This is a genomic window from Halomonas citrativorans, assembly GCF_014898005.1.
GTDB lineage: Bacteria > Pseudomonadota > Gammaproteobacteria > Pseudomonadales > Halomonadaceae > Vreelandella > Vreelandella citrativorans.
In genome coordinates, this window is sequence record NZ_JABUYX010000015.1 from 1 (window position 1) to 56,933 (window position 56,933).

Sequence of the window (56,933 nt, forward strand, 5' to 3'; positions counted from 1 at the left end):
CGGACTAGGGACGCTCTCGCGCCCCTCGCTATCCATCCTCGCACTAGAAGTACGAGGTTTTTCGCGATGTTCGATAAAAATATAGAAACGTTAAGTATTCGCTAATGGATCGGAAACACTGCTTAGCAGTTGCCGCGTCAGGCACTGTATGAATGCCGCTCATGACGAGCGTCTTGGTAGGAATGAAGCCCTGCATCATTCAACTCCCACAGGCTGCAGGAGGCTATGACCAGCGCTTGGATAAAGCCGTGTTCTCTTAAGCTTTCAGAGCGTGAGCTTCCTTAAGAGCGTTTTAGCGTTAGAATCGCATAGCTCAATGGATCTTTCGGTTGGTGGCAGGACCGGCTATGTAAAAGCCAAACGCGTCTCAGCTATACCTCTTTTTCAACAAGCATTACGCGCTTGATAGGAATGATAATGGCTAGCGCATTTGGCTATTTGCATCTCGGTCTACAGCTTGCAGCCTAATCAGTAAATGACCGTCGTTTGGATAACTCACAACGGCTTCATATTGATCAGGTTTCTGTCCGATCTCCGCATGAAACCGCTCCATCACATCGACAAGCTCACGGATGAGTGCTTCTTTTTCTGGTATTGGCATCACATCCTCCCCAGCAAACGCTTGACGAACACCCGAAGGCATTGCTAGAAATTTTCTTTCGTTGTTAATTATAATTTAATGAAATTAACTTTAATCTTAAAAAAAGCTGTCAAAACCGCTTTATTTCCCATGATGGCAAACCTATCAAAATTTGCCCGGCCCAAGAGGTTTCAGCCAGCGATGGGGGTGAAGCTATCCCCATAACCTTCGATCAATAAACCAAGCTTCCAAGGTGGGTAAATTTACGACATCTGATCAAAGCCATACCGCATTCCAGTAGCTATATTGATTAACATCCCGCACTAAATTTGCCCTTAGCGGATTGCCTACGATGTATCTGGTTACCTCTTTTAATGATTCTTCTTGTCGAATCATTCGATCATGAAAACCTCGCTGCCAGATTCTCCTCCCCACTCCCAACGAGACATAGCTTTTGTAGCGTCGAACGGCTTCTGGAAGGCTGCCATTAAGCTGAATAAGCCAGTGAATGTGATCTGGCATGACGACAAACGAAAGTGTCGATGCAAGCTCCTGGACACGAGGATGATAAAAACACCTGGAGGCGCAGCAGGCCGCCTCAAACTGCGTGAAGACAGGATGGCGATTTTGTGTGGCAATCGTAATTAGATAATAGGCATTTTCTAGCGAATACCCTCCCTGCCTAAGCCGATGACTTTTTTGCATACCATGCCCGCCACTCATTTTAATTAGCTTCTAGCATTATGAATTGAAGTCGCTTATAAAATAAAGTTGTAAATGCAGGCTTTAAAATAAAATCTGAGTATTCAACTTCAGCCAGCGATGGGGTCGAGCCAACCCCGGGAGGCCTTCGGCCAGTGGAACTGGGCTCCCACAATGTTTAACCAAGCCCTGGGATTTGATGGACTGATTCCCACCGGTTTTGAGGCTTGATAAACGGGCTTCCACAGGGATGACAAAGCATTGAGAGTTGAGGAGCCAATGAACATTGTAGGAGCAGGCTTCAGCCAGCGAATGGGGTTGAGCCAACCCCGAAGGCCTGATAAACATTGTGGGAAATGGGATGGACCCGTCCCTCTGTGCCAGGATGAAGAAGCACTTCATCTCATGTGTGCAGAACACTGACGGCATCGTGAAAGAGGGTCCATCCATGAATAACATTAGCATTGTGGGTATCGATCTTGCCAAGCATGTTTTTCAGCTACATGCCATTGATGACAAGGGACACAAGGTGTTCAGCAAAAAGGTGACGCGTGATCAGCTTCGCCCCCTGCTGGCTCAACTGCCTTCGTGTATCGTCGCCATGGAGGCCTGTGGTTCTGCGCACTATTGGGCGCGCGAAATCAAACAACTGGGCCACGACACCCGCTTGTTGCCTCCTCAGGCCGTCAAGCCGTTTATTCAAGGTCACAAGAACGATGCACGGGATGCGGCGGGTATTGCAGAAGCGGCCGCACGGCCCGCTACCCCCGTGTGGCGGTGAAGACGCAGGAGCAGCAGACATTGCATCCGTAGCCGTCTCATTCGTGCGCGGACAGCGGTCGGCAATGAGCTACGTGGATTGCTCCATGAGAGGGGGATCATTGTGCCCCAGGGCCATCGCGTGATGCGCCAGGGGGATATACATCGATTGCTGGACGAGCGTCGAGAGCAGCTGGGTGCCGCCTTCAGCGAGGTGCTTGCTGACCTGGTGAACGAGTGGCAGTCACTGGATAGCCGCATCGCTGGCCATGACAAGCGGCTAAAGGCCTGTGTAAAAGCGGATACGCGCATGCAACAGTTGATGAGTGTGCCCGGCATTGGTCCTGTGAACGCGACGTTGCTGGTGAGTCATATGGGCGACCCCCATCGCTTCCCAAATGGGCGCCAGTTTAGCGCCTCTATCGGCCTCGTACCGCGGCAACATTCCAGTGGTGGTAAAGACATTCTGAAAAGTATTACCAAACGAGGTAACAGCGAAGTGCGTCGTCAGTTGGTACATGGCGCACGAGCCGCCTTGAGGCAATTTCAGCGCCAGGACCCTTCCGACCGCCTGGCGCAATGGATTATCCACCTGGCGGCGCGAGTAGGGCAACGCAAGGCCATTATTGCCCTGGCAAACAAAATGGCGCGTATCTGTTGGTCAGTACTCGCTTATCAGCGCGCCTATCAAGCATAGTTCCGATCAAGCATGGTTCCGAGTAGACGTATCGGTGGATGACGCCAGGCCAGGCAGTTATATGATGATATGAAATTATTCCCGAGGTTGCGTGAGTAAGCTACCCGATGGCACACAGGTAAGACCGACTCTCTGCCGCTCTGAAAAGCCTGATGGCCCATTATGAGGCCGCGTGGGAGATCAAGAGCAGAGAGTGCGCATTCCATCAGGGCCAGATAGCCGCATGCTATCACCAAGGGCCGGATATAAGCGTGCAGTCCTCCTCCTTGTCCATCCGTGCCTTACTTGCACAACGGGACGGGTCCATATAAGCAGGCTTCAGCCAGCGATGGGGTTGACTCAACCCCAGGAGGCCTTAAGCCTCCTGGGCTTTTCCTACAAGATTACGTCATGCCTCACCTAAAAGCCCCAGGCTCGCCGCAGGCGCTTGGCGGCGTAGCCCGCGCGATAGCGCATGGCCGATAAAACCAATCAGCAGCGCGCCGCCAAGGGGTAGCGCTAGCCATAGCGTAAGGTGAAAGCGCGGCGGTAGCTCTAGCCAGTAGAGATAGAGTGCGGCGGTCGCGACTTCGGCCAGTACAGCGCCCATTAAACCGCTGGTAAAACCCAACAGGGCATACTCAGCCCCTTGGACGCGGGAAATCATTCGCTGACCTGCTCCAAAGACACGCAGTAGGCCACTTTCATGGGCGCGTACCGGCTGGCTTGCGGTCAAGGCAGCATAGAGCACGCTGACACCCGCCAACAACACCAGTACCAGTACAAGCTCGATGGCACGCGTTACCTGAGTTAGCACATCACGTACCTGGCCTAAAATGGCATCAACGTTTATTAACGATACACCGGGGAAGTCGCTCACCAGTTGGCGAATTAGGCCTTGCTCCTCGTCAGGCAGATGAAACGCAGTGATATAGCTATGTCCAAACGACTCCAACACGCCCGGCGGGAAAATCAAAAAGAAGTTGGGCTTAAAAGTGTCCCAATTGAGGCTGCGCACGCTGGTGATACGCGTCATCAGCTCATCACCGCCCACAGAGAAGGTGAGCGTATCGTTGAGTGATAGTCCCAGCCGGTCCGCCAGGCCTTCTTCAATGGAAACAGGCACGGTATCGGCAGATACTGCATCAACCGCGCCTAGCCAGCCTTGTGGTTTATCAACAGGTAGCTCATCAGCGGGTGCTTCGTTGGAGAACCACTCTCCCGCCACTATCTGGTTATCTTCAGGCAGCTCGGCCTGCCAGGTCAGGTTTAGCTCGCGGCGCAGTGCGCCATCGCCTCTGGCATCCTCTGGCACAGCGTTCATTGGGGGCTGCTGATTAATAGCGGTAATACGCCCACGCACCATGGGATACAGCGTGCTTTGGATATCAACACGGGGCGCCACGGCTTGCTCAAAGGGGTCACGCTCATCAGGCTGGATATTAATGGCGAAGTAGTTGGGCATGTCATCGGGCAACTGGGCCTGCCAGGTTGAAAGCAGGTCACCACGCACCAGTACGATCATCGCCATGGCAAAGAACGTGACAGAGAATGCCAGCAGTTGGCCCACGCCTGCTTGGCGGCGACGCGCTAGTTGGCGCCCGCCCAGGCGCAATGCCTGCATCCACTCGCTTGTGCCCGTTAGTTTTTTTATGCCGTGAAGAATGCCATTGAGTAGCAGCGCGCTGATGCCCCAAAGCGCACTGAGCATGATGCTTCCCCCCAATAGCAGGGCGACCGCCAAAGGCGCACTACCGGAATAGAGCCATAGCAGGCCGCCAAATACGATAGCGGCAACACCGGCTACCCACCAGGCGGCAGGAGGCAAAGGGTCCAACTCTCGACGCAGCACTTTCAGCGCACTTACCTGTTTAATGCGTAATAGCGTTGGCCCGGCAAACCCTACAAGCACCGCCATCGCTGTTAATACGCCCAGCCATAGCGGCATAATGCCCGGCGGCGGTAGCGTAATAGGTAAAAAGCTGGCCAAAAGATGCAGCAACAGCGCCTGTCCCGCTACGCCGAGCAGTGCGCCAAGCAAGGACGCCGCCAACGCCAGCCCGATCAGCTGTAGGCTAAACAGCATGACAAGCTGTTGCTGGCTAGCGCCAAAGCAGCGGAGCAACGCTGCCGTGTCCAGATGGCGTTCAACATAGCGCTTTGCTGACATGGCGACCGCGACCCCGGCCAACAGTACAGCGGCAAGCCCTGCCAATCCCAAGTAGCTGTCTGCGCGTTGCAGTGCGTTACCTAATTGCGGCCGGTCCACTCGAACATCACGCACCTCGACCCCTTGCTGGCGCAACTCGGTGAGTAATCCTTGCACGTTGTCGATGGCTTGAGGAGGCCCGGCCGCCAATAATTCGAACTCGACACGCGAGCCTTCCTGAACAAGACCGGTTGCTTCCAGGTCCGCCGTATTGAGCATCAAGCGGGGGTTAAAATTACTAAAGCCAGCGGATTGATCCGCTTCCCGTTCGATAATGCCGCTGATGGTTAACTCGGTTCGCCCTACCTGTACACGGTCGCCAAGCTCTACCTCAATCAGCTGCGCCAAGCGCGGGTCTGCCCATGCCTGTCCCGCTGGTGGCCCCGAGGCTATCTGTTCGGTCCCCTCCCCTAAATCAACACGCGATACACCATAGTGCGGGTACACGTCATCCACGGCTTTGAGGCTAGCTGGTTGAAAACGGTCCCCTAAGCTGATCATGGAGACCAGTCCGACCTGGTCGCTTAGCGTAAAGCCAGCCTCTTCCAGCGTCGTGCGTAGCGCTTCTGAAAAAGGAGTGCGCTGCTCCAATACGATATCCCCTCCCAGCATTTGCCCAGCCTGACGCTCAAGGCCGCGTTCCAACCGGTCGAGAAAAAAAGCGATCATAGTGGAGGCGGCAACCGCCAGCACGAGGGCGACAAAGAGCGCACGAACATCCGCCGAGCGTAAGTCACGCCTTAAGCTTCTGGCGGCCAGCCGCCATGGCATATCGCTCATTGCCCCTCTCCTGCCACGCTGGATTCAGCAGGTACATCAGCAGGTACAAAGGGGATTAGTTGCCCTTGGGTTAATTGCAGGCATCGATCACAGCGGCGTGCCAAAGCGTGGTCGTGGGTGACCAGGATAAGCGTTGTTCCAACCTCATGATTCAAGGTAAACAGCAGGTCGATCACCTGAGCGCCGGTATCAGGGTCGAGGTTGCCGGTCGGCTCATCCGCAAACACCAGTTCAGGATCGGTGACAAACGCCCGGGCAATCGCCACTCGCTGCTGCTCGCCGCCCGAAAGCTGCTTGGGTAGATGGTCTACGCGTTCACCCAATCCCACTTTAGCAAGCCATGTTTGGGCAATATGGTCTTCTCCGGCGCGCGGTGAAAGCTCCAAAGGCAGTAACACATTCTCTAGCGCGCTTAAGGTGGGTAGTAGCTGAAAGTTCTGGAACACAAAGCCCACGCGCCCAGCTCTTAACGCCGCACGGCCATCCTCATCCAAACGACTAAGCGCCTTACCAAACAGCGTGAGTTCGCCATCGCTGGGGGTATCCAACCCGGCGAGCAGGCCCAACAGGGTTGATTTTCCAGCCCCGCTTTTACCTAAAATGGCGACGCTTTCCCCAGCTGCTACGCTTAACGACAGTTGATCCAGAATAGTTAGCGTGCGTTCGCCACTGGTCACTTTCTTCGATAGCATTTCTGCATGCAGCACAGGCCGACTCAACGGGGCATGGGGAACCTTGCCCTGTGCAGTGGCGTCGGTGATAGAGTGGCTGTCTGCTTGTGGCGATGCATCAGCGTTGGACGAGTATGCAGCTTTATCTGAGGAGTAAGGCATGAAGCGAGGCATCCCTGTGGCATGGCAAAAACGTAACGGTATGGTAACTGGCTACCTAGTGGTTCTGATAGTCACCTTAAGCGCTCCTGCGATCAACGCAAGCGAGCCCCCTACCGTACTCATTATGGGCGATAGCTTGAGTGCTGCTTATGGTATCGAACATGAGCAAGGCTGGGTCACCCTGCTGGAAGAGCGCTTGGACGACCAGGCAACGGTGGTAAACGCCAGTATTAGCGGCGAAACCACCTCAGGGGGATTACAGCGGTTTAGCGCCATTTTGGAGAAACAGCAGCCTGATATCGTGCTATTGGAGCTGGGTGGCAACGATGGTTTGCGTGGCCTTGCGCCCAATCAGATGCGTTCTAACCTGGCAAGTATGATTGAGCAAAGCCAGGAGGTTGATGCTCAGGTGCTGCTGTTAGGTATCGATATTCCCCCCAACTATGGCCAGGCCTACCGGGATGCCTTTACCGGCGTTTACTACTCCCTGGCCGAAGAGTATGACGTGCCGCTGTTGCCGTTTTTATTAGAGGGTGTGGCACTTAACGAACAGCTTATGCAGGAGGATGGCATCCACCCCACGGCCGAGGCACAGCCTATGATTCTGGATAACGTGTGGCCTGAGCTTGAACCGCTTTTGGCCGGTGGTTATCAGGCATCGGCCAACTGATCACAAATGGTCTTCGCCGCCCAAGGTTGAGGCAAGGAAAGCTACGCTGGCCACAGAGGCTCCGACACATAGAGCGGCTTGATGGCGCATCATGCTTTTCCTGTACCCAACCCATGCGCAGCGGGCGATAAAAATGGGACTTATTGCTCGACAGCAACAGGCTTCACCTGAAGCTGCTGAAGTGCCAACCCAAATAAAATCAGCCCCAATCCAATAAACGTAGAGAAAAGCAGAGGCTCATCAACCACTAAATAAAGCAGCATCAGCGAAACCGGAGGCGAAAGAAAAATCAGGGTCGAGACTTTCGCTGTGCGTGAAACCTTATGAACGGCCATTTGCCACAGGACAAACGCGATCCCCATTTCGAACAGCCCAACATAGACCCCGGCACCAAAACCTTTCCAGCCATGCCATTGAAGCCCAGGCCCCATAAGCAATAAAACGGTTAACACCGGTAGTCCAACGGTAAAGTTCTGCCACTGCCCGACGATAGGTTTTCGACGATCACGTGCATTAAACAACCAGTAAAGCGCCCATAACAGAGTCGATGAAAGCGCGAACAGCACGCCAACAGGGTCCGCAAACGACACATTGAGTACTGCGCCCCGTGTCGCAATTACCCATACGCCCGCATAAGCCACCACACCTGCCAAAATATCCACCCGGGTTAACCGCTGCCCCAGTATGGGAACCGCCAGGAATGCCATCGCTAGCGCCCATGTATAATTAAGCGCCATCGCTTCCTGGCCAGGCAGGCGATCATAAGCAGCAAACAGCACCAGGTAGTAAGCCACGGGATTCATGATCCCCGCCCATAAGGCGGTTTTCCATCCGCTAGTTAACGCCTGCCTCATAGCACCTTGTTTAAGCACCAGAGCGCCCATTAAAAGCCAGGAAACCAACGCCGCCAGCCACATTAATTCAACCGGCCCCATCAAACCCAGGCCAACTTTAAAAGCAGTCGCCACCGTTGACCACAGCGCCACAGCACCTAGCCCGTAAAGAATAGCCTGACGATCCTGGTTCATCGGTCGATATGCCCCAGGTCACGGTGCGGTTCGATCTGGTCGCGAACACGCTGTTTCAGCACTTTGCTGTCCGGAAAGCCACTATCACGCTTGCGTTCCCAAATTAAGGTGTCATCACACCAAATTTCAAAGGTACCGCCATGCGCAGGTGCAATGGCCACCTCATCTAAATCCTCCCCGAAAGTGGAGAGTAGCTCCTGAGCGTACCAGGCACTGCGTAAAAGCCATTGGCATTGCGTGCAATAGCGAATCTGGATCCGTGACACTTTCGGTCTCCTTACCCATATAATGGTGGCATTCTGTCGCTGCATTTTGTCATTCCAGGAGTATAACCGCCAAGGAGCTGTAATGGCTGGACCCAATATTTCTCAAGCGCGTGTTTTTGAGTGGCTAACGGGCGATGAGGACAGTCGACTCTGTGCTGATATTCCGGAGCAGGCCTGCGCCGAACAACCGCGTAATTTTTTTCTGCACTTATGGGCCTCCCTGGGGAATAAGCTTGCAGACGAGCTATCCAGCGCACGCTTGGTGCTTCCCTGGCTAATGGGGGTTATCGGCGCACCCATCTGGATGGTGGGGCTGTTGGTGCCTATTCGTGAGTCTGGTGCCCTGTTACCCCAGATATTCGTGGCGGGCTTTATTCGTCTAAAACCCAAGCGTAAAGGCGTTTGGGTTTTAGGTGCGCTGTTCCAGGCACTTGCCGCATTTGCACTTGCTGTCTTGGCACTTGTGGGGAGCGGAAGCCTGGGTGGCGCTGCGGTGTTAGCTGTACTTGTGCTGCTTTCCTTGGCACGCGGGCTTTCATCAATTGCCAGCAAAGATGTCATGGGCAAAACTATTGCCAAACGCCGCCGAGGCGCCCTGATGGGGTGGAGCGGTAGCATAGCGGGCGGCGCAACCCTGGCGGCGGGTGGCGTGCTGATGTTGCTGGGTAATCAACCAGGCAACCTCGCCCTGGCGGTACTTTTAAGCGTTGCCGCCTTCAGTTGGCTACTAAACGCGCTCTGTGTCGCACGTATTAAAGAAGTACCAGGTGCAGTGGAAGGCGGAGAGAGCGCTTGGGACAGCATCAAGCTTGGCTTATCGCTCTTAAAAAAGGATCGCACGTTTCTACATTTCAATGTTGCCAGAGCATTGCTGCTCCCCAGCGCACTGGCATTACCCTACATTGCGCTACTCGGCCAGCAGCAAAGCGGCTCTGATTTGGGTGGGCTTGGTCTGCTTGTCGTGGTATCAGGTCTTGCAGCAATGGTGGCAAGCCCTGTCTGGGGTAAATTAGCCGACCAATCCAGCCGCCGTGTAATGCGTAATGCGGCTATTGGCACCGTTACTTGCTGTTTACTAGGCGCTGGCTTGGCCTGGCTACCCGGTGCCTGGACTCAGAGTGTTTGGCCATATGCCTTGGTGTATGCGTTGCTGGTGATCGTCCATCACGGTGTCCGCCTGGGGCGCAAAACCTATATTGTAGATATGGCGAGTCAGGATGACAGGGCTCTGTATGTTGCTCTTTCCAATACCTTAACTGGCCTGCTCATGCTCGTCGTCGGCGGCGTTATTGGCGGGCTGGCCCAATGGCTAGGTAGTGCGGCGTTGCTGTTGCTTTTGGCACTTACGGCGGCTGGGGCGGTGCTTAGCGCGCTGAAACTGCCCGAGGTGGAATAACAGACATGATTGCAATGCAACGCTCTCCACAACACCCGTTTTTGATGAAACAGACCAGCTGATGTATTTCATCGGCGTACAAAAAGATGTTCCTGAGCGCGTGGAAGCACAACTGGCTTTAGCTGAAGCTGAATGACAACGCAGTGATAACACCGCCCATAAAGCACAGGACTCATTAATTAACGCCAACACTTGACCTTCAGCCCATGTAGCGCTATATAGCGGCTAGGCGCTTCTTTCAAACGAAGCCATCGTGACGCCGGCCTGCCGGCCTGGGTTGGAGGGCATACCATGAGCCGTGACCCCTTAAATCGTGAGAACTACTCAGCAGAAAACCTTGAAGCTGACGAATTCGATAATCTTGATGCCGTAAACGATGATCAATACGGCAAGCATAAGCCAAGCAAAACCGACTCGTTACGTGCCCGCCGACAGGTGGAAGCGTGGCTTGAGGAGCGTCGTTTACAGCGTGCCATTGAAGATGATTGGGATGCGTAAATAGCTGCTTTAAGTGGGCAGCGAGCCAGTTGCCCTCTTCGTCACCATCCAACACATCACAAAACCCACGCTTTCTTTTTATAGCCATTGGATGTTGCCCGGTGGCCGCCTCTGGCCTTTCCAAGCACAGAGCACTATCATCTGAGGCTACTCAGCACGTTGCTGTCTCATTCATCAACCTAACGGATTTCCATGGCGCAATCCTGCTGTCTATCCCATTAATTTTTCGTTAACTTTGATGAGCAGGCTGGCGGACGCTACACCAAGGAGCCTAGGAGCGCTTGCGCAAAAAATTCCTGCTCAATATCTATAGAAAACCGGCATTTTAGTTAAGTCTTCCGTTTTTGAGACGAAAATTGGCCCCAAAACTTAACTTTTTAGTCACTCCGTAAATTGCCGGTGCAGCGATGACGCCGATATATTCAAGGGCATTTTTACACGCATGGGATGAGAGTCACTTCCGCTTGTTTGAGGCAGCTTTGTCCATGCTCATTGCATTAGGTGGGGCTGGTATATGAGGGTTGGTGTGGCTATATCAGCGACAAGAGATACTGACGATAGTATTGAGAAAAGCTGAGCGTTAGCAGGGAGGTCTCGGCTATTTCAAGCTCCTTCTTGCCGGTAGGCTCTGGTGTGGAAAGCGGGTTATCTTTATTTTGCGTCATACCATCGGTATCACCATTGGCTTGCTCATCGTATGATTGTGTCACGCGGTCATTTAGCTTTTTTTCCTGTAGCGCCGACAAATCTTCCGGAAGATCATTGGCAATTCTTTGTGAGTATTTTCTTAGGGTAGGCTCAGCAATTACATAGAGCCATGCTTCTGTGTCTTCCGCCCCCATTCGTCTTAAGATACGCCCAAGAACCTGCCTGTAGTGGAGCTCGGTTCGGATGCGACTGAGGTAGCAGCAAACAGATAGACGCTGAATGTCTGTTCCTTCGGAAATCATACTGACCGCGACAATCCAGCAAGTGTTGTCATGCCTAAACCGGTCAATTAGCTGCTGGGCTTTTGGCATTTGGCTGGTGACTACGACATAGCTTTGATGCCTGGCATGCAGTATTTCAGCAATTTGGTGCGCATGCTCAATATCGGTAGATACGACTAGGCCACCTGCTCGGGGGGTAAACTGCCTGACTGAGTTGAGCTGATGAATACCAATATCCAAGACAGCATTGAGGATGTCGTCATGCCTTAATAGGTCCTCGTAGCTAACGGGTGACTCACTCAGCAACTGAGAGAAGCATGAAAATCCTCGAACAGACTCAGTGTTCTCTTTTTCTTCAACGAGCCTAATCAAAGGGTTATCAATTAGCGTAATCCGTGGAGCTCTGCACACGCCGTCGTTGACAGCACTTTGCAGGTCATATCGATAGTCACAGATCAGTCGACCTTCCGGATTAGAGTACCGTGCCAACGCGATGGGAAGCTCATCAGAGCGCCACGGCGTTCCAGATAAGCCAAGCGTATATGTAGCTTGATCTTGTATATGCTGAATAATCTGCTGACCCCATTTGTTACTGAGGAGAGGGTCGTGGCCAGCGCAGTGATGAATTTCGTCGAAGATAGCCAATGTTCTGAATTTTCTAAAAATACTCCAAAATTCATCCGATTGGTACTCCATTGCCTGGTAGGTGTAAGCTGCTCCTACGGAAGCAATCACGTTACCAAAGCGCTGTTGTAAGACAGCAGAAAAAGTGCGCTGCATACCTGCAACAACTTCACGAGTAGGTGCAAAGCAGATAACAAAGTCGATGAGCTGCTCTTCAAGTAACCACTTGGCTAATTCAGCAGCAAAACGTGTTTTCCCGCTCGCAGGGGTTGCCTGAGCGAAAAAATCACGGTGGCTCAGGTAGTGCGCCTTGGCTTGCTGTAAACAGTCCGTTTGCCACCTTCGTAGCCCTGTCATGAGCTGCCCAGTCGGTTTAATGCTTTCTCTAAAGCACTCACATGCCCCAAAAGTCGCGAGCTTCGCTCATGAGCGCTACGAAAATCAATTAACAGACTACTTTCAAGCTCAGGATGGTCAGTCATAAGTTGTTGAAATGTTTCTACTTCTCCTAACGATTCAAAAAATCGACTTTGCGCCTCGTTTAGTTTTTTTTCTAAAACCTTGTGACTATCGGCAGGCACCTTTTCTTCTCGTTTGCTCCTTTCGCTAGGTGACTGGCTTGTGTCATTGATAACCGGCTCATCAAGTAATTGAGGATGTGTACGTTGGAGCCACGCGGGAAAGTCATCGTCATCAGTACCAAGGTCAGTTTCCATCAAGATAGAGTTCACATGGAACTGCTGGCCGCGCTTCCGTCTTTCGCTATCCCTCCTAACAAATTGAGCCTTCACTAACTTTTTTACACGCTCGTATATAAAGCGACGTAGCGGGGCTTTAAGCGCCGGGTTCACGTCATATTGCTCGATATACTGATCCCGAAGGCCTTGAACACAGAACGTTGTATTTTCCGGTTTCAGTAAGAGCTCAATGATTGGCCTATCTATGCTCGGGAGGTTACGGGACATGGGTATGGGCATCAAAGGAATTAAAATACGGATTATAAGCCGTGGCTTGATAGGCCGCAACGCTCGATAGTCCTGCCTCATGACCAATGAGGCAGGTATGGACGAACTGGCAGTTGCTATCGGAAAAACCATCAGAGAGAAGCGCGAAGCGAATGGCTTCTCTCAGGATCGCTTTGCATTGGTGGCAGGTATTGATCGTAGCTACATGGGGAAAATAGAGCGTGGTGAGGTCAGCATCAGCATAGATAAGCTTTACAGGATTGCAGATGCGTTACAGTGCGAACCAGTAACTCTGCTTCCTAAGATGTCTTCCATCCGCCTGCAGGCGTCTCGAAAAGGGAATAAAGACAGGCTGAATGGAGGCCGTTAGCCATTTTAGCTTTCAGAGGCGGCTTGAAGGCTATATTTTCCGAAACGTTTGATCTTTGGTCGAAAACATCTTCTCTTGGTGACTTCTGTTTCCGGCCAGGAGCAGCCAACATAATCATAACCAAGAGCCAGGCGCACAAGAGGCGGCTTGATCAGTATCCCTCCGAAACCACACAGCTTGGAGAATATGGTAGATTTATAGATATCCGTATAGACCATCCAAAGGTGGCCGGCTTGGAAATCGTAATCTAAACCTTACGGCCTCAAAGTTAACCATCATTGTTTCGGAAATTTGCATCTTACGAAACAAGTTATAATTCGGATTCTGAGCATTGAAGGAAGTCTACATATGCTATCTTTATCACCTGATGCTTTGGCTATACTTCTCCCGCTCGGCATCCTTTTCACCGCTCTACTCATATTCGGTACTGGCTTTGCGTGGGCACGCTACCGCGATCGCCAGAACGAAAGGCAAGAACAAGAAAAGTTGATTCAAGCTATATTGGACCAGATTGAACCTTGGGCAGGCTCTCGAGCCTCCGCCTGGGCATGGTATCAAACACACACTATTTCAGCCCTCGGTGGACAAACAGCCCAGCAACTAGTCGCTAAGGGTAGAGCTTACGAGGTACTCGCTTTCCTAGACCATATTCGCCAAGGTGGATATGACTAGTCCAGACTATTATTTTTTTTCGCTTTATGAGGGTTAAGGACATCAAACTACATAAGTAAGCGACTACGATATCCAAAATCCACGTTGAGATTCAGGCAGCACCCGGCCAAGAGCGGTCTTTTAGGTGTCACTGATGTAGCCCTTTAACACCGCGCTTTGCGGCAATTTTGGAGCGCAGCGGAAAATTGTCCGACAACAGCGCCTTGTTATATTTCATTTTTCAAACTTATATAATTCTCAATTTTCTGGAAAAGAGATGCCGGTATCCACGATATATTAAAAGTGACTTTATCTCCCTCCTTTTCTGACGCAGAAAAAAGGCAGTAGTCATCTTCAAAATATTTTTCGCTTTGGGAGATAATTTTAGCTATTCGAGCTCTTGATTCTATAGTTTTCGAAAAATTTGTTTCATCATTAAAACTTATATAGATACGCAATATAGATGTAACAAATTCTTCAATAATAGCCAATGCGTTAAACTTAGTATCCTGAGCTTCTAGCTCAGGCTTAACTTTTGCACCCCAGCCATCATACCCTGAAAGTAACGCGTCCCTGTCAAACTCTAAAGTTAATTCGGCATAAGGAGCGTCACCCTCGAGAACTTTGGTCTTTGAGTAACTTAATGGCGGCATGCCACAATGCTGAACATAATTTCTAAGCTTGTACATAAATTTGTAAGAGAATTTATTATCAAACTCATCTGCTGCCAGCCTTTTGAAAAGAGTAATCTCTTCTGAATCCTTTCCGTACTCTCTTTTGATAAATGTTTCCATATGGTCAAGACAGGTTCTTGCCGACATCATGAGATTTAAGAGATTTATGTTGACCTCATGACCAAAGGAATCTAGGTCGTAGCGACCTATTGTCTCAGAGCTTTCAGAAAACCCTAGAATGGAGTTTTCAATTACAGCTTTAAGGCAGTCGAAATTATAAAGCACATATTCAACTAGTTTGAAGTGCCTATTGAAATCAAATATCTCTTTGTTGCAATCTCTGATTTCTTGAATTTCATATTCCTGAAGTGGCCGAATTCCTTTTATGCTATCTCCCTCGACTCTAGCTAGTTCTATAGGTGATGGCACAAAACCTCCTTGAAATATAACGCTTGCAGCATGCGCGTCCACGGAATGGAGCCGAAGGCGCAATGTAGTGGGCGTCGCCGTGCCTGCACTTGTTATGCTGCATCAGCGATCTGCTCACAATGTTCGACTGCTTCGCCCGGGGTGCCATCTTCCAAGTGACGAAACAATGTGCCCGATGCGCGTTGTCCGCTGCCTTTTGTCCACCACTCCAACTTCTCACCAACATAACGCGCACCGCTTCCCGATACCGCGATTTTCATTTCTAAGACACGATTGTCGTATTCCACGACGGCTGTACTGTCCGTGGGATATGAAGCCTTGATCGTTTTCCCGCTTTTGCATTGGTATGTAAAAGAGGAGCTTGAATTGCTGGATTGCTCAGTGGGTCGGGTATCATCGGTCAATGATTGCGCGCACGCGGACAGGAAAAGAATGAAAACAATAGATAAATAACGCATGGTATCTCGAACCTCCTTGAATTGCGGCATAACGCATAGCTAAGCGGCGGCTGAAAGCCGTCCGGTGGACGGCCGACAGGCCGGGAACGAACTTAAGCGACTTGTTAAAAGGCATCAGGCCCGCCCCCTAAGTTTCTGGAATAGGTTCAGCCAAAAAGACGAGTTGGTCACAAGCCATAACCCAACGGCAAGCTGAAACGCCAGCCCCACCGTCCAAAGCAAACTGGAAACTGAGATGTCTGCTGTATTTGGGATAAACCCCAGGGAACGCGGTAGGTAAACGATTGCATCAACAACGAAGTACAAGCCAGCCAGTTGAAAAAGCGCCTTTTGAGAATCATTACTTAAGGAACTTTCTGAATCCGTCTGGGCGCGTGAAAGAACGGATTTCGCCGCTTTGTTGATTAAAAATACGGCAACAATACCGATGAGAAGGAAAGATCCAATAAGGCCGATGTAAGCGACTAGCGGCATCTCTTTCTGCTGATACTGCTCGATGCTCGAGTAAGCCAGAAAAAGACTCGGCAAATTTAAGACAACCTCAATCAGCAGCCAGATCGAAATAACCCTTAGCGCGATTGCTGTGACTTGCTGTGAATTCATGCTTTACCTTTTAACAGAGTATTAGACGGCGCGTTCTATGATTGAATGAACGTGCTGGCACTTTTTCCTGGCAAATGCAGCCTGCCAGATTCTCCTAAGTCAATGATCCTTATGGTAATTAATTTAAATTAGGCTGTATAATCAAAATTCGCGCGCTTGCTGCATTTTCTGGAATGTCCGCTCAGGGTCGATATCAGCCATTAGCCCACTCCTATACCCATCTGTGACAAAAGCTCATAAACCCGCTTTGGATCTTCCTCGATAGAAAGGTTGGGGGTTTTACCGTCAAGCTGGGAGTGTGCTGTCTTCATCCATCGCCTTGCTTGTACCTCGCCCATCACCTGAACCGCCACTTCCCAAATCTCTTCTCTACTGGGCGAGTCGATGATTTCTCTACCGACGTCACGCATGTGCTGCCATGCTTGTATATCGTCAGGTTCCGGGGCGTTCGGATCACATTGATCTAGCAAGATGTTGAGTCGAGCTGGTCTAACGGTAGAAGCGTCTAGCGAATCATTTGATTCTTGCGAGAGCTTATCGAGTAGCCATGCGTACACTGCCTCGCAGACTTGATCGTTTTCTTTCGGTGAAATGACCGCTGAGCTATTGCCACTGTGTCGGATGAAAAAATGCTCCGGAATATGGACTGCTCGGCCATCACGGAGGTAAGCCACAATCTCACCGCTCATATCGGGCAGGTAAGCATCATCGCTTTGTAGGCACTCCAGTGCTTGCCGAAACGTCTCTAACGGCTGAGGAAAGCGATCACGTAGGTCAAAAGCACGATAAGCGAATACACGCTCCAAGAGTTTATCTTTCGATGTCTGGGCTGATGGCATCCTGCTCTCCAGATACAGTACATGCTGCAATTTTCTAAACCACCTTAGCACCTCAATACTTGGCTTGCTCATCATTCTGAGCTTTTTTCATTAGAAGCGCTCTCGCTTAAAGCTTGACGTTAACCAGCTCATCCCAACGGGTCGTGTATCGAGGCGTGCGGTGCTCTGAACGCAACGCCCAGGCATTACCTGCACGCGGCAAGCCAAGCTGAATTGTGCCTCGCCCTAATTCTCGATTGAGTCGATCCACTGTCGCCATCAATCGTTCGCTTCGTTTTGCCTCGGTTTCTGTTTGAGGTGTTTCCGTTAGTGTCAGTTGCCGGTTAGCTTTGGGAGAGAGATCTAATAGCATTACGCCCGCTTTGTGATAGGCGTAACCCTTACGCCATAGCTTCCGCAGCCCTTGAATAGCCGCGTGAATCAGGTCGCGGCTATCGTCCGTAGGTCGTTCAAGAGATATCACTGCGCGGTTACTGTATTGAGGCAAGTCGGAACGAAAGGGATTTGTGCGCATGAATACCATCACCGCACTGGTGACGCCGTGCTGTTTGCGTAACTTTTCACCCGCTCTGGCAGCGTGTTGGCGCAGCGCTTCTCGAAGATCGTAAGGGTTGTTAGTGATGCGCCCAAAAGAACGAGACACCATGATTTGCTCTTTGGGTTGGTTCATATCGTCCAGTTGGATGGAGGGCTGCCCTCGTAGCTCCCAGACAATGCGTTCTTGCACCACACTTAAATGCCTTCGGATCTGCTTGGGATCTGCTTCTCGAAGCTGCCAAGCCGTTTCTATCCCCATTATCCGCAATCGCTCACCCGTGCGGCGTGCGATTCCCCACAGCTCGGTGACCGGCAGTTGCTTGAGCAGAGCGTGAGTGGCAGGGCTATCAGCCGTCAGCAGGCAAACACCTTGATAACGGTAGCCAGGATGCTTCTTTGCGGCATGGTTCGCTAACTTAGCCAGCACGCGGGTGGGCGCAAAGCCAACCGACACAGGTATCCCCGTCCACTGCCGCACCGTCTCACGTAAGCGTTGCCCATAAGCTTCTAAGCCCGCAGGTTCAAAGCCATGAAACCCCACAAAGCTTTCGTCGATGGAGTACACCTCCACATCCGGCGAAAACTCTGTAAGAACCTCGGTGACACGTCGGCTCATGTCGCCGTAGAGCGCATAATTACTCGATAAAAGAATAGCTTGGCGACGGATAAACGGTGCTAGCAAATGCTTGGCTGTGCCCAACTCAACACCCAGGGCTTTTAGCTCATTAGAACGGGCAACAACGCAGCCATCATTGTTTGAGAGTACGCCAACCGGGCGGCCCTCAAGTGCTGGGTTAAACACACGCTCGCAGCTGACGTAGAAGTTATTGCAATCGATCAGGGCGATCATAGCGGCGTAGCGCCCGGCAAGCTGTGCAGTACGTGGGTCACGACACCCCAGACATGCGATTCGCACCCTTCCAGAGGAATAGGCTTGTAGGCGGGGTTACTGGCTTTTAGGTAGGCGCGCTGTCCGACACGCTCTAACCGCTTCACAGTGAGCTCACCGTCTACCGCGATCACAATCACGCGACCGGGCAACGGCTCCAGGCTGCGATCCACTACGAGAAGGTCACCGTGATGGATACCATCGCCCAGCATGGAGTCACCCTCGACGCGCACAAAGAAAGTCGATGCAGGGCGCTTTACCACATGGCGGTGAAGATCAATGTCTGCATCCAAGTGATCATCAGCCGGGCTTGGGAAACCAGCTCGCACAGCACTAGCGAACATAGGCAACGGCTGCGGTACTGGGCATAAGGCGGCGGTGCCCATGAAAGATGCGGTTGTCGTCATAAGGCGAATCTCTATTGCTGTATATATAACCAGTATAGAGAAACGCGAAATCTGTACAAGCCCCGGTACGTGCTTTACCGCTGGCTTTCGGGGTCTTCTCCCAGCTCCTTTAAGCTAGGGGTAGCAAGCTCATCTGCGTGTGCGGTATCGGGCGTCAGTCCTTCAAGCAGTAGAACTTCCCATTCGTCATTTCCCACAGGATCAAAGGGTTGCTTATATTTGCTTACGGAACCATTCAGCTTGTTCAGCTGCTTATTCTTTTGGGCTCCCTCTGATTTTTGATGCTCGTCGGACATTACGACTTCACGACTTCCTGAAGCGCAAGAATTTCTTTTTTAATTGCATCTTGCTCCATGATGCAATAATGGCTAGAGTTGAGTCATCCAAATCGCCACATTGGCTCTGCACATGAATCAGCAGCTCAAAAGAAGATGTTTGCTACAGAATATTGCTGCCATTCAGCCTGGCTACCCATTTCGCGGAAAGCTAGAGCTGGACAGAAACGGCGATGCTTTTGTTGTGCAGTACCGCCACCTCGTCGTGGGTGAACCCCTGCATGATAAACAAGGTGAAACGCTGGACCGGGTAACCCTGCCTGGGCGAAAGCGGCCGGAATATCTCTTCCCTGGCGACATTCTGTTCATGGCCAAAGGCACACGGAATGATGCGGCAGTAGTTACGGATCTACCACACAATACCGTCTGCACGCCTAATTTCTATCACATCCGGCTAACTCAGGGCGCGTTCAACTTGATGCCTGAGTTTTTGGCATGGCAGATCAATCATTCAGACGCGCAGCGTTATTTCGCTATGTGCTCTCAGGGTTCAGTGGCCCCCAGCATCACTAAATCTCAGCTAGGCAGCCTGCCCATTGTGGTGCCATCCATTGAGCAACAGGAGCTCATGGTGAAGCTCGACAATGCCGCTATCCGTGAAAAAAAACTTTTGAATCAGTTAATCGGTAATCGTCAGCGCATGATTGAAGCCGCTGGCCACCAACTACTTAGCTCTGATACGACAGGGAACTGACATGAGTAACGATGCCATCAAGCAGGAGCAGATCAACAAAGCGGTCTGGAATGCCTGCGATACTTTCCGGGGCACAGTAGATCCAAGTATTTATAAGGACTATGTTCTGACCATGCTGTTCGTGAAGTACCTGTCAGATGTATGGCAGGATCACTACAGCAATTACGAGGCCGAGTATGGCGATGCCCCTGAGCTAATCGAAGAGCTAATGAAGAACGAGCGCTTCGTGCTACCTGGCGATGCAGGCTTCTACTCGCTCTACGATCAGCGACATGAGCCAGGCAACGGTGAGCGCATCGACAAGGCGCTTCACGCCATTGAAGAGGCCAACATCGTCAAGCTGGCCGATGTGTTCCAGGACATCAGCTTCAACTCCAACAAGCTGGGCGATGAAAAGCAGAAAAACGACATCCTGCGCCACATCCTGGAAGACTTTGCCCGCCCGGAGCTCAACCTGCGCCCAAGCCGTATTGGTAAGCTGGATGTGATCGGCAATGCTTACGAATACCTGATCAAAAACTTCGCGGCCACCTCCGGCAAAAAGGCCGGTGAGTTCTACACCCCGCCGGAAGTATCGGAGCTGATGGCAGAGATCGTTGAACCCAATCAAGGCGATGAAATCTGCGACCCGGCGTGCGGTTCTGCCTCCCTGTTGCTGAAATGTGCCAACCAGATCCGCAAAGGTGAGGAGGGCTCGAAGAACTTCGCCCTGTTCGGTCAAGAAGCCATCGGCAGTACCTGGGCACTAGCAAAGATGAACATGTTCCTGCATGGCGTCGACAACCATAAATTGGAATGGGGCGACACCATCCGCAATCCCAAGCTGCTGAATGAAAACGGGGGCCTGAAGCACTTCGACATCGTGGTGGCCAATCCACCGTTCTCGTTGGAGAAATGGGGTGTTGAGGGCGCCGAGAGTGACCCCTATGCTCGATTCCGCCGTGGCTTGCCGCCCAAGACCAAAGGTGATTACGCTTTCATTCTCCACATGATCGAGACGATGAAGCCAAAGACCGGCCGCATGGCGGTGGTCGTGCCCCACGGTGTTCTGTTCCGTGGATCTAGTGAAGGCAGAATTCGCCAAAAGCTGATCGAGGAAAACCTGTTAGATGCCGTCATCGGCCTCCCAGAAAAGCTGTTCTACGGCACGGGCATCCCGGCAGCGATTCTGGTGTTTCGTAAGGATAAAACCGATAGCAACGTATTGTTCATCGACGCCAGTCGTGAATTCAAGGCCGGCAAGAACCAGAACCAGCTCTCCGATGACAACATCGACAAGGTGGTCGACACCTATAAGCAACGCGATAACCTCGACAAGTACGCCTATCTGGCCACTCTGGAGGAGGTCCAGGAGAACGACTTCAACCTCAACATCCCCCGTTACGTGGACACTTTCGAGGAAGAGGAAGAGATCGACCTAATGGCAGTGCAGGCAGAGCGGAAAGATATCGAAGCGGAAATTGCGAAGCTAAACGAGCAGATGGGAAGGTATCTGAAGGAGTTGGGCTATGGAAGTTAATGGCCTGCCTATTGTGAAGCTTGGGGAGATTCTGCCTGCATCCTACAAAAACGGAATCTATAAAAACTCCGAGTCCTATGGGAGCGGCACTCCGATCTTGAGGATTACCGACTTCAACAATGATGGCAACCTTGTTAACCGCGGGCTTCGCAGGCTGGAGCTATCCCCTAAGGAAATTAAGGGTTATCAGCTCCAGCGAGACGACATTGTTGTAAATCGCGTCAATAGCTTAACTCACCTCGGCAAGGCGGTCCTCTGGAGGAACGAGCGTGGGGAAGAGGTAGTTTATGAATCTAATATGATGCGAATCGAGCCGAATCCGTCGGTAGTTTTACCGGAATTTCTGATTCGTGTTCTTCAATCGCATAACGCACGCTCGCACTTCCGCAAGGTCGCCAAGCGGGCTGTTGCCCAATGCTCGATAAGTCAACAAGATGTAAAGTCTTTGACGTTCCCACTCCCTCCACTCCCCGAACAGAAAAAGATCGCCCTGATCCTCACCACCTGGGATCAGGCCATCACAGCCACCGAGCGCCTGCTTGAGAACAGCCAGCAGCGGAAAAAGGGATTGATGCAGCAATTGCTGACCGGGAAAAAGCGCATGCCAGGATATGAGGAGGAATGGGAATCCAAGCATATTTCTCAAACAGGAAAAATCGTTTCAGGCGGAACCCCAGACACCAATGACGGCGATCTTTGGGGTGGCGATGTCCAGTGGCTCACACCTACAGACATAACAGCCCTCAAAACTCACTTCATCTACGATACGCCAAGAAAAATTACAGAGAAGGGGGTCACAGAAAGTTCCGCGACCTTAATGCCTTCAGGCTCTCTGTGCGTTTGCACCCGTGCGTCTGTTGGTTTGATGGCAATTTCTACGACCCCAATTACAACCAACCAAGGGTTTAAGTCTGTTATTCCCAACAACAAACATGATGTTGAATTTCTTTACTACCTATTCTCTTTCAATCGCCATGTGTTTATCCGCTATTCGAGCGGTTCAACATTCATGGAGCTATCAAAAAAAGACTTTGTGAAGATCATATTCAACTATCCTCCGGTGGCCGAGCAGAAAGCGATTGCTCGTATACTGGCTTCGGCAAATAACGAAATTGAGCAGCTTCAAAAGCGTATTAATCATCTAAAACAAGAAAAGAAAGCCCTGATGCAACAGCTCCTCACCGGCAAACGGCGAGTGCAAGTGGAGGCCGCATGAACTCCACACCTCAAGGGAACGAACAGCATGCCAGCCACATCCCCGCCCTGGCCACCCTGATCAACCTGGGCTGGACGTTTCTGCCCACAACCGAGTGTCAGGCGCTACGAGGCAGCCAGCGGGATGTGGTGATGAAGCCTGTTTTGGAGCGCATGTTACGTCAGCGCCGTTTCACGTTTAAGGGGGAGTCATACCCTCTGTCTGATAAGGCTATTGATCAGGTAATACGAGAGATCACTACGCCATCCATGGCCCAAGGCTTAATGGATGCCAATCAGTCCGTGTACGACATGTTGACGCTGGGCATTACCGTGACGGAGTTCGTGGGCGGCAAGAAAGCCCAGCCGACCATTCACTTGATCGACTGGGAGCACCTGGATAACAACGAATTCCATGTCACCGAAGAGATGGAAGTGCTCTCCACCCAGGGTACCCATACCCGCAGGCCAGATGTGGTGGCTTTCGTTAACGGTATTCCTTTAGCGGTGATAGAGGCCAAGCGGGCGGCCTCCGGCAGCCCCAACAAGAACATGGTGGAGGAAGGCATAAGCCAGAACCTCCGCAACCAGAAAAACGATGAAATACCTTATCTGTATGCGTTTGCTCAGTTGCTGCTCTCCATCAGCAGTAACGATGGCAGGTACGGTACGACCCACACCCCGGCCAAGTTCTGGTCGAAGTGGGAAGATGAAGAGTTCGATGATCAATATGTTCAGGGCATAAAGAACCAGGCCTTGTCTCCCCCTGTTAAGGACTCGCTGTTCCAGGGTAAACCGCCGAAAATCCAGGCTTACTTTGAACAGCTGTGGTCTAAACACGTCACACCGACCGAACAAGACCGGCTCCTCGTCGGCTTGCTGGATAGGCACCGGTTTCTGGAATTTCTCCGGCTGTTCATCCTTTTCGACCGCAAAGTAGGCAAGATTGCGGCGCGTTACCCCCAGGCGTTCGGCATCAAGGCACTCCTAGAGCGTATCTCCGGTTTTAAACCTAGTGGGGAGCGCCGAGGCGGCGTGCTGTGGCATACCACGGGATCAGGTAAGTCGTTTACCATGGTGTACCTATGTCGCGCACTGCTGCTCAGTGACGCGTTAAAGAATTGCCGGGTCATCGTCGTCACGGACCGGGTAGATCTTGAGAAACAGCTATCTAAAACTTTCCTAACTGGCGGTGCCTTTGGCAGTGATATCGCCGGTAAGAAAAGCGGTGACTCGCTGGCAAAAACACGTTCCGGCAAAGAGCTGGCCATTCGCATTGGCCACGGCAACGAGCGGATTATATTTACCATCATCAATAAATTCGCTTCAGCCGCTAAACAGCCCGAGTGCTACAACCCTTCTGAGAACATCATCGTGATTGTTGATGAGGGGCATCGCAGTCAGGGAGGAGAAAACCACCAGCGAATGCGGCAAGCTCTTCCCAAAGCCTCGTTCATTGCCTTCACCGGTACGCCACTGCTGAAAAATGAGCAAAGCGAAACCGCCGAGAAATTTGGTGCCATCATCCACGCCTACACCATGAAGCGAGCGGTGGAAGACGGCACCGTTACGCCATTGCTTTACGAAGAGCGCAAACCGCTACTCGATGTGAATCAGAAGGCGGTCGATACGTGGTTTGATAAGGTGACGGCCTCACTATCTGACGAACAGAAAGCTGATCTCAAGCGCAAGTATGCCAAGCAAGGCCAGATTTATACCGCGCAGGATCGCATCAAGCTCAACGCCTTTGATATTAGCGTGCATTTCAGCGAAAACTTTAAGAAGGCGGGGTTAGAGCTCAAGGGCCAATTGGCCACGGATAGCAAGCTTAGCGCGATCCGCTACAAGCAAGAACTCGACAGCCTAGGCATGGTGACCAGTGCCATCGTGATTTCGCCGCCGGATACCCGTGAAGGCCATACGGATGTTGATGAAACCAATCTGCCGTTAGTACAAGAATGGTGGAAAAACAACGTCACAGGCGACCCACAGGACTACGAGAAAGCCACGATAGAGGATTTCGGTACCGATGGGCCGCCAGACATACTGATCGTTGTCGATAAGCTCCTAACTGGCTTCGATGAGCCAAGAAACACGGTTCTCTATATCGACAAGCAGCTTAAAGGTCATAATCTGATCCAGGCCATCGCTCGCGTCAACCGGCTGCATCCTCAGAAGCGCTTCGGTTACCTGATCGATTATCGTGGCATCCTGAGAGAGCTGGATACCGCCATAAAGGATTACCAAAACTTTGAGGACCAAACTCAGGGTGGCTTTACCATCACGGATATTGAAGGCCTGTATGCCAACGTCGACACGGAGTACAAGAAGCTTCCGTCACTGCATGACCGGCTTTTGAGCTTCTTCAGTCATATTGATAACCGGCTAGATCCTGAGCCATATCGTCAAGTGTTCATGCCCAAATACGAGCAGGATGAAGATGGCGTGGAGATCGATATCCGTCAGGCGCTTCGGGATGACTTCTATGAAGCTGTCACCAACTTCGGGATGTGTCTAAAAACCGCCCTTTCTACGCAGAGCTTCTTTGATGACAAGGCGTTCAGCGAGGCTGATATACGCCAGTACAAATCGGATTTGAAGTGGTTTTCAGACCTGCGCAAGACCGTCCGGATGGATGCTCAGGAAACCGTCGATTATTCCGAGTACGAAGGTCAAATTCGAGATCTAATTGACCGGTACGTTACCGGGGTAGATGTTGCCCCCGGCGACGAACCTGTATTAATCGACCACGTAGAGGGCAATCCCGATAACTGGAGCGACGAGAAAACTAAAAACGAAACTGACAAGATCAAGACGCGTACCAAAAAAACCATCGAGGAGAAGCTAGGCGACGATCCCTACGCCAAGAAGGTGTTCTCCGCGCTGCTGAAAGAAGCCATCGAAAAAGCCGAGTCTATGTTCGACTACAAGGCTCAGTTCAAGCTGTTTAGCGACCTTGAGGACAAGGTCGAAGAGCGAGAGGTACCTGACCTACCGCTAGAAGCGTTCAGCGGTAACAAGCATGCTCAGGCTTACTACGGCACGTTTAAGCTGGTGTTGGGTGATGACTTCGCTGCGTTGGAAGAAGACAAAGGCGAACAATTGATCGAAGAAGCCTTTGAAATCGATAAAGTCGTCAATCGAGCGGTAGCAGAAAACTCACTGAACCCCGTCGATATCGAGCAGGATGTTCGCAAACACCTGCTACCACAGCTGTTTTCACTGGTGGGCTTGGATAAAGCCAAATCGATCCTGGATGAAGTGGTTCAGATTCTGCGTAACGGAGTGGCAAAGTGATGGCCGCTGTGGATTCAAAACAGGACGAAAAATCTCGGGTTCATCAGGCGCGCTACGGTAAGCGCGAATTCAGCTATCACCTGTGCTATCTACCCGAATATAAAAAAGCCACGGTACGAGTACATGTTCACCCTAATGGCATGGTGCAGGTGGATGCGCCGGAGACTGCAAAGTTGCCCGATATCAAAGCAGCGGTGCAGCGTCGTGCGAGATGGATACTCAAGCACCTGGATGACATTGAAGAGCGAAATCGTTACGTGCAGCCAAGAGCATGGGTAAGCGGCGAAAGCATGCTCTATCTAGGGCGCAGGTATGTACTCAAGGTGATAGATGACCCAAGCCAGCGGAAAGCCACTTGTAAGCTCATAGGCGGCCAGCTGCGGGTGCAAGGTAAAGAGCTGACCACTGAACGCACACAAAAGGCAGTACGCCAGTGGTACCGCGACAGAGCGGTAGACGTGTTTCAGCGCCGCCTGAATATGATGGTCGAGACGTTGCCATGGGCTAAAACAGTACCCGATTGGCGCATTATCGAAATGCAAACCCAATGGGGTAGCTGCTCACCCGAAGGGGCGGTGCTACTAAACCCGCACCTGATTAAAGCCAACACGCGAGCCATTGACTACGTACTTCTACACGAGCTGTGTCACTTGGTTGAACACAACCACAGCCCGCGCTTTTACGCACTGCTGGATAGGCACATGCCCGAGTGGCGATCGGTGAAGGAACGACTGGATGGGCAGGCAGAGCAGCTTTTAGGTGGGATGTGAGTTTTTACTGGCCAAGCATTAAGGCTAAAAGTGTTGAACCCTGGACTGTAACGGCGGCGCTTGCGAGGCGCTTCCAACACGTTTAATTGGATCATGGTAGTGTCCACTAAGAAATAACTTTAGAACACTCAACTAGGTTTTCTTCTGAAGCTGAGACACAGGCTGCTCAAGCATCGATTGCGTTACCCCATGCATATCAGCGTTTGCCTGCCAAATAAGGAATCGCGCATGCATATCACGAAGAGCACCCATAAGCTTCTGATTAGTCTCGGTCAGCTCTTCAATGCGCTCGTTCGCTTCGCGAATGTCGCCAATCCATCCTGGTTTTTCCTTTGGGGCCTTCAATGCAGCCTTGCGATTCTTCATCGCCATATCAATGGCTGGAAGCTTCATCAGAGATTGGCGAGCACGACTGATACCCAGTTTTTCTTTGCATGCTTCAACGAGTAGAGGCCAGGTCAGCTTTGGCTCCGACCACTCTTCAATTAGCTTGATGATGCGCGCTTCATCTTTCTTCGTTAAATGCCCCATTGCTATACCTCGATCTCGTCTAGCATTGCTGACAAATCATCTAATGACGGCAATTGCTCATTTTTCGCTTCGATTTCTTTGGCATCGATCAGCCCTGCCATTGCGGCGGCATTGTTGGTCAGCGTCCAACCATTATCGACGTTCCAAACGATGTCACCGTTTTCGAGTTCAGGGTTCTCCAGGGTTTGGATCAGCGCGTCACATTTATAGAGATCCATGCTCACTTTTTTGACCCACTCTGAGGCCCCAAAAATATCGCGATACTGCGCATCACGCGCTTTGTCGTAGCGGCGTTTAAGGTCTTCGCGTTCCTCTTTTAGATTTGCGAGTTTCGCATAGTCACCCTTCACACAACCGAGCCGACCACAGCTCAAGCAGGCCCCCATTTTCGGGCAGGGTTCGGAGGCAAAGTTATGTACACAAATCCCAACGTGGGTCTGATGAATAATTCGGTCCTGATCTCCCTCTTGCAGATCTCTCACATCACTGAGACTCAATGGTTGATTTGTTTTGACCTTCTCCAACCGCTGAGCCGCGTTGCTGTGCTTCGTTTTGGGGTGATAGTGGGCAACCCTTTGGGTACGTTCCTCGACGGTCTCATGGTTGTAGACCGAGCCCATAGCAGTACGTCCAGAAAACGCATCGATAAGTAGTTGTGAAAGGCCCGCTCGGTGCATCTCAGTATTCAGCTCGTGACGAAAAGCGTGTGTGTTCACCTTCACGCCCTTATATCCATGCCGCTCGAAAATACTCTGCGTGTGCGGAGCATCTCCTAATTGTCCCATCATTCGGTTAGGGTTGACGGCAATCTCTACTCCTAAATCATGTTTAATTGCTAAGGCATTCTTTGTCTCATTAGGCAGACTACCTGTTCGCACTGTAAACAACGCATCACGGTACTTCACGCGCTTCTTGCCATCTGACGCAGGTGAGGTATACGGAAAGTCTTTGGGCAGGTACTTTTCGCGCATTAGGATATTGAGCTTGCGCAACGTAATGACCGCTCTATCGTTAAACTGAAAGTAGCCAATTCTGCCATTCACATAAATTCGCTCCCCTTTACTGGTATCCCATCCTTCTCGTATCTCGTCTAATACAACCTGTGCCTCAGGACTTAGTGCTTTATTTTTTGTTAGGGAGTCTAGAAACTTAGCCTTAAAAGAACTTCGCGGTGATTTCTGGGCATTCGCGTGCATTTTTAACGCTGCACAGGCCTCTCCATACGAGAGCGGTTCATCTGGGCCTTTCTGGGGTACACCTGCATGAGGAGGATAGTCATCAGGATGATCATCGAGCCATGCCGCATATTGGCGCGCCTCATAAGTGATCGGAGCCACCAACTCAATGACACGTTTTACTGCAGGTTCCATGCCTGTCACAACGGGCTTAGTCGTCGCTCCATAACCCTTCTCAGCATACCAGCGCAGGAACATGCGCTGACCACCATTAGCACCCTCTTTGAACACCACACAGTCACACTCAACATCGGCTAATTCTCCGATGCGACTCGGCTGACTAAGTAAGAGGGCGCACGCTGAAGTGGTTATGATGTCTAGCGGACTCGCTAGGTCGTTATTAAACAGTTCACCCAAAGCTTGAATGGATTCACGACTCGGCATTTTTTTGTCGTGATTTTTCTTCTGCTCCTCTAGCGTACCTGAGCTTTTACATCGCAGCGGCGAAGACCATCGAAAGGGTGTAGTTAGTAACCCTTTAGCCCTCATCAATTGGACTATCTGTTCGAGACTTTTGCTATTAATATATGCAATATCACCGACAGGATACTCGTTTATGAAGTGCTCACAGGCTTTGTTGCAGATAGCAGCCGACACTTTTGTCACGTCCCTTGTTCCGGACAACTCGACCAGCGCAACCTCAAGGAACTTGGCAACGGAGAGCCAGGACCTCATCGATTTCTTTCCTTGAAATACTCTGCGATACACAATTAGCGCCTTGGCGAAATCGATGAACGGCGGCTGCATATACTTTTTGTCTTTCGCCTTCGCATTTCTATGTGATCCATGCGCAGTGAAGGAGCAACTGACAACTCCCGAATGATGCCACGAGTCCATATCCCACCGAATCCCAGCATGAACCCGTTTATTAGGCTCCCCCTTGGGCAAAGTGGCTTTCGCCCACGCGATAAAAGCATCCAGTTGCTCGGCGGCTTTAAGGTGGCTCTGGGGTTTAAAATCGATAATGCTACTCATGCGTCATTTCCGCCTGCTTTTCCTGATTCACGCAGCGCAGTGCAATCGAGAATTATTTTGCGACACGCCAGAATTGCACGGTCCCAGAGCACACCCGTGGTTTTATCCGTGGCAATGGTTTGCGCACGGCGACGCTCCAATCGCTCAAGTGTGGCGCTGTGATCCGCGTCAAGGAGTGGCTGGAATTTGCTACATCCGTAACAAGTGAATGGGGCGTCAAGATGGCAGGTTGTATCGGCACCACAGATGGCCAAATCCTCAATCTGGCGATCTACTCGATCCCCATTTTTGGCTGAAGCACGATCTGTCACGATAGTACCCGTAAAAGCTCTCACTACCAGCGCGAGATGATCGCTCATCTTCTCGTCAACCAGCTTCATCAACTCTGCTGATACCGCTCGGTATTTACGGACGGTGTGTGTATCAGAATGCAATAATGCGCTAGCGATTGACCACTCATCCAGTCCTGCATTCGAGAGATCGGTACCGAGCGTATGCCTGAAACGATGGCACTTACTGATTTTCAGAGGCTGATGTGTCCGCGAAGAAATGGGAAAGTCAGGCATACTTTCCATATGAAGCAGCCAAGACGTTATAACACTAGCATTAACATGAAACTTTGCCTGTGGTGCCTGCTCCAACGCATTTTGATCAGGCAGGTCAACTATAACGGGGACTGGCTTTCTACCCAATCTTTTATGAGCCAACTTGCGACGAAAGAGTGGCACATGCTCAATCGCTTTATCCCAATCGGCTCGACCAGGATATTCATGCTCAAGTTGAGCGAGGACAATCGACCGATAGGCCTGCACAATATTGTAAAGGTCCTTATCTAAGTTGAAGATCTCGGGCTTTGCCCTCCATCCAGCATCATCACCTTTCTGCTTCGCCCAGAATATTCGAATCTGGTAGCCCCGCTCGGTTTTGATAAAGTCACCAAAGACAATCATGCGTAGTTGTATACCACGTTGTCCGTAGATCATTGCTAAACGTAAGTAGAGGTAGCGCTCAGGCTCTAAATTGTCGTGGCAGAACTGCTCATGTAACCACTGGTGTAGGGCGTCTTGCTCCACCTGCGTGAACGGTCCCTGTTCAGGGTCTAAGCGCAAGATGACATCGTTTCGGGGCCGTTTTTTTCTGGGTAGTGCGTCATAAGCATCAATCAGGACTTGTGATGGTCGCTGTTCAAGCGATTCACACTCTTGCCAAAATTTCATGAAACCGGTCAGCGTGGAAAATTCGTTCACAGCAAAACGCTCGCGCAAATCAATCAGGTGATACTCATTGAGAGGATCGAGCCCTACCTGCGCCGCGCGCGAAAGAATTCCAGCAACTGCTACAATAGTGCTCTGTCCAAACTCCACCATGCGGTAGGCCAGGGCGGCGTGTAACCAGCGCTGCCAGTCGGACGGGACAGCAGCGATTGCGATTTGCCAATTGACCGATTGGTTAGATGACCTATCAGGCCACCACATTGGTTTGGCCGGAGTGAAAAACTCGCCGCATTTGGCGAGTCGAGGTGTATTCAGCCACTCTTCAAGCGAGTCCTTAGTCGGTGCTTCAAAGGCTGAAATTGCGATATTCATTCTTTGCGTCCCTTGCGAATTTCAGTCTCGACACCCTTTCTGATTGCCTTGAATTTATCCGAGCGTTTTGTCATAGCTTTATCTGCTTCTTCCTTCCAAAACTTCGCCCCGTAGAGACCCGGCATGTTCGATTCAGGACTCCAACCAAACATCCAAGTAAGGGTTTTTTGAACTTGAGTTGTACGATCCTCAGGCGTGAGCGTTTCAAGCTCCTCCCGCATGCTTTCGAGCATCGTGTAGACCGCGTCATGCCTCAGAATATGGGGATGAATGTGAGCCAGATTAGGCACTGCTTTTCCGATCCGAGTGAAAACGCCATCCAGCGCTTTGATGCTCATAGGCTTACCTTCATTTCGCCTATGCGCTACTAGCAAAAACGGATGCTTTTTCGCCTGCGATGGGCCTGTATGGTTCTTTCTGTAGCGATATTTCGACTCATATTCACTGATCGCCCAACTTAGGTCATCACCTAATTTCAACACGCGTTCGTGAGTTTTGAATTGCGGGGCCGTTGTGCGAAAGTCTAAGTTTTCATCATGAAGATTGACCACGTTAAGCTCAGGAACGTCACAGTGAAAATCTTTGGTGTTGATTAGAAGCATTTCAGAACGGCGCAGCCCCAAATCGAGACCTAACAGTAAAATGATATAGTTCCGCAGCTTAATGGCTTCATCTGCGAATGGATTCTCAGCACTCTCCGGGTGCATTACTTCCAACAATCGACTCCGTGCCGAGGAAGTCAGCCCTTTCATCTCATCGATTCGCGTCTTTTTCCACCCCGGACTAGCCGCTTTAATTTTGCGATTAAAACGCCGTTTAACATCGTCAAGCGCTTCATCTCGCGTCAAGTGATCACCCAGCTTGTCGTATAAAAAAGCCAGGTAATCGCGTACTGCTTCAATACGCTGTTTCGCATGGACCTTGCCAACTTGTTCGTATGCCGTTGGATGTAAGCGCATACCCGCATACTTTTTGGCCAAGGTTACCTTGTTGAATCCCGCGTCTGACACAAACCGAGAGATTTCGCTGTCTGTCAGGTACTGCGATTTGGGGCGCTGCTCCAGGCGGGAAATAAGGTCGATGGATGAGAAAGCGAGGAAGTCCTCAAATACAGCCAAGTGTTCAAGGTACTTTTTTGTGGTTTCCAGGGCCTTGCCTGAGAGCTCGAAGGTGACGTATAGGTTTGGGTAATAGACGGGGATATGGTCTTGCACAAGCAGCTTTCTTCGCGCAGCATTCACCACCTGTTCGATAACTCGATAACTCATATTGCCCCCAAAACACAACTTTTTTAAGTATAATAAAGAACAGGAGCACAGGAAAGAAAAACTTAACTTTTATTTTTTCTGCTTTGAGCGTTCACCATCGCTCTAAAAGCCCCATGAAAACTGAATTAGAGGAAAAATAGACCATGTCAAAAGGTGACAAAAAAGGTCAAACAGGTTCTTACGTATTCACCATGAACCGGGTTGGCAAAGTTGTGCCACCCAAAAAACAAATTCTCAAGGATATTTCGCTATCGTTTTTCCCGGGCGCCAAAATCGGCGTTTTGGGTTTAAACGGTGCCGGTAAATCCACACTGCTGCGCATTATGGCGGGTGTCGATAAAGAGTTTGAGGGTGAAGCTCGTCCGATGCCGGGTATCAATGTCGGTTATCTCCCCCAAGAGCCGCAGCTTGATGATGAGAAAAATGTCCGCGACACCGTTCAAGAAGCACTAGGCGCTATCAAGGAAGCGCAGGAGAAGCTGGACGCTGTTTATGCTGCCTACGCTGAGCCTGATGCCGACTTCGATGCACTGGCAAGCGAGCAAGCACGCCTTGAAAACATCATTGAAGCCGCCGATGCCCACAACCTTGAGCGTAAGCTTGAAGTCGCTGCCGAAGCGCTTCGCTTGCCGCCGTGGGATGCCAAAGTGGGCAACCTTTCAGGTGGTGAACGGCGCCGTGTCGCGCTTTGTCGCCTACTGCTTTCAAGCCCGGACATGCTGCTTCTGGATGAGCCAACCAACCACCTGGACGCCGAATCGGTTGCCTGGCTGGAGCGCTTCCTGCATGACTATAACGGTACCGTTGTGGCGATTACCCACGACCGTTACTTCCTGGACAACGTAGCGGGCTGGATTCTGGAGCTCGACCGTGGTCAAGGCATCCCGTTTGAAGGCAACTACTCTCAGTGGCTAGAGCAAAAAGAGCACCGCCTGACCCAGGAAGCCAAGCAGGAAGCATCGCGGCAAAAAGCCATCAAGCAAGAGCTTGAGTGGGTGCGCAGTAACGCTAAAGGTCGTCAGGCCAAAAGCAAAGCGCGCCTTAACCGCTTTGAAGAGATGCAGTCCGGCGACTTCCAGAAACGCAATGAAACCAACGAGATCTATATTCCGCCTGGCCCGCGCCTGGGTGATAAGGTCATCGAGTTTCATAATGTCTCCAAGCGCTTTGAAGACAAGCTGCTGTATGAAGACCTTTCCTTCACTATTCCCCAAGGTGCGATTGTTGGCATCGTCGGCGGAAACGGTGCGGGTAAATCGACCCTGTTTAAACTCATCACCGGTAAAGAGCAGCCAGACACGGGTGAAGTGGTCATCGGGGACACGGTTGAGATCGCTTACGTTGAGCAGTTACGTGATGCGCTTGATGACAAGCAGACGGTTTGGCAGGCGGTGTCTGGCGAGCAGGACATTCTCAACATCAACGGCTACGAAGTGTCCTCACGTGCCTACGTTGGTCGCTTTAACTTTAAAGGTAATGACCAGCAGAAACGCCTGGATGAGCTGTCCGGTGGTGAGCGTGGACGCTTGCAGCTTGCCCAAACGCTCAAACAGGGCGCCAACGTACTCCTGCTGGATGAGCCTTCTAACGACCTTGATATTGAGACACTGCGTGCGCTTGAAGAAGCCCTTCTTGCCTTCCCAGGCTGCGCCATGGTGATTTCTCATGATCGCTGGTTCCTGGACCGTATTGCCACGCACATTCTGGCGTTTGAAGGTGATTCTGAAGTCGTCTTCTTCGACGGTAACTATACCGACTATGAAAACGATCATAAGAAGCGGGTAGGTAACGATACGCCCAAGCGCATGAAGTACAAGCGTATTGATGCCTGATTTTTTAGCGTTCCATACCCGGTAACAGTACGGCTGACCCGTATGCAAAAAGCCCCAAACGGGGCTTTTTGTTTAGCTGGTTCTATCCAAAGTCTTTATGAAAAGCCTTTATGAAAGGTCTCTATAAGTAGCCCTTATGCTAACGGCGTCGCCCTGTAAAAAGCGATACCACAAACAGGATGAGAAACAGAACGAATAGAATTTGCGCGATGGTTGATGCAACCCCCGCGATCCCCGAAAAACCGAGCACACCGGCGATAATCGCAATAATCAAAAACAGCATCGCATTGCCTAGCATCATCTTTCTCCTTTTCCCTGGTGACGCTTTTCTGCTTTAGAAAACGCACGCTACCTTACGTACGATGAGCGTTGACCTGATTAAGCGTTGGCGATAACTCGCCATTCGTCAAGAATTTAAGGATAACTTGCCTTCCTTGCTGATGCTTTTCATTCCCGATGCCGGTACTAAGCAATAGCACGTCAGAAATAGCACATCAGAAATAGTAGGCGCCTTTAGTGGCACCTTGAGCGATAAACCGTAGCCCCCATTTAATCGGCGCAGGGAAACGCAGGCCCCCCGCCTCTATCGCTAAATGCGCCTGGTGCGCTTCATCCGCAGCCATCTGGCGAAGCAGCGCACGCGAGCGCTGATCGTCTGCCATTAGCCTGGCCTGCTGCTCTTCAAAGTGTTTACCTGAAAGCTCGCAGGTAGCGGCAATCATACCAAGGCTTAGACGCTCGCTGGTTAACCCAGAGATAGCCCCAACCCCAAATGCAGCGGTATAGAAAAAGGGCGTAAAGTAGCTGGTGCGACTATTCAGTTGCACCAGCCGCTCTTCACACCACGCCAAGTGATCAAACGCCTCCGCAGCGGATTGCACCATTTGCGTACGCGCATGGGGAAGCGCTGCGGTAATACTCTGGCCCTGATACAGCGCCTGATTCGATACACCAATCACATGATTAACACGCATCAGACCTGCGGTATGACGTCGTTGGTGGCCATCAAACACCCTATCTGCAAGTTGACTGGCGGGGTGGTTACGCTGTGATGTAGCGGCGCGAGGCATCAGCGACCGTAACGCTGTATCAAACTGATGAATTAAGCAATCAGACCGACTAAGCTGGCGCTTCATGGCTTACTCCGCTTAACAGCAAACTTGTCTTAAAGGCTGTCTTAAAGACTGTCTTAAAGGTAGCTTGAAGGCCGTATGTTAGCCCGCAGGCCACGTAAACTGACGACCACCTAATAAATGCATGTGTATGTGGTAGACCGTCTGACCGCCCTTTTCGTTGCAATTCATCACAACACGATAACCGTCTTCGGCAAAGCGCTGCTGCTTGGCAAGCCTGGCAGCAGTGAACTGCAAACGGCCGACCAGCTCAAGATCACCTTCTTCAATGTCATTTAAAGTGGCGATGTGCTTTTTGGGAATAATCAGCTGATGAGTGGGCGCCATAGGGCTAATGTCGTTAAAGGCGAGAACGTGCTCGTCTTCATAAACGATATCAGCCGGGATCTCACGATTGATGATTTTGCAGAATAAACACTCCATACCCACTCCTTGTTATCGTTGCAGCTTGTCGCCCGGCATTTGCAAACGCGGTTAACGAAAGCGGCGCTGGGATAATAAATGGCGCACCAGGGGTGCCAAAATCAGTTCCATGGCTAACGACATGCGCGCGCCAGGCACGACCAACGTATGTGGCCGCGTCATAAAGGCATCCTTGATCATTGCAAGAAGCCAGGGAAAATCAACGGTTGAGGGATCACGAAATCGTATCACCACAAACGACTCGGCATCTGTGGGGATATCCTGCACTTCAAAGGGGTTGGACGTATCGACGGTAGGCACCCGTTGAAAGTTGATATGGGTGCGGGAGAATTGCGGCTGAATATAGCGCACGTAATCGTTCATGCGGCCCAGAATCGTATCGATCACCGCTTCCTGGGAGTAGCCACGCAGCTTGGTATCACGATCAATTTTCTGAATCCATTCAAGATTCATGGTCGGCGCAACGCCTACCAACAGATCCACATGGCGAGCAATGTCGTACTCTTGGGTTACCAGCCCGCCATGTAAACCTTCATAGAACAACAGGTCGGTACCACATGGGAGCGACTGCCACTCCGTAAAGGTGCCTACGCGGTAGCCCGCTTCGATTTTCTGCTTGTCTTCCGCGTGAATATAGTGCCGAAACGTGCCCGTGCCATGCTCGCCATACTCGGCAAACACCCCTTCAAGGCGGTCAAGCAGGTTAGCTTCGACTGCAAAATGCGAAAGCTCATGCTTACGCTCAGGCTCTTCACGAAACATGCGGTGAAGATCGTCGCGTGTATAGCGGTGAAAAGCGTCACCGTCCACCATGGCCGCATGTACATCTTCGCGTAGAAACATGCGCTCAAAGCTTCGTCTTACGGTCGTGGTGCCCGCACCCGAAGAGCCTGTCACGGCGATAATGGGATATTCCCGCGACATTAAGCGCTCCTCGCTTGGGCCAAGGCCTGCTTGATGGGCTCAGGTATCGCAACCGGCCGCCCACTATTGGCGTCGATGAGCAACTGGTTAACGCGGGCGGTCGCCACGATATGTTCGCCGTCGCGCTGCAAAATACGCTGGTAAACGGTTAATGCCTTGCCCTGCGGCTCAGGCACCGCCGTTTCAATGATCAACGCATCAGGCCAACGCGCTTCACGTTGATACTGCACGGCCAGGTCGGCCACCACGCTTGGATAGCCGTGCATGTCCCATTCCGATAGCGCCAGGGCGGAAAAAGCGTGAACGCGGGCTTCATGTAGCAGCGAAACCACTGTGTCATGCCCCAAATGCCGACCGTAATTCATATCGGTTACCCGCACCGTTAAAGGGTGACGATGAATAACCGCGTTAGCGGGAAAATCCAGCGTGACACGTTCCATACCTGTTTCCTTTCGGTGGTGATAAGTGGCCCGCCCCTTGCGCTACGGTATCAACGCGCTTATTACGCTTTTTCTCGCGCAATAGCACGGTAAGCGATATCACGGCGATATTCAGCCCCCTCCCAGCGAATCTCCTTGACGCCTTTGTAAGCCTGCTGCTGTGCGCTAAATACACTCTCGCCCAGTGCCGTCACACACAGTACACGACCGCCAGAGGTCGTTACCTCGTTGTTCGCGTTCAGCGCGGTGCCCGCATGGAACACCTTGCTGTGCTGCTCGGCTTTTGCCAAACCATCAATGACATCGCCTTTACGGTAGCTGTCTGGATAACCGCCCGCCGCCATGACCACACCCACCGCGGCACGTGAATCCCAATGGCACGTTTTACCGGCCAACTTCCCTTGGGCACCGGCAAGGCAAAGCTCAGCAAGATCCGACGTCAGGCGCATCATGATGGGCTGAGTTTCGGGGTCACCAAAGCGGCAGTTATATTCAATCACTTTGGGCTGCCCGGTCTGGTCGATCATCAACCCGGCATACAAAAATCCGGTATAGGCATTGCCTTCAGCGGCCATCCCTTTAACCGTGGGCACGATGACCTGCTCCATGATGCGGGCATCAACGTCTGGCGTAACGACCGGCGCAGGTGAGTAAGCGCCCATGCCGCCGGTATTAGGGCCTGTGTCGCCATCGTAGGCACGCTTGTGGTCTTGGCTGGTGGCCATGGGAACGATGTTTTCACCATCGACCATGACGATAAAGCTCGCTTCTTCACCTTCCAGAAACTCTTCAATGACAACGCGAGCACCAGCATCGCCAAAGGCATTGGCTTCGAGCATATCGCGAATGGCGGCTTCAGCCTCCACTTCGCTCATGGCAACGATCACGCCCTTACCTGCCGCCAAGCCATCCGCCTTGATGACGATAGGCGCACCAACCGTGTGTAAATATGCCAGCGCAGGCGTTACCGCGGTAAACGTCTGATAAGCCGCCGTTGGAATAGCATGGCGTGCCAGGAAGTCCTTGGTAAACGACTTGGAGCCTTCAAGCTGGGCCGCGGCCTGGGTAGGGCCAAAGATGGTCAGGCCAGCCGCTTGGAAGCGGTCAACGACGCCTTCGACCAGAGGCGCTTCCGGACCGACGACGGTCAAGCCAATACGCTCCTGGAGCGCAAATGCTTCCAGCCCGGCCAAGTCGGTGGCCGCAATATCGATATTGGTCAGCTTATCTTCGGTCGCCGTACCGGCATTGCCGGGCGCTACGAATACCTGCTCAACATTCTCAGATTGCGCTAATTTCCACGCCAACGCATGTTCGCGGCCGCCGCCACCTATCATCAAAACCTTCATGTTCTTCCTTCTCGAACGGGAGAGCGATTATGCGCCGCATTATGCCACAAGGTGACCACCCGTGGCGTTAGGAGGATTTATCCTCATCCTTGTCGCTGGTGGAGGGCGGCTGGTTCAAGGTGCTTTGCCAAAAGCGCATATTTTCTTCGGCCAGCTCGCGCATAAACTCCATGGGCGTATGGCGCATGGCCTGCTGCCATTGGCTTTGCAAACGCTTTTGCTGCTCCAGCATAAGCTGCGTGCCTTGCTCCAGATAACGCGCCAGCGGTAAAGGCGACGACATATCATAAACCCGGATGAGCTGCGCCAGCAGGTCGTTAGAGAATACTTCGGCTTCGTTATCCGACTGCTCCTGCTCAATAATGATGGAGAGCAGAATGGTACGCGTCAGGTCTTCACCGCTTTTGGCATCCTCAACCCGAAACGGCGCTTCTTCAATAATAAGATGGCGCAGATCTTCAAGCGTGACATAACGGCTTTGCTGAGTGTCGTACAACCGGCGATTGGCATACTTACGAATTACGCGCACAGCGCATCTCCTTAAACGCGATAGGGGGTGTTCCCCAATGCTATTATTGTGCCTGCACCACGCGCCCATGCAAGCCATGTGAGTAGAATATTGCGCAACAGTGTGCCCACCCTTCGACCAATAGATGCCGATTATGAATTTGATTTTGCTTCACCCCAGCGACCTCGACCACCAGGGCCATGCGCGTATAACAGACGCACGCAGATTAGCGCATTTACGCGACATCCATCGCGCCGCCCTCGGTGACCGGTTAACGGTGGGTGTTCAGGGTGGCTTAATGGGAAAAGCACAGCTGGTCGAATTAACCACTGAGCTTGCCGTATTTGTCCTTGACCCGTTAGCAGACGTGCCTCCCCCCGCTCTTCCCGTGCATTTGGTACTCGCGCTACCTCGACCACGCATGCTGGCGCGAACGCTTGAGCATGTGACAGCGCTAGGGGTGAAGGAAATTACGCTACTGCATACCAAGCGCGTAGAGAAAAGCTATTGGCAATCACCAGAGCTTCTTCCCGAGAAAATTCATCAGCACCTGGTGCTGGGTCTGGAGCAATCACGTGATACCCAACTACCGAGCGTGACACTGACCAAAGGCTTTCGGCCCTTTCTTGAAGAGCAACTGCCTGCTTTACTTCGCGGTCGCCATGGCCTTGTGGCTCACCCGGGCATGCCGATGGCCTGCCCACGTGGCATCAGCGACAATACGCTGCTGTTGGTCGGCCCAGAAGGTGGGTTTATCCCATGGGAAGTTGAGAAACTGCTGGACGCTGGCTGTGAGGGGATGCATCTTGGGCCGCGCATTTTACGCGTTGAAACAGCCGTCACAGCGTTGCTGTCACGGCTGTTTTAGAGCTCAATACCTAGGATTGCTGGTCTTCTGGATCGTGAGGCACCACCTCAGCATCGTCACTGCAGGATGGCTCTTGCTGGAATGTTTCGCGCACGTCCAGCAAGCCTAAATGGCTGATGGTACGCCGGCCAAGCAGCAGTGGATAATGCATTTCTTCGCGATCACGTAGGCTAAACTGCTCTTCGTAAACCGTATCGCCCATGCACACATCCATTAATACAACGGGGCGCTCATCACGCCCGCCCGCGCCGCGCACCGCCAACTCACGATAGAGCGGCCGTTCAAGACGGTCGCTAAACACTTCGTCGTTCTGCTGGTCTGTTAGCTTTAAGCGAAAGCGCACCCACTCCTCGCCCTCTTTCTCAAACACTTCGATATCACGCGCATCCAAAGATGACGTCAGGGCACCACTATCAAGCTTGGCCTTCACCATGATGCCCCAGGGCTCTATGGTGGCATTTTCAACCCAGCCAAACACTTTATCATCATCGCTTGCCACTGCGCTGGCGGCTAATGCACTTACCAGCACACTACTTAACAGCGTTTTTGCCACAAATCCCATAGCATCATCCTTGGTGAAATAAGTGATTAATCATAACTACGCACCTAGCGCAGCCTTTCAAGCAGCGCCTGAGTAGCGAAGCCATCCGGCGTCAGGCCTTGGCTGCGTTGAAAGTCACGCACGCCTTGGCGTGTATTGGGTCCCATCACACCGTCAGCCCCGCCTACCGAATAGCCCGCTTCATTCAAGCGCCTCTGGAGTTCTTTGACATCGTCGCGGGTTAAAGGTGTCTGCCCTCGCGGCCATGCCTGGCGTATTCCCTCACGCCCGGCAATTTTATCAGCCAGCGTCGCCACGGCCAGGGCGTAGCTGGTGGCGTTGTTATAGCGCAAAATCGCTCGAAAATTAGCGCCTACCAAAAAGGCGGGCCCTTCCGCCCCGGCCGGAATGACGATAGCCGCGCTCTCGAAATTGGGCAGTTCACCCTGCAGGGCGCGTACACCTTGACTCGCCCACTCAGCGCTACTGCGGCGCTCGGTCTGTGAATAATCAAACGATGCAGGAAGCGCTAACTCAACCCCCCAGGGTTCGCCTGCTTGCCAACCTGCCCGCGCCAGATAGTTGGCGGTGGAGGCCATCACATCGGGGATACTGCCCCAGATATCACGGCGGCCATTATTATCACCATCCACGGCATAAGCTTCAAAGCTACTGGGGATAAACTGGGTATGCCCCATAGCACCCGCCCAGGAGCCTTTCATTTGCTCGGCTGCGATATCGCCCTGGTCAATAATACGTAACGCCGCAAGCAGTTCACCGCGTGCGAAATCCCGGCGACGCCCGTCGTATGCCAAGGTGGCGAGCGCCTCAAGGGTCGAGAAATCACCAAAATTGCTTCCGTAATTGCTCTCGATGCCCCAAATCGCCACGATGATTTCTGAGGGCACGCCGTAGCGTTGCTGCATTTCTAATGCCGTCTGGCGGTGGGCGTCAAGTTTCTCACGGCCTGCATTGACGCGCGTATCGGAGGCGGCAGTGTCGAGATATTCCCAAATAGGCCGCACGAATTCCGGCTGGTAACGGTCCAGTTCAATCACCCGTTCACGGTAGCGCACGTTATCCAATGCGGTGGCTAGCGTTGATTCACTGATCCCCTGAGCAGCTGCATAACGACGGAACTCATTGCGCCACTGTTCAAAGTTGGCATAGCGTAGCTCTTCGGCACCGCGGGCATCCACTTCTGTCATCAACTGCGGGTTAGCGTAGAGGCTTCCGCTAAACATTACCGATAGCACCCCGGCAGTAACTACAAGTGATGTATGACAAAAAGCGCGACGTAATGGCAAATTAATCTTGAGCAACATGGTGTCTCTTCCTGGGCTGTCCTTGGCATGCCTGATGATGGCCTGGAAAACAAGCAGATACCAGAATTTGTACGAAAACAACGTGTGCTTAGCCGTTGTGGCGTAAACCCACGCCGACCAACCTTTCACCAGGTAAAGTCACGGCGCTGACATTTCCTGCTGATACATTGTGTTATAAAAAAACCACCCGAAGGTGGCTTCTTACCGATTAGTTATTTACCAACCGCTAAATTAGTGAAACACATTAATCGGGATCCGTTGCTCGTGGCTGACGTTTAGCATTTTCATTCGTTTCCATACCGCTTTTTAATTCGTGGGTTAACGGGTCGTAGTTGGGACGAAGCTCATCCTTGACCGTACCACTCCAAAGTCGAGAGCCCACAAAGTAACCCGCCCGTCCTATCACATGCGCCGCAACGGGGGCTGTCATCAGGATAAACACGATAATCGCAAAGGAGCGAGCGACCACGCCTACCTCAGAAAAATGCATCGCCGATGCCAGCATGATCAAAATAACGCCTAATGCCGCCGCTTTGGTAGTGGCATGCATACGCGTTAGCAGGTCCGGCAAACGTAGCAAGCCAATAGCCGCCAAGAGCATAAATAAAGAGCCTGTCAGCAATAGCACACCTTTAATCGTTTCAATCATCGCGAGGCCCTCCCCGTTCCAAAAAGCGTGCAAAGCCAATCGCGGCCAGAAAGCCCATTAGCGCAATAACGATAGCGGCATCCAGAAAGCTGGCTACCCCGGATTGAATGGCGTAAACGCCTACCAGCCCGACCACTGTAGTAGAAAAAAGCTCAAGCGCCACTACTCGGTCAGGCAGGCTTGGCCCGCGCACCACACGCACAAATGTCAAAATTAGCGCCAGCCCCATAATGATCTGGCTAATCAAGAGAACCGTATCCATTAGCGAAATAACTCCAGGGCTCGATGCTCCATTTCTTTTAAGTTACGTCTTAGCTCTTCTTCATCATCAAGAAACATGGCGTGGATATAAAGCACCTTGCGGTCATCAGAGACGTCCAGGCTCAGCGTTCCCGGTGTTAAAGAGATCAGATTAGCCACCAGGGTAATTTCCATTTCAGTGCGTGCGGAAAGCGGCATGGCAATCACGCCTGGCTGCATGTGCCAAGGCGGCGTCACAATATCAAACGCAACACGCAGGTTGGCTTGAACAAGCTCCTTTAGAAAAAAGCCCAGAAAGCCAATAATGCGCGGAATCCTGGCCGGGTAGCCTTTTAATGCGCTGACTTGCGGCTCAATCATCACCAGCGTGATATAGCCGAAAATCATGCCTACCAGCAGGTTTAAGCCAGTGAAGTCGCCGCTTAGTAGCACCCACGCCAATCCTAACAGCAGGTTCCAAATAGCACCGGTCATGGCGCGTCCCCCCCGCCTATTATTTCTACCTGCAACTCGCCTGGTATCAGTAGCGCATCCTCAACACTCGCGGATACGCCCAACACCGCATCAATATAGCCTCTGGGGGCCAGCAATTGGTCACCAATAGTGGTCATCACGCTCATGATGGGTTCAGCAAAAACCCCGATTAGCACTGAAAACAGAGCCAGCACCACCACGGGCAAATACATCATCCACAGGCTGGGTTTAATAAGCCGCCCGTCATCCCCAGAGGGTGTATTCGATACAGGCACCTGATTATCGTCTGGCAAGGATTTCCAGAAGACTTCGTTCCATATCTTGACCATGGAGTAGAGCGTTAATAACCCCACACCCAAGGCAATGGCAGTAATCACATACGCCTCGGCTTCAATACCTGCCCGCACAATGACAAACTTGGCGAAGAATCCGGATAACGGAGGAACCCCCGCGAGGGAAAATGCTGAGATAAAAAACGCAACGGCAAGCCAAGGGCGCTCTTTATAAAGCCCACCCATCTTTTTTAGCTGGTACGTGCCCTGTAAGCGGTGAGTGATACCGCTAATCAAAAACAGGTTCGTCTTGACAACAATATTGTGCATGATGGCAAACACGCCGCCAGCAATCGCCAAGGGTGTATACAGCGCCAAGCCCAGAATCATATAACCAATCTGGCTGACGATATGAAACGACAAAATACGCCGAAACTCATATTGAGCAGCCGCACCCAGCACCCCGGTCACCATGGTAAGCACCGCCCCCCACAACATTATTTCCTGTAGGTAGTCCATCGACTGGTCAAAGATCAAGGTAAACACGCGGAACAGTGAATATACGCCTACTTTGGTGAGAAGGCCTGCGAACAGCGCTGAAACGGCAACCGGCGGCGTATGGTAAGACGCAGGCAGCCAGAAAAAGAGCGGAAAGGCCGCCGCCTTAATCCCAAAGGCCACCATAAACATCACCGCGAGCACCTCGACCATCCCATTGTGCTCAACGACATTCATGCGCAGTGCGATATCGGCCATGTTAAGCGTACCGACCGTGCCGTACAGCAGCCCCACCGCTGTCAGAAAGATCACCGACGCCAGCAGGTTAAGCGTTACGTACTTTATTGCTCCCTCCATCTGGGCCCGCTCGCCGCCCAAAATCAGTAGCGCAAAAGAGGCCACCAGCATTACTTCAAACCATACATACAGGTTGAAGATATCGCCGGTCAAAAAGGCTCCCGCCACCCCGGCTAACAACAAGTGCATTAACGGATAGTAGCCAAATTTCTCATGGCCACGACCGGTCGTCGCCAAGGAGTAAATCCCCATGGCGAGGCCGATGATACCGGTCAGTAGCACCATCACCGCACTTAACATATCGGCGATGAGCGTAATCCCAAACGGCGCAGGCCAGCTGCCCATTTGCATGGTGACATAGCCTTCGGAAAGGGTTGTCGTAAACAGCCAAAGGCTAACGATCAGAAATGCTATATTTCCAGCGACTGCGATAAAGCGCTGCATTGGCCTTGAACGCCAAAACAGTAGTGAAATAGCCCCTGAAAGTAAGGGTAAAAGGACGGGAAGAGCAACTTCAGGCCTCACGTATCAGTATCCTTCATCTTATCCATGTCATCAGCCTTCACCACTTCATAGGCACGACGAATCAATACAACAGCAAAGGCCAGCACACCAAATGCGATAACGATAGCCGTCAGTACAACGGCTTGGGGCAACGGGTCAGCGACATCGCCCATAGGCTGAACCATACCTTCTGGAATCAGCGGTGGCGCGCCCCGCGTCATTCCGGCAGTAGTAAAGATCAATAAGTTAGCAGCGTTGGAAAGCAGCAGTAGCCCAATAACCAGTTTTACAATGGAGCGTCGCAGCATCATAAAAATAGCGGTGGCATACATAACCCCAATCGCTAGCGCCATTACCGGTTCCATGCGAATCCTCCTGTTATGTTAAGGCTCATCCTTATCCACCTCCATCAACGCCATCACCATACCAATCACCGCTCCCAACACCGCCAAGTAAACGCCAATATCAAAAATCAGCGGGGTGGAGGCTTTAAAATCAATAACCGGAATGGTCCACCACTGCGCGGTTAAAAACGGCTGACCCATAAACCAGGCAGGTACAACAGAAATCATGCCTAACAACAGCCCCACGCCAATCAAGTCGCGAGGGTCGACCATCCGTAAAACCTCTTTTGTGGCACTGACGCCAAACGCCAGCAGATACAAGGTAAACGCCCCCGCCGCTACTAACCCTGCAATAAACCCACCGCCGGGCTCGTCGTGTCCACGAAGCAGTAAAAATATCGAAAACATGAGCTGTAGCGGCATTAGAAAGCGGGCCGCCGTGTTTAAAATAATCGTTCCCGATTTAACCATCGTACGGCTCCCTGCTATCAGTATTCCCGCTGTCATTGGTGGGCTTAGCGCTTTCTGGCTCGTGGCGCAGCTTCAGCATAGCGATAACGCCAATGGCGGCTAGCGCCAGTACAAACATCTCGCCCAACGTATCCAGCGCCCGGTAATCCACCAAAATGACGTTGACGATGTTACGGCCAAAAGCGAGCGGTGCGCTGTTTTCAACCATATAGGTAGAAATGGACTCGAACTGGTTAATACTCCAGGCCGTCATGATCAGAAGGAAAATTAATATCCCCATCATCGCAGCTACCGAGCCATCGCGAATACGCTCCAGGCTGGTCGAAAGATGCGAGAAGCGAGGCAGCCTGAACAGTACCAGCACCAGTAAAATAACCGTGAGCGTTTCAACCAGAAGCTGGGTGATCCCAAGGTCAGGGGCGCTGAAAAGAATAAAGACCAGCGCGATTGAGAACCCCATAATACCCACTGACACGACAGCACCCAGCCGGGAGCGGGTGATTGTTGCATATAGGGCACCCATCACCATTGTGCCAACGACGATAGCCTCATGAAACCGTACATCAAGTTCAAAGGCTAACAGCGGAGAGTGGCGCACCAGAATGGAGTTACCCAACAGCGTAATCAGCACGACCAGCATGACTAAAATATAGTTGCGCATATAGCCATTTTGCAGCACACGGGTTTGCCATTCCGCAAACCGAACCAGGCCATTTAACAAGCCTTCATAGCCCGCTTCCGGGCCGTAGCGCATAACAGGGGCCAGCAGCGTTAGCTTGCCTCGTACGTTGTCCCAGTACTTGAACAGCAAAAAGCCCAACCCCAGGCTAACAACGGACATTATCAGCGCCGCATTAACGCCGTACCAAAGTGACAGCGCCACTTCTCTCGGCTGCCCTGCCACCGCACTTGCCGCTGACGTTAAAAGAGCGTCAACGCCAAACATGGCGGGCGCCAGACCAAAAACCAGCGAGCCTACGCTTAGCAGTGCGGGTCCCATTAACATGCCGAAAGGTGCTTCATGCGGCGTTTTTGGGGTTTCGTGACGCTTGCCGTAAAAAGGCCGTAGCGCAACAATCGCCGCCACGGCGATAGTCATAATCGCGCTGACAAATGCGAACACGACTAGCAAGCCTTGAAAATCCCCTGCGCCCAGCACCGCTTCAAACTTAAGCTCTTTGCCAATAAAGCCAAGCAACGGCGGCACCCCAGCAAGTGATAGCGCCGCTATCAATGCAATGGTGGCCGTCACCGGCATCAAAGACCTTAACCCGCCCATTGCGGTGACATCCTTGGTGCCCGTTTCATGATCGAGAATACCGGCCACCATGAACAGCGCCCCCTTGTACAAGGAGTGTGCGAGCAAAAAAGTTACAAACGCTGTCATGGCGTACTCGGTACCAATGCCCAGCAGCATCGTCAATGTGCCGAGCGCCATAATGGTTGAGTAAGCCAGCAGCTTTTTAATGTTCGTGTGATGGATAGCCAGGAAGGCGCCCAACAGCAGCGTAATAGCGCCCACCACAGAGAGGATGCTTATCCAGAGTGCCGTTCCACCCAGTTCAGGCTGAAGCCTTGCCATGAGGTAAATACCGGCTTTCACCATGGTGGCAGAGTGCAAATAAGCCGAGACAGGTGTAGGTGCTGCCATGGCGTTGGGCAGCCAGAAATGAAAGGGAAACTGAGCTGATTTAGTGAAAGCGCCCAACAGCAAACAGATAAGCATGGGCGTATAAAGGGCATGCTCTCGCAGGTCGGTTTCCATTGCGCGAATATCGGTTAACGACCACTGGTCGCTGGCGATGCCCAGCAAGATAAGCCCGGCCATCAACGCAAGTCCACCCGCAAAAGTGACAAAAAGCCCTTGGCGAGCCGACTTACGCGCCTGCATATCGGTATGGTTAAACCCGATCAGCAGGTACGAAGTAACGCTGGTTAACTCCCAAAAAATAAACAGCGTAATCAGCCCATCGGCCAACACTAGCCCCAGCATGGACACCATAAAAGCCATCAGCGCGATATGAAACCGCGCGATATCCGGGTGGCCTTTTAAGTAACTCCCCGCATACACCAATACGCACGCGCCAATAACGCTGATTAACAAGCCGAACAGTAAGGACAAACCATCCAGCATAAAGGTGAGGCTGATACCTAACAAAGGCACCCACTGCCACTCCATTAGCAGCGGGCCGTCATTAATGATTGTGGGTGCTTGAGAAAACAGCCACGCAGCGATGAGCGCAGGAAAAAGGGCCAATACCATACTCGTACGGTCTGCAAACCAGCGCTGCATAAGTGGTGCCAACGCGGCTAATACAAACCCCATCAAAACGGCGAATTGCATCTAGCGATATCTCCTGTGTATCTGCCCCATGATGAAGCGGGTTCGTTGAGCATCAATTCCTCTCGCGGTGAGTAGCGATCATCATCCCTGTTCACTGCTCTCTCTTAACTGCTCTGTCTCAAGCACCCTGTCTTAAGAGCTCTATTTCAATAACTCTGCCTTAAGCGCTCGGACCAGATTTTAACGAGCACGCCGAAAGCCGTAGAGTAACAGCGCTTATTTTAAGCACGCGAGGTGATCATAAAGTCGTAGACTCTATAACAGGCCACTGCGTGTTACCAGGCAATCATTCAAAATCAAATAGATAGCGTGCTTATTGTTACTTCATCGCCGTTTATAACGTCTTGATTATCGGTTCATTACGACTGTTGGAGCCAACCCAAAAGCTCGTTATTCACGATGTCCAGCAGCGCCTTTATGTGATCATTACGATCATTTAAGCAGGGAATGTAACTAAACGTTTCGCCGCCTGCTTCCATAAAGCTATCGCGGATCTCCTCCTTGATTTCTTCTAGCGTTTCCACACAGTCGGAGGAGAAAGCAGGCGATAGAATCGCAATATGTTTATGGCCCTGCTTGGCAAGCGCGGCTACGTGCTCGACCGTTGCAGGCCCCACCCACTTTTCAGGACCAAACTGTGATTGAAAGGTGGTATCCACTTCCTCCTGACTAAAACCTAGCGTTTCGCCCAGGAGACGCGTGGTTTTCTGGCACTGGCAATAGTAGGGGTCGCCTTGCATCAAATAGCGCTCAGGCACGCCGTGGTAGCTGGCAACTAACTTGGTGGGCCGCGTCTCAAGCTCGGCGTAAACATCTGTTACTGAATTCGCCAGTGCCTGTAGATAAGCAGGGTGATCAAAATAGGCGGGCACCGTACGAATAGAGGGTTGCCACTTCATCTTCATTAAGGCACGAAACGCCTCATCATTGGCGGTTGCAGTGGTCGGCGAGGCGTACTGTGGATAGAGCGGAAAGAAAACAATCTTCTCACAGCCCTTTTCTTTCATCCGCGTTAACACGCTGCGCGTTGAAGGATTGCCGTAGCGCATACAGAAATCCACTTCAACGTTGTCGCCGTATAAGGCCGTAAGCTGCTCCGTCAGTTTTTCGGTTTGCGCCCGCGTGATCGTGAGTAGCGGGCTTTCGTTTTGTTCGGTGTTCCAAATGCTTTTATACGCTTTACCCGACGAAAAAGGCCGCTTGGATAAAATAATCAGTTGCAGAAGCGGTTGCCACTTCCAATCGGGATAATCCACTACCCGCTTATCGGAGAGAAACTCACTTAAATAACGTCGCATCGACCAATAATCAGTGGCATCGGGCGTCCCCAGGTTAGCCAGAACTACACCTACTTTTGCCCGCGGCACGGCCGGATGATCACTGGATGCATGGGCCAAGCGGCCTTCGCCCGGCAGGTCCACCACAACGCTATCGGTCATTACGCTTACTCCAAAGACGGCTTCTAATTATCAAAAATCTTAACACTTTTCGATAAGGCGCGGCATAAAGTTATACTATCAACATCATTTGTATAATCACCGGTAAAGTGGCACTCCGCCGCCCCGCGCCTTACTTCAAATACGCTTTAAGCGCAGATCGAAGATACTTAAAAAATAGCGACAAGGTGGCCAGAAGCAAAACACCTGAAAAGCACGGCGAATAGAGGCAAGTTAAGCGGTTAAAGCAATGCGTTGACCAGGATGCTGGTAGGGCTTTGTTGCTACCGAGCCTGCAAGAAGCGTTGAATGCAGGCTGCTTTCTTTGCCTGTCACCGCATTAGGGTTTAGGCGAGGGTGGGAAAAACGTTACGCTAACTGTTGTGTGTGCATTCAGTAAATACACAGAGTGATTCATCAACCGCTTTTTAAAAAACCAGCGGCATTCGTGAGGCTAGCGGCTCGCTGTAATGCGCGTCACGACCAATAACTTCGTCCTGAGGCACATGTTGAACCAGATACGCGCGATGAATACCCGCACGTTTTAGCTCCAAATACACATCATCTAACGAGCGAAACAGCATGGGCTTACCACGTTGGGTGAGCATATGCCGCGCGCCTTCTACATCTTCAAGTTCAAGCTGATAAAAACGACTACCCGAATGCGTAATAACGCGAATTTCGAAATTATCGTGGCTATCGACGAACTGTTTAAGTGCTTTCAGTTCCATGATTCCCTCCTGTTATTGGATACAACAATAGGACCCAGCATGACTGCGTCCTATTACATTCCTGTTACCTTACATTGGCACTTATTGACCAAGAGGGCAACTTTTCAGGAGGCTACTGATATTCAGAAGGATCAATCGCCTTACCAAGTGAGTTACGATCAATCCAGTTACCGCCCTTGGTCTCTTTGTAGCGAAATACCACGTTATCGCCGATAGCGACCGGAAGCTCAGCATCTTCTGTTTGATAGCTGTACTTCTCACCATCAACGACCAGCTGATAGCGATAAAGGTCTGGCATACCCAGCCACTCTTTAAAAGGCCCTTCGCGCTCTAATTCCTGAAGTTCTCCGCGCCCTTGAAGCTTGGGAAGACGCTGACGATTACCACGCCGAAAACCACCTGCCATGAATTACTCCCGTTCGTTCTTTTTTCCGTATGCTCAATATATCAAGGGCGTGATGCTGGTCACACCCTCACTCTAATCACCAAAGGCTTCGCCATAGCTGTCGGGAGCCAGGTCTTCAAAACGGGTATATTTGCCGATAAACGCCATATGCACCGTTCCGATAGGCCCGTTACGCTGCTTACCGATAATGAGTTCAGCCAAGCCCTGATTATCTGGATTATCCTGGTTATACACCTCGTCACGATAGACGAAGGCGATAACGTCCGCATCCTGCTCGATGGCGCCTGATTCCCGCAAGTCAGACATGACCGGGCGCTTGTTGGGGCGCTGCTCCAGCGAGCGGTTAAGCTGAGAAAGCGCTACTACCGGACATTTAAACTCTTTCGCCAAGCCTTTTAGCGAGCGCGAAATTTCCGATATTTCCCCCGTGCGGTTTTCAGAAAAACCGGGGATCTGCATTAACTGAAGGTAGTCGATCATGATCAGCGCCATATTGCCGTGCTCACGCACGACACGGCGCAAACGCGAGCGCATTTCATTAGGTGAAAGCGCAGCGGTGTCATCGATAAAAAGCTGCTTGTCTTTAAGCAGATTGACCGCCGACGTTAGGCGCGGCCAATCCTCATCCTCCAACTGCCCCGAACGCACGCGGGTTTGGTCGATGCGCCCAAGCGATGACAGCACCCTAAGCATCAGCGATTCAGCCGGCATCTCCATGGAGAACACCATCACGGGCTTATCGCTGGCGATAACCGCGTGTTCGACCAGGTTCATCGCAAACGTGGTTTTACCCATGGAGGGACGCCCGGCAATGATGACCAGGTCCGAAGGCTGAAGCCCTGACGTCATTTCATCTAGATCACGGAAGCCGGTTGATAGCCCCGTCATTTCGCCCTTCAGGTTGAAGAGCTCATCAATGCGATCAACCGCCTTGGTCAGAAGCTCACTCATGCCAATCGGGCCACCCGTTTTAGGGCGCTCTTCGGCAATCTGAAAAACCAACCGCTCAGCTTCATTAAGCAGCTCATCGGCTGGCCGCCCCTGGGGGGCAAAGGCGCCTTCTGCAATCTGATTCGCCGCTCGAATCAGCTTTCTAAGCGTTGCCCGCTCACGCACAATATCCGAATAGGCGCGAATATTACTCGCCGAAGGCGTATTGCGGGCAAGCTCCGCCAGGAAAGCCAAGCCACCCACGGTATCCAGGTGATCTCGCTCTTCAAGCGCTTCTGACAAGGTGATGACATCAAGGGGTTGTCCAGACTCTGCCAGATGAATCATGACGTTAAACACCAAACGGTGCTCATAACGATAAAAGTCATCGGCTACCAGGCGCTCGGAAACCGTATCCCACGCCTGATTATCCAGCATTAGCCCGCCTAACACCGACTGCTCCGCCTCCAGCGAATGCGGCGGCAGCTTCAGCGCTGCCGTTTCCTGATCAGCAGAAGGCTGGTCCATAGCGAGCTCCTTTCAATAGTGCAGCATAGCCGACAAAGACCACTATCTTAATCGGACAAACCGTTAGCAACCACCGCTAGGTCATCGCATAAAGGGTTATTTCTAAACGCTCAGGGCTTTCAACAAACCACTAGCCGCTTGGAAATAGGCCTTCTTTAAATGGCACAGGGCTTAAATAACACAGGGCTTAAATAACAAAGGGCTTAAATAACAAAGGGCGCGGGAAATCCCGCGCCCTTTTGGCGTAAATAGCAGCAGCAAAGTTTACTCTGCGACGACTACCACGCGAACAACGGCGTCCACTTCTGCATGCAGGTGGAGGTCGATGTCGTATTCGCCAGTTTGACGAATCGGGCCTTGCGGCATACGCACTTCGCTCTTGGCAACCTCGATGCCAGCAGAGGAAATAGCGTCGGCCAGATCACGCGGACCGATAGAACCAAACAACTTGCCTTCGTCGCCAGCTTTAGACACAAGCGAAAGCTCGATGTCGTTCAGCTGCTCAGCGCGGGCTTGGGCTTCTGCTTTACGCTCAGCCGCTTGAGCTTCAAGCTCAGCACGCTGTGCCTGGAACGCGTCAACGTTCTCTTTGGTGGCCGGTACGGCTAAACCGTAAGGCACCAGGTAGTTACGACCATAACCAGGCTTAACAGTGACCTTGTCACCCAGGCCGCCCAGCTTACCAATGTTGTCGAGCAGAATGACTTCCATCTCGTAAACCTCTTGTCAGTTGCCGCGGGCAAGGCGTGCGCGAATGTTCGCGAATGTATCAATCAGCCCCAACAGCAGCACAATGAGAATCGTGGGCCAGGTCGTGATCAGCAGCACATAAAATGCTACCAGCCACAGCCCGTTCATCCCCTTTAATCCAATATAACCATGCACTAACGCAATGCCGGCAACGAGTAGTGGTATCCAGCCGAGTACTGCTAACGCATGCCCCCCAAGCATCATGCCGACCACACAAAGCACCGCTAACACGGCAAGCTCTTTAGGTGCGAGTCGTAACGCATGAAACTCTTCACGAAACCCGCCCGGGTTATATAACCCCGCTTGCCAGCTTCGCGCCAAGGCTAAACATGCAATCGACGCAATCAGAACCACAAGCCCCGTAACGCCCCCTACCACAATGGCAGCCAGCATTTGGGTATCGTACCCCTGATTAGCCAACTCTGTGAGCATACGATCAACGTCCGGAGAGCCTTGTCGTAGTTGCTCAAGCATTGGCCCCATGTCGCCTGGCAGGCTAAAGATGCCGAACTGTACCATTGCTGCAGCCACGAAGGTGCCCGCCAGCAACGCTTCACTCCAACGCATCCGTTCACGCAAGACAACCGCCATCAGCGTTACCAGCAATACGCTGGCCAGCGGGATAACGTCGCCTTGCGACCACCAAAAACCGGCGGGTAGCGCCGCTGCGATAATAACCGGTAGCGCAGGTGCAAAGCCTTTACGCAGGGTTACCAAAGCAGCAATAGCAGCACCTAACCAAAACAGCCACGGCACTAACGTGGCCAGCGCTGCCCCGCCTACGGCGTAAGGCAGCCCTCGCATTAGCCATCTTGCCAGTGCCAGCATCACGTTAAACGCTTACTGGTGACTATCGGAGTAGGGCAGCAGCGCCAGGTAGCGCGAACGCTTGATAGCAGTCGCCAACTGACGCTGGTAGCGTGCTTTAGTGCCGGTGATACGGCTCGGAACGATCTTGCCAGTTTCGGTGATATAAGCTTTCAGGGTGTCCAGATCTTTATAGTCGATCTGCTTGACGCCTTCAGCAGTGAAGCGGCAAAACTTACGGCGACGGAAAAAACGTGCCATGGATTAGCTCCTTAAAACGTGCAGTGGATAGAATCAGGCAGTTTCGACGTCTGAATCAGACTCGGACTCATCAGCGCGCGACTTGTCTTCGCGACGCGGACGCTTCTCTTCTGCCGGCTTCATCATCGGAGAAGCTTCAGTAACCGCTTCCTTGCAGCGTACAACCAGGCTGCGGATGATGGCATCGTTGAAGCGGAAGATGTTCTCGATTTCTTCGAGCGTCTCGCCAGTACATTCAACGTTCATCAGCACGTAGTGGGCTTTGTGGATCTTGTTGATCGGGTAAGCCAGGTGACGACGGCCCCAATCTTCAAGACGATGTACAGTACCAGCGTTTTCGGTAACGATGCTGGTGTAGCGCTCGACCATAGCCGGCACTTGCTCGCTCTGATCCGGATGGACCATAAACACGATTTCATAATGACGCATGAGATCTCCTTGCGGTTTGACAGCTTCCGGTGTGTGCCCCGCACAAGCGAGAACGACGACAGGGAAGCAAGGAGTTACTGAAATGCACCTAACTTACCGCCAAACGGCAATTTAAGGCATTAAGCAGAACTGGTGTTCAACTAACGTACGGTATCTAACCAACGTACTGGCATTTAACCAACGTAAACATCTGCGCCCGCCTGCCTGTAGACAAACGGGCGCAGGTATTCTAGTGGGCGCAGGGTTAACTTGCAAGCTGGCGTTGTCGTACTGCCTCAAACAAACAAATCCCGGTAGCCACAGAGACATTAAGGCTTGAAACCTGCCCAGCCATGGGTAGCTTGGCCAGGTTATCGCAGGCTTCCCGGGTTAAACGTCGCATGCCCTTCCCTTCTGCTCCCATTACTAGCGCAGTAGGGCCGGTCAAATCGATGTCAAATACATTAGCCTGGGCTTCACCTGCTGTACCGGTAATCCATACGCCGGCATCTTTAAGCTTGGCAAGCGTACGCGCCATGTTGGTGACCTGATAAACCGGCACTACCTCGGCAGCACCGCAAGCCACTTTACGCACGGTTGCGTTTAGTGGTGCCGCCTTGTCTTTTGCCACAATAACGCCATGTGCCCCAGCAGCATCGGCGCTGCGCAAGCAGGCACCAAAGTTATGCACGTCTGTCACGCCATCCAGCACTAGCAAAAGTGGCGGTGTTGGCGCCTGCCAAGCACGCAGCTTTAACCACAAGGACTCTTCGCCTTCAGGCGTAAGTGGCGGGCAGAACGCCACCACTCCCTGATGCGCAGCCCCTTGAGTCAACTGGTCCAGCAGGTCACGCGGCTGCTCTTTAATTCGCGCACCACGCGCTTGCGCCTGAGCAACCATTTCGGCCAAACGACTACCGGCTCCTTGCTGAACCCATAGCTCGCGCGGCGTTTCACCGCGCTCCAACAAACTTTGCAAGGCGTGGGTACCATAGACCTGGTCCAGCCCATCCGGCGTACGTACCGTAGTACGTGCACCACGTCGAGACGACGCCGATTTCATACTTAACTTCTCCTGGGCGTTGACTGACGCGTACGTCGCGGGCCACGACGCGTAGATGGCTTATCTTTCTTGGGCGCAGCGTCGCTCTTGGGAGCGGCCGCTTCATTAGTGTCGCCACTGCGGCGTTTACGCGGCTGGCGGCGCGGGCGAGGCTTATCGTCGGTCAAACTGAAATCAATTTTCCGGTCGTCCATATCGACGCGCGCCACTTGCACCGTCAAGCCATCACCCAAGCGATAGGTGGTTCCGGTACGCTCGCCTTTCAGGCGATGCTTCTCTGCCTCATAGTGATAATAATCCGACGGCAGCGACGTCACATGCACCAGGCCTTCGACATAGAACGCATCCAGACGCACAAACAAGCCAAACTGGGTAACCGACGCAATCGTGCCTTCAAAGGTTTCGCCCAGCTTGTCGGACATAAACTCGCACTTCAGCCAGCTTTCTACATCACGGGTCGCTTCATCGGCGCGACGCTCAGTCATTGAGCAGTGTTCGCCAAGTTCAAGCATCTGCTCAAATGTATAAGGGCACCATTTGCTCGGCGGATCGACCGGCGCTCCATCAACGCGCACGACGGTATTGGTTTGACGCGGCCCCCGAATGACCGAACGAATGGCACGGTGCACGAGCAGATCAGGATAACGACGAATCGGCGACGTAAAGTGCGCATACGCCTGATATGCCAAGCCGAAGTGACCTTCATTCTGCGGTGAGTACACCGCCTGGTTCATGGAGCGTAGCATGACCGTCTGGATAATATCGGCATCAGGGCGATCAACAATTGCCTCACGAAGCGCCTGGTAATCCTGCGGGGTAGGCATATCGCCGCCACCCACGGAAAGGCCCAGCTCGTTCAGGAACAAGCGCAGCTTATCCAATCGCTCAGGCGTTGGCCGCTCATGAATACGGTACAGCGCGGGCAGATCGTGCTTATCAAGAAAACGTGCGGTCGCAACGTTCGCGGCCAGCATGCACTCCTCAATTAACTTGTGCGCATCGTTACGCTTACGCGGCACAATTTTTTCGATCTTGCGCTCGTCGTTGAAAATGATCGCCGTTTCAGTGGTATCAAAATCAATCGCGCCACGCGTTTCACGAGCCCCGCGTAGCAAGTGATAAAGCTCATGCAGGTTTTGCAGCGGCTTCACCAGCTCGCGGTGTTCCTCACGCAGCGCACTGCCCTCTTCGCTCTCGTTATCAAGCATCGCCGCCACGCTGTTATAAGTGAGGCGAGCATGAGAGTTCATCACGGCTTCATAGAAGGAGTAGCGGCTAATCGCCCCAGTCTTGGAGATATTCATCTCGCAGACCATGACCAGACGATCCACGTTCGGATTGAGCGAACAAAGACCGTTGGATAAAAGCTCCGGCAGCATGGGCACCACCTGCCCCGGGAAATACACCGAGTTGCCCCGCGTGCGGGCTTCATTATCCAGCGCCGTCCCCGGACGCACATAGTGAGAGACATCCGCAATCGCGACGAGTAGCTTCCAACTGCCTGACTTGGTTTGCCAGGCGCACACGGCATCATCAAAGTCCTTGGCAGACTCATCATCAATCGTAACCAGCGGTGTATCTCGCAGGTCAACGCGATGCTTTTTATCTTCCTCCAGCACTTCCGCTGAAATGCCGCTGGTTTGATCCAGCACCTCAGGCGGAAATTCAGCAGGAATATCGTAGCTACGAATCGCAATATCGATTTCCATGCCAGGGTCCATACGCTCACCCAACACTTCAATCACTTCACCCACAGGCTGCACGCGGGTAGCCGGCTGCTGCACAATTCTGGCCGAAATCACCTGGCCATCCTTCGCCCCAGCGCAGGCACTGTGAGGAATAATAACTTCCTGAGTAATACGCGGATTTTCAGGAATCAGTATGCCAAATTCCGGCGTATTGCTGCGATATACCCCCACCATTGTTTGCGTATTGCGGGCGATCACATCGGCAATGGTCGCTTCATCGCGGCCACGGCGG

At 52.1% G+C, this 56,933-nt stretch carries 58 protein-coding genes (1 of these 58 running past the window's edge); 13 read left to right on the forward strand and 45 right to left on the reverse strand.

Annotation, left to right across the window (positions count from 1 at the left end):
- Nucleotides 1–421: 421 nt before the first annotated feature.
- Both INT20_RS12805 and INT20_RS12810 read right to left on the reverse strand, forming a co-directional pair.
- Nucleotides 422–601 (reverse strand): hypothetical protein, encoded by a 180-nt coding sequence (locus INT20_RS12805; protein ID WP_193057021.1) that lies wholly within the window; start codon nt 599–601, stop codon nt 422–424.
- 255 nt (nt 602–856) lie between these two features.
- A complete protein-coding gene (locus tag INT20_RS12810) occupies nt 857–1,285 on the reverse strand; it encodes an REP-associated tyrosine transposase (RefSeq protein ID WP_193057022.1) in 429 nt (142 codons plus the stop codon).
- A 445-nt stretch (nt 1,286–1,730) separates the two neighbouring features.
- Between INT20_RS12810 and INT20_RS12815 the strand changes: the two genes are divergently transcribed.
- The gene (locus INT20_RS12815) at nt 1,731–2,063 is read left to right on the forward strand and encodes an IS110 family transposase (RefSeq protein WP_193057023.1); all 333 of its coding nucleotides are present in this window, start codon (nt 1,731–1,733) and stop codon (nt 2,061–2,063) included.
- Nucleotides 2,064–2,087: 24 nt separating this feature from the next.
- Nucleotides 2,088–2,738, forward strand: a complete 651-nt coding sequence (locus INT20_RS12820; protein ID WP_193057067.1) for an IS110 family RNA-guided transposase — start codon at nt 2,088–2,090, stop codon at nt 2,736–2,738.
- A gap of 388 nt (nt 2,739–3,126) precedes the next feature.
- On the opposite strand, the gene INT20_RS12825 is transcribed toward INT20_RS12820, so the two are convergent.
- On the reverse strand, nt 3,127–5,706 hold the full coding sequence (locus INT20_RS12825) for an ABC transporter permease (protein WP_193057024.1): 2,580 nt from the start codon (nt 5,704–5,706) through the stop codon (nt 3,127–3,129).
- Nucleotides 5,703–6,539: an ABC transporter ATP-binding protein gene (locus INT20_RS12830; RefSeq protein WP_407647903.1), complete on the reverse strand. Its 837-nt coding sequence runs from the start codon at nt 6,537–6,539 to the stop codon at nt 5,703–5,705. Before INT20_RS12830 ends, INT20_RS12825 begins: the two co-directional genes overlap by 4 nt.
- On the opposite strand from INT20_RS12830, the gene INT20_RS12835 reads away from it, so the two are divergent.
- The gene (locus INT20_RS12835) at nt 6,538–7,209 is read left to right on the forward strand and encodes an arylesterase (protein ID WP_193057025.1); all 672 of its coding nucleotides are present in this window, start codon (nt 6,538–6,540) and stop codon (nt 7,207–7,209) included. The genes INT20_RS12830 and INT20_RS12835 overlap by 2 nt on opposite strands.
- A 140-nt stretch (nt 7,210–7,349) precedes the next feature.
- Here INT20_RS12835 and INT20_RS12840 read toward each other — a convergent pair whose 3' ends face one another.
- Nucleotides 7,350–8,237 carry a DMT family transporter gene (locus INT20_RS12840; protein ID WP_193057026.1) on the reverse strand — a complete coding sequence of 296 codons (888 nt, stop codon included), beginning with the start codon at nt 8,235–8,237 and terminating at the stop codon, nt 7,350–7,352.
- On the reverse strand, nt 8,234–8,503 hold the full coding sequence (locus INT20_RS12845) for a SelT/SelW/SelH family protein (RefSeq protein WP_328515367.1): 270 nt from the start codon (nt 8,501–8,503) through the stop codon (nt 8,234–8,236). The genes INT20_RS12840 and INT20_RS12845 overlap by 4 nt, the downstream gene beginning before the upstream one ends.
- An 82-nt stretch (nt 8,504–8,585) precedes the next feature.
- On the opposite strand from INT20_RS12845, the gene INT20_RS12850 reads away from it, so the two are divergent.
- Nucleotides 8,586–9,899, forward strand: a complete 1,314-nt coding sequence (locus tag INT20_RS12850) for an MFS transporter (RefSeq protein WP_193057027.1) — start codon at nt 8,586–8,588, stop codon at nt 9,897–9,899.
- A gap of 291 nt (nt 9,900–10,190) precedes the next feature.
- Nucleotides 10,191–10,397 (forward strand): PA3496 family putative envelope integrity protein, encoded by a 207-nt coding sequence (locus INT20_RS12855; RefSeq protein WP_172116110.1) that lies wholly within the window; start codon nt 10,191–10,193, stop codon nt 10,395–10,397.
- Between the two features lie 530 nt (nt 10,398–10,927).
- Here the strand turns inward: INT20_RS12855 and INT20_RS12860 are convergent.
- Nucleotides 10,928–12,307, reverse strand: a complete 1,380-nt coding sequence (locus tag INT20_RS12860; protein ID WP_193057028.1) for a DEAD/DEAH box helicase — start codon at nt 12,305–12,307, stop codon at nt 10,928–10,930.
- Nucleotides 12,304–12,915: a hypothetical protein gene (locus INT20_RS12865; RefSeq protein ID WP_193057029.1), complete on the reverse strand. Its 612-nt coding sequence runs from the start codon at nt 12,913–12,915 to the stop codon at nt 12,304–12,306. Before INT20_RS12865 ends, INT20_RS12860 begins: the two co-directional genes overlap by 4 nt.
- 97 nt (nt 12,916–13,012) lie before the next feature.
- Between INT20_RS12865 and INT20_RS12870 the strand changes: the two genes are divergently transcribed.
- Nucleotides 13,013–13,285 (forward strand): helix-turn-helix domain-containing protein, encoded by a 273-nt coding sequence (locus tag INT20_RS12870; RefSeq protein WP_193057030.1) that lies wholly within the window; start codon nt 13,013–13,015, stop codon nt 13,283–13,285.
- An 878-nt stretch (nt 13,286–14,163) separates the two neighbouring features.
- Here INT20_RS12870 and INT20_RS12875 read toward each other — a convergent pair.
- The 7 genes from INT20_RS12875 to INT20_RS12905 all read right to left on the reverse strand — a co-directional run bounded on the left by INT20_RS12875 (nt 14,164) and on the right by INT20_RS12905 (nt 19,068).
- Nucleotides 14,164–15,039 (reverse strand): hypothetical protein, encoded by an 876-nt coding sequence (locus INT20_RS12875; protein WP_193057031.1) that lies wholly within the window; start codon nt 15,037–15,039, stop codon nt 14,164–14,166.
- A 92-nt stretch (nt 15,040–15,131) separates the two neighbouring features.
- Nucleotides 15,132–15,497 (reverse strand): MliC family protein, encoded by a 366-nt coding sequence (locus INT20_RS12880; RefSeq protein ID WP_226912170.1) that lies wholly within the window; start codon nt 15,495–15,497, stop codon nt 15,132–15,134.
- 114 nt (nt 15,498–15,611) lie between these two features.
- Nucleotides 15,612–16,100 carry a hypothetical protein gene (locus INT20_RS12885; protein ID WP_138435700.1) on the reverse strand — a complete coding sequence of 163 codons (489 nt, stop codon included), beginning with the start codon at nt 16,098–16,100 and terminating at the stop codon, nt 15,612–15,614.
- A gap of 200 nt (nt 16,101–16,300) precedes the next feature.
- Nucleotides 16,301–16,939, reverse strand: coding sequence for a hypothetical protein (locus INT20_RS12890; RefSeq protein ID WP_193057033.1), 639 nt, complete (start codon nt 16,937–16,939; stop codon nt 16,301–16,303).
- 106 nt (nt 16,940–17,045) lie between these two features.
- Entirely contained in the window at nt 17,046–18,326 is a 1,281-nt protein-coding gene (locus INT20_RS12895; RefSeq protein WP_193057034.1) for a Y-family DNA polymerase, read from the reverse strand.
- Nucleotides 18,323–18,772 (reverse strand): LexA family protein, encoded by a 450-nt coding sequence (locus INT20_RS12900; protein ID WP_193057035.1) that lies wholly within the window; start codon nt 18,770–18,772, stop codon nt 18,323–18,325. The genes INT20_RS12895 and INT20_RS12900 overlap by 4 nt, the downstream gene beginning before the upstream one ends.
- Before the next feature lie 74 nt (nt 18,773–18,846).
- Nucleotides 18,847–19,068, reverse strand: coding sequence for a hypothetical protein (locus INT20_RS12905; RefSeq protein WP_193057036.1), 222 nt, complete (start codon nt 19,066–19,068; stop codon nt 18,847–18,849).
- Between the two features lie 112 nt (nt 19,069–19,180).
- Between INT20_RS12905 and INT20_RS12910 the strand changes: the two genes are divergently transcribed.
- From INT20_RS12910 to INT20_RS12930, 5 genes are read left to right on the forward strand one after another with little or no spacing between them, the layout of a single operon-like run.
- Nucleotides 19,181–19,801 carry a restriction endonuclease subunit S gene (locus INT20_RS12910; protein ID WP_193057037.1) on the forward strand — a complete coding sequence of 207 codons (621 nt, stop codon included), beginning with the start codon at nt 19,181–19,183 and terminating at the stop codon, nt 19,799–19,801.
- Between the two features lies 1 nt (nt 19,802).
- Complete coding sequence (locus tag INT20_RS12915; RefSeq protein WP_193057038.1) at nt 19,803–21,320, forward strand: type I restriction-modification system subunit M; 1,518 nt, start codon at nt 19,803–19,805, stop codon at nt 21,318–21,320.
- Nucleotides 21,310–22,536, forward strand: coding sequence for a restriction endonuclease subunit S (locus tag INT20_RS12920; protein WP_193057039.1), 1,227 nt, complete (start codon nt 21,310–21,312; stop codon nt 22,534–22,536). The genes INT20_RS12915 and INT20_RS12920 overlap by 11 nt, the downstream gene beginning before the upstream one ends.
- Entirely contained in the window at nt 22,533–25,811 is a 3,279-nt protein-coding gene (locus INT20_RS12925; protein ID WP_193057040.1) for a type I restriction endonuclease subunit R, read from the forward strand. The genes INT20_RS12920 and INT20_RS12925 overlap by 4 nt, the downstream gene beginning before the upstream one ends.
- Entirely contained in the window at nt 25,811–26,581 is a 771-nt protein-coding gene (locus INT20_RS12930) for a M48 family metallopeptidase (protein WP_193057041.1), read from the forward strand. The genes INT20_RS12925 and INT20_RS12930 overlap by 1 nt, the downstream gene beginning before the upstream one ends.
- Before the next feature lie 132 nt (nt 26,582–26,713).
- Here INT20_RS12930 and INT20_RS12935 read toward each other — a convergent pair whose 3' ends face one another.
- From INT20_RS12935 to INT20_RS12950, 4 genes are read right to left on the reverse strand one after another with little or no spacing between them, the layout of a single operon-like run.
- A complete protein-coding gene (locus INT20_RS12935) occupies nt 26,714–27,112 on the reverse strand; it encodes a hypothetical protein (RefSeq protein WP_193057042.1) in 399 nt (132 codons plus the stop codon).
- Between the two features lie 2 nt (nt 27,113–27,114).
- Nucleotides 27,115–29,322: a hypothetical protein gene (locus INT20_RS12940; RefSeq protein ID WP_193057043.1), complete on the reverse strand. Its 2,208-nt coding sequence runs from the start codon at nt 29,320–29,322 to the stop codon at nt 27,115–27,117.
- Nucleotides 29,319–30,908: a site-specific integrase gene (locus tag INT20_RS12945; RefSeq protein WP_193057044.1), complete on the reverse strand. Its 1,590-nt coding sequence runs from the start codon at nt 30,906–30,908 to the stop codon at nt 29,319–29,321. The genes INT20_RS12940 and INT20_RS12945 overlap by 4 nt, the downstream gene beginning before the upstream one ends.
- Nucleotides 30,905–32,176 (reverse strand): site-specific integrase, encoded by a 1,272-nt coding sequence (locus INT20_RS12950; protein ID WP_193057045.1) that lies wholly within the window; start codon nt 32,174–32,176, stop codon nt 30,905–30,907. The genes INT20_RS12945 and INT20_RS12950 overlap by 4 nt, the downstream gene beginning before the upstream one ends.
- Before the next feature lie 143 nt (nt 32,177–32,319).
- On the opposite strand from INT20_RS12950, the gene ettA reads away from it, so the two are divergent.
- Entirely contained in the window at nt 32,320–34,008 is a 1,689-nt protein-coding gene (ettA, locus tag INT20_RS12955; RefSeq protein ID WP_193057046.1) for an energy-dependent translational throttle protein EttA, read from the forward strand.
- Nucleotides 34,009–34,147: 139 nt separating this feature from the next.
- Here ettA and INT20_RS12960 read toward each other — a convergent pair whose 3' ends face one another.
- The 7 genes from INT20_RS12960 to phaR form a co-directional block, all read right to left on the reverse strand.
- A complete protein-coding gene (locus tag INT20_RS12960) occupies nt 34,148–34,306 on the reverse strand; it encodes a DUF1328 domain-containing protein (RefSeq protein WP_018918588.1) in 159 nt (52 codons plus the stop codon).
- Between the two features lie 196 nt (nt 34,307–34,502).
- Nucleotides 34,503–35,144, reverse strand: coding sequence for a 2-polyprenyl-3-methyl-6-methoxy-1,4-benzoquinone monooxygenase (gene coq7 / locus INT20_RS12965; RefSeq protein WP_193057047.1), 642 nt, complete (start codon nt 35,142–35,144; stop codon nt 34,503–34,505).
- Nucleotides 35,145–35,222: 78 nt separating this feature from the next.
- Nucleotides 35,223–35,564 carry a histidine triad nucleotide-binding protein gene (locus INT20_RS12970; RefSeq protein WP_193057048.1) on the reverse strand — a complete coding sequence of 114 codons (342 nt, stop codon included), beginning with the start codon at nt 35,562–35,564 and terminating at the stop codon, nt 35,223–35,225.
- Nucleotides 35,565–35,615: 51 nt separating this feature from the next.
- The gene (locus tag INT20_RS12975; RefSeq protein ID WP_172116106.1) at nt 35,616–36,488 is read right to left on the reverse strand and encodes a phosphoribulokinase; all 873 of its coding nucleotides are present in this window, start codon (nt 36,486–36,488) and stop codon (nt 35,616–35,618) included.
- Entirely contained in the window at nt 36,488–36,928 is a 441-nt protein-coding gene (locus INT20_RS12980; RefSeq protein WP_193057049.1) for an acyl-CoA thioesterase, read from the reverse strand. Before INT20_RS12980 ends, INT20_RS12975 begins: the two co-directional genes overlap by 1 nt.
- 62 nt (nt 36,929–36,990) lie before the next feature.
- Nucleotides 36,991–38,277, reverse strand: coding sequence for a phosphoribosylamine--glycine ligase (purD, locus tag INT20_RS12985; protein WP_193057050.1), 1,287 nt, complete (start codon nt 38,275–38,277; stop codon nt 36,991–36,993).
- Between the two features lie 67 nt (nt 38,278–38,344).
- Nucleotides 38,345–38,806: a polyhydroxyalkanoate synthesis repressor PhaR gene (phaR, locus tag INT20_RS12990; RefSeq protein ID WP_193057051.1), complete on the reverse strand. Its 462-nt coding sequence runs from the start codon at nt 38,804–38,806 to the stop codon at nt 38,345–38,347.
- Nucleotides 38,807–38,939: 133 nt separating this feature from the next.
- Here phaR and INT20_RS12995 point away from each other — a divergent pair, with 133 nt between their 5' ends.
- Nucleotides 38,940–39,653: a 16S rRNA (uracil(1498)-N(3))-methyltransferase gene (locus INT20_RS12995; protein ID WP_193057052.1), complete on the forward strand. Its 714-nt coding sequence runs from the start codon at nt 38,940–38,942 to the stop codon at nt 39,651–39,653.
- A gap of 10 nt (nt 39,654–39,663) precedes the next feature.
- Here INT20_RS12995 and rloA3 read toward each other — a convergent pair whose 3' ends face one another.
- The 19 genes from rloA3 to rnr all read right to left on the reverse strand — a co-directional run.
- Nucleotides 39,664–40,215 carry a retropepsin-like aspartic peptidase RloA3 gene (rloA3, locus tag INT20_RS13000; protein WP_193057053.1) on the reverse strand — a complete coding sequence of 184 codons (552 nt, stop codon included), beginning with the start codon at nt 40,213–40,215 and terminating at the stop codon, nt 39,664–39,666.
- Nucleotides 40,216–40,259: 44 nt separating this feature from the next.
- A complete protein-coding gene (locus tag INT20_RS13005) occupies nt 40,260–41,519 on the reverse strand; it encodes a lytic murein transglycosylase (protein WP_172116100.1) in 1,260 nt (419 codons plus the stop codon).
- Between the two features lie 244 nt (nt 41,520–41,763).
- On the reverse strand, nt 41,764–42,168 hold the full coding sequence (gene mnhG / locus INT20_RS13010; protein ID WP_193057054.1) for a monovalent cation/H(+) antiporter subunit G: 405 nt from the start codon (nt 42,166–42,168) through the stop codon (nt 41,764–41,766).
- Nucleotides 42,161–42,430, reverse strand: a complete 270-nt coding sequence (locus tag INT20_RS13015; protein ID WP_087107777.1) for a monovalent cation/H+ antiporter complex subunit F — start codon at nt 42,428–42,430, stop codon at nt 42,161–42,163. Before INT20_RS13015 ends, mnhG begins: the two co-directional genes overlap by 8 nt.
- Nucleotides 42,430–42,903 carry a Na+/H+ antiporter subunit E gene (locus tag INT20_RS13020; protein WP_193057055.1) on the reverse strand — a complete coding sequence of 158 codons (474 nt, stop codon included), beginning with the start codon at nt 42,901–42,903 and terminating at the stop codon, nt 42,430–42,432. The genes INT20_RS13015 and INT20_RS13020 overlap by 1 nt, the downstream gene beginning before the upstream one ends.
- Complete coding sequence (locus tag INT20_RS13025; protein ID WP_193057056.1) at nt 42,900–44,495, reverse strand: Na+/H+ antiporter subunit D; 1,596 nt, start codon at nt 44,493–44,495, stop codon at nt 42,900–42,902. The genes INT20_RS13020 and INT20_RS13025 overlap by 4 nt, the downstream gene beginning before the upstream one ends.
- Complete coding sequence (locus INT20_RS13030; RefSeq protein ID WP_172116096.1) at nt 44,492–44,839, reverse strand: Na+/H+ antiporter subunit C; 348 nt, start codon at nt 44,837–44,839, stop codon at nt 44,492–44,494. Before INT20_RS13030 ends, INT20_RS13025 begins: the two co-directional genes overlap by 4 nt.
- Nucleotides 44,840–44,857: 18 nt before the next feature.
- Nucleotides 44,858–45,289, reverse strand: coding sequence for a Na+/H+ antiporter subunit B (locus INT20_RS13035; protein ID WP_087107785.1), 432 nt, complete (start codon nt 45,287–45,289; stop codon nt 44,858–44,860).
- Nucleotides 45,282–47,633: a putative monovalent cation/H+ antiporter subunit A gene (locus INT20_RS13040; protein WP_172116095.1), complete on the reverse strand. Its 2,352-nt coding sequence runs from the start codon at nt 47,631–47,633 to the stop codon at nt 45,282–45,284. Before INT20_RS13040 ends, INT20_RS13035 begins: the two co-directional genes overlap by 8 nt.
- A gap of 359 nt (nt 47,634–47,992) precedes the next feature.
- Nucleotides 47,993–49,072: a ferrochelatase gene (hemH, locus tag INT20_RS13045; RefSeq protein ID WP_193057057.1), complete on the reverse strand. Its 1,080-nt coding sequence runs from the start codon at nt 49,070–49,072 to the stop codon at nt 47,993–47,995.
- Nucleotides 49,073–49,497: 425 nt separating this feature from the next.
- Nucleotides 49,498–49,800 (reverse strand): DUF6482 family protein, encoded by a 303-nt coding sequence (locus tag INT20_RS13050; RefSeq protein ID WP_172116093.1) that lies wholly within the window; start codon nt 49,798–49,800, stop codon nt 49,498–49,500.
- Between the two features lie 112 nt (nt 49,801–49,912).
- Nucleotides 49,913–50,206: a hypothetical protein gene (locus INT20_RS13055; RefSeq protein ID WP_087107793.1), complete on the reverse strand. Its 294-nt coding sequence runs from the start codon at nt 50,204–50,206 to the stop codon at nt 49,913–49,915.
- Between the two features lie 72 nt (nt 50,207–50,278).
- Nucleotides 50,279–51,664 carry a replicative DNA helicase gene (gene dnaB, locus INT20_RS13060; RefSeq protein ID WP_193057058.1) on the reverse strand — a complete coding sequence of 462 codons (1,386 nt, stop codon included), beginning with the start codon at nt 51,662–51,664 and terminating at the stop codon, nt 50,279–50,281.
- Nucleotides 51,665–51,928: 264 nt separating this feature from the next.
- Nucleotides 51,929–52,375, reverse strand: coding sequence for a 50S ribosomal protein L9 (gene rplI / locus INT20_RS13065; protein ID WP_172116091.1), 447 nt, complete (start codon nt 52,373–52,375; stop codon nt 51,929–51,931).
- Between the two features lie 15 nt (nt 52,376–52,390).
- Complete coding sequence (locus INT20_RS13070) at nt 52,391–53,242, reverse strand: hypothetical protein (RefSeq protein WP_087107798.1); 852 nt, start codon at nt 53,240–53,242, stop codon at nt 52,391–52,393.
- 12 nt (nt 53,243–53,254) lie between these two features.
- Nucleotides 53,255–53,482: a 30S ribosomal protein S18 gene (rpsR, locus tag INT20_RS13075; RefSeq protein ID WP_009097135.1), complete on the reverse strand. Its 228-nt coding sequence runs from the start codon at nt 53,480–53,482 to the stop codon at nt 53,255–53,257.
- Between the two features lie 33 nt (nt 53,483–53,515).
- A complete protein-coding gene (rpsF, locus tag INT20_RS13080; RefSeq protein ID WP_087107800.1) occupies nt 53,516–53,911 on the reverse strand; it encodes a 30S ribosomal protein S6 in 396 nt (131 codons plus the stop codon).
- Between the two features lie 244 nt (nt 53,912–54,155).
- Nucleotides 54,156–54,953, reverse strand: a complete 798-nt coding sequence (rlmB, locus tag INT20_RS13085; RefSeq protein ID WP_193057059.1) for a 23S rRNA (guanosine(2251)-2'-O)-methyltransferase RlmB — start codon at nt 54,951–54,953, stop codon at nt 54,156–54,158.
- 2 nt (nt 54,954–54,955) lie between these two features.
- Nucleotides 54,956–56,933, reverse strand: partial view of a ribonuclease R gene (gene rnr / locus INT20_RS13090; protein WP_172116089.1) — the 3' portion only. 413 nt of this gene lie beyond the right edge of the window; the window shows 1,978 of its 2,391 coding nt (coding positions 414–2,391); the start codon falls outside the window, past its right edge; its stop codon occupies nt 54,956–54,958.

Excerpts from the sequence above, each read along its gene's own strand:
- INT20_RS12950 (WP_193057045.1), bottom strand. The coding sequence starts at position 32,176 with ATGAGTTATCGAGTTATCGAACAGGTGGTGAATGCTGCGCGAAGAAAG.
- INT20_RS13020 (WP_193057055.1), bottom strand. The coding sequence starts at position 42,903 with ATGACCGGTGCTATTTGGAACCTGCTGTTAGGATTGGCGTGGGTGCTA.
- INT20_RS12915 (WP_193057038.1), top strand. The coding sequence starts at position 19,803 with ATGAGTAACGATGCCATCAAGCAGGAGCAGATCAACAAAGCGGTCTGG.
- INT20_RS12890 (WP_193057033.1), bottom strand. The coding sequence starts at position 16,939 with ATGCCATCAGCCCAGACATCGAAAGATAAACTCTTGGAGCGTGTATTC.
- coq7 (WP_193057047.1), bottom strand. The coding sequence starts at position 35,144 with ATGAAGCGCCAGCTTAGTCGGTCTGATTGCTTAATTCATCAGTTTGAT.
- INT20_RS13030 (WP_172116096.1), bottom strand. The coding sequence starts at position 44,839 with ATGGAACCGGTAATGGCGCTAGCGATTGGGGTTATGTATGCCACCGCT.
- INT20_RS12880 (WP_226912170.1), bottom strand. The coding sequence starts at position 15,497 with ATGCGTTATTTATCTATTGTTTTCATTCTTTTCCTGTCCGCGTGCGCG.
- INT20_RS12860 (WP_193057028.1), bottom strand. The coding sequence starts at position 12,307 with ATGACAGGGCTACGAAGGTGGCAAACGGACTGTTTACAGCAAGCCAAG.
- INT20_RS12905 (WP_193057036.1), bottom strand. The coding sequence starts at position 19,068 with ATGTCCGACGAGCATCAAAAATCAGAGGGAGCCCAAAAGAATAAGCAG.
- INT20_RS13005 (WP_172116100.1), bottom strand. The coding sequence starts at position 41,519 with ATGTTGCTCAAGATTAATTTGCCATTACGTCGCGCTTTTTGTCATACA.
- INT20_RS12910 (WP_193057037.1), top strand. The coding sequence starts at position 19,181 with ATGAATCAGCAGCTCAAAAGAAGATGTTTGCTACAGAATATTGCTGCC.
- rpsR (WP_009097135.1), bottom strand. The coding sequence starts at position 53,482 with ATGGCACGTTTTTTCCGTCGCCGTAAGTTTTGCCGCTTCACTGCTGAA.
- INT20_RS13055 (WP_087107793.1), bottom strand. The coding sequence starts at position 50,206 with ATGGCAGGTGGTTTTCGGCGTGGTAATCGTCAGCGTCTTCCCAAGCTT.
- ettA (WP_193057046.1), top strand. The coding sequence starts at position 32,320 with ATGTCAAAAGGTGACAAAAAAGGTCAAACAGGTTCTTACGTATTCACC.
- INT20_RS13050 (WP_172116093.1), bottom strand. The coding sequence starts at position 49,800 with ATGGAACTGAAAGCACTTAAACAGTTCGTCGATAGCCACGATAATTTC.
- INT20_RS12805 (WP_193057021.1), bottom strand. The coding sequence starts at position 601 with ATGCCAATACCAGAAAAAGAAGCACTCATCCGTGAGCTTGTCGATGTG.
- INT20_RS12980 (WP_193057049.1), bottom strand. The coding sequence starts at position 36,928 with ATGGAACGTGTCACGCTGGATTTTCCCGCTAACGCGGTTATTCATCGT.
- INT20_RS13015 (WP_087107777.1), bottom strand. The coding sequence starts at position 42,430 with ATGGATACGGTTCTCTTGATTAGCCAGATCATTATGGGGCTGGCGCTA.
- INT20_RS12960 (WP_018918588.1), bottom strand. The coding sequence starts at position 34,306 with ATGCTAGGCAATGCGATGCTGTTTTTGATTATTGCGATTATCGCCGGT.
- INT20_RS12945 (WP_193057044.1), bottom strand. The coding sequence starts at position 30,908 with ATGAATATCGCAATTTCAGCCTTTGAAGCACCGACTAAGGACTCGCTT.
- INT20_RS12865 (WP_193057029.1), bottom strand. The coding sequence starts at position 12,915 with ATGTCCCGTAACCTCCCGAGCATAGATAGGCCAATCATTGAGCTCTTA.
- INT20_RS12940 (WP_193057043.1), bottom strand. The coding sequence starts at position 29,322 with ATGAGTAGCATTATCGATTTTAAACCCCAGAGCCACCTTAAAGCCGCC.
- INT20_RS12970 (WP_193057048.1), bottom strand. The coding sequence starts at position 35,564 with ATGGAGTGTTTATTCTGCAAAATCATCAATCGTGAGATCCCGGCTGAT.
- INT20_RS12825 (WP_193057024.1), bottom strand. The coding sequence starts at position 5,706 with ATGAGCGATATGCCATGGCGGCTGGCCGCCAGAAGCTTAAGGCGTGAC.
- INT20_RS12925 (WP_193057040.1), top strand. The coding sequence starts at position 22,533 with ATGAACTCCACACCTCAAGGGAACGAACAGCATGCCAGCCACATCCCC.
- INT20_RS13040 (WP_172116095.1), bottom strand. The coding sequence starts at position 47,633 with ATGCAATTCGCCGTTTTGATGGGGTTTGTATTAGCCGCGTTGGCACCA.
- INT20_RS12850 (WP_193057027.1), top strand. The coding sequence starts at position 8,586 with ATGGCTGGACCCAATATTTCTCAAGCGCGTGTTTTTGAGTGGCTAACG.
- INT20_RS12870 (WP_193057030.1), top strand. The coding sequence starts at position 13,013 with ATGGACGAACTGGCAGTTGCTATCGGAAAAACCATCAGAGAGAAGCGC.
- INT20_RS13035 (WP_087107785.1), bottom strand. The coding sequence starts at position 45,289 with ATGGTTAAATCGGGAACGATTATTTTAAACACGGCGGCCCGCTTTCTA.
- INT20_RS12830 (WP_407647903.1), bottom strand. The coding sequence starts at position 6,539 with ATGCCTTACTCCTCAGATAAAGCTGCATACTCGTCCAACGCTGATGCA.
- rlmB (WP_193057059.1), bottom strand. The coding sequence starts at position 54,953 with ATGAAATCGGCGTCGTCTCGACGTGGTGCACGTACTACGGTACGTACG.
- mnhG (WP_193057054.1), bottom strand. The coding sequence starts at position 42,168 with ATGATTGAAACGATTAAAGGTGTGCTATTGCTGACAGGCTCTTTATTT.
- hemH (WP_193057057.1), bottom strand. The coding sequence starts at position 49,072 with ATGACCGATAGCGTTGTGGTGGACCTGCCGGGCGAAGGCCGCTTGGCC.
- INT20_RS12885 (WP_138435700.1), bottom strand. The coding sequence starts at position 16,100 with ATGAATTCACAGCAAGTCACAGCAATCGCGCTAAGGGTTATTTCGATC.
- INT20_RS12975 (WP_172116106.1), bottom strand. The coding sequence starts at position 36,488 with ATGTCGCGGGAATATCCCATTATCGCCGTGACAGGCTCTTCGGGTGCG.
- INT20_RS12895 (WP_193057034.1), bottom strand. The coding sequence starts at position 18,326 with ATGATCGCCCTGATCGATTGCAATAACTTCTACGTCAGCTGCGAGCGT.
- INT20_RS12840 (WP_193057026.1), bottom strand. The coding sequence starts at position 8,237 with ATGAACCAGGATCGTCAGGCTATTCTTTACGGGCTAGGTGCTGTGGCG.
- rpsF (WP_087107800.1), bottom strand. The coding sequence starts at position 53,911 with ATGCGTCATTATGAAATCGTGTTTATGGTCCATCCGGATCAGAGCGAG.
- purD (WP_193057050.1), bottom strand. The coding sequence starts at position 38,277 with ATGAAGGTTTTGATGATAGGTGGCGGCGGCCGCGAACATGCGTTGGCG.
- INT20_RS12835 (WP_193057025.1), top strand. The coding sequence starts at position 6,538 with ATGAAGCGAGGCATCCCTGTGGCATGGCAAAAACGTAACGGTATGGTA.
- dnaB (WP_193057058.1), bottom strand. The coding sequence starts at position 51,664 with ATGGACCAGCCTTCTGCTGATCAGGAAACGGCAGCGCTGAAGCTGCCG.
- INT20_RS12995 (WP_193057052.1), top strand. The coding sequence starts at position 38,940 with ATGAATTTGATTTTGCTTCACCCCAGCGACCTCGACCACCAGGGCCAT.
- INT20_RS12855 (WP_172116110.1), top strand. The coding sequence starts at position 10,191 with ATGAGCCGTGACCCCTTAAATCGTGAGAACTACTCAGCAGAAAACCTT.
- INT20_RS12810 (WP_193057022.1), bottom strand. The coding sequence starts at position 1,285 with ATGCAAAAAAGTCATCGGCTTAGGCAGGGAGGGTATTCGCTAGAAAAT.
- INT20_RS12930 (WP_193057041.1), top strand. The coding sequence starts at position 25,811 with ATGGCCGCTGTGGATTCAAAACAGGACGAAAAATCTCGGGTTCATCAG.
- INT20_RS13070 (WP_087107798.1), bottom strand. The coding sequence starts at position 53,242 with ATGCTGGCACTGGCAAGATGGCTAATGCGAGGGCTGCCTTACGCCGTA.
- INT20_RS12815 (WP_193057023.1), top strand. The coding sequence starts at position 1,731 with ATGAATAACATTAGCATTGTGGGTATCGATCTTGCCAAGCATGTTTTT.
- INT20_RS12935 (WP_193057042.1), bottom strand. The coding sequence starts at position 27,112 with ATGGGGCATTTAACGAAGAAAGATGAAGCGCGCATCATCAAGCTAATT.
- rplI (WP_172116091.1), bottom strand. The coding sequence starts at position 52,375 with ATGGAAGTCATTCTGCTCGACAACATTGGTAAGCTGGGCGGCCTGGGT.
- INT20_RS12920 (WP_193057039.1), top strand. The coding sequence starts at position 21,310 with ATGGAAGTTAATGGCCTGCCTATTGTGAAGCTTGGGGAGATTCTGCCT.
- INT20_RS12900 (WP_193057035.1), bottom strand. The coding sequence starts at position 18,772 with ATGACGACAACCGCATCTTTCATGGGCACCGCCGCCTTATGCCCAGTA.
- rloA3 (WP_193057053.1), bottom strand. The coding sequence starts at position 40,215 with ATGGGATTTGTGGCAAAAACGCTGTTAAGTAGTGTGCTGGTAAGTGCA.